This window comes from Nocardia sp. NPDC005978 (genome assembly GCF_040614455.1).
Lineage (GTDB): Bacteria > Actinomycetota > Actinomycetes > Mycobacteriales > Mycobacteriaceae > Nocardia.
The window spans coordinates 1-57,671 of the sequence record NZ_JBEXUS010000041.1; the positions used below are offsets into that span (position 1 = coordinate 1).

Below are 57,671 nucleotides of genomic sequence, written 5' to 3' on the forward strand. Positions count from 1 at the left end.
GCCGCCGTTCGATATCGAACGGCGGCGGCTCTTTTCGTTCCGGTACAGCCGGCCTGCGCCTACTTCGGCGGCTGCTGCCCCTCACCGGGCGGCGGGCCCTCGCCCGGCGGCTGACCCTCACCCGGGGGCTTCTGTCCCGCGGGCAGCGGCTTGCCGATCCGGGAGGCCATATCCGGAATCATCCGCTTGGCCATCTGCTCCCAGTTGCCCCAGTTGTGCAGGCCCAGACTGGGGAAGTCGTAGCTGACGTTGTCGTAGCCGAGATCGGCCAGCTTGGTCTGGAACGCCTTGGTGTTGGCCAGCGCGATGGCCTCGAGCGGCATGCCCAGGGTGACCGCGTCGAACGAGGACAGGTCCTGCGACGCCGGCTGGGCGCTGCCCGACCCGATGTACAGGCGGGTCCCGTTGGCCTGCAGCTGCGCCGCGAAACCGTACGGGTCCAGGCGCTTCCACTCCGGGCTGCCCGCGGCCGCCAGGTTGTCGATGTTGTAGCCGCCCGCGGCGAGCATGGCCAGGCGCAGCGCCTCGCGCATCCCCGGCGCCGACATGTACAGGTATCCCGAGAGCGAGCCCGCGTACACGAACTGCTCGGGGTAGTACGCGGCCAGCAGCAGCGCGGCGCTGCCGCCCATGGACAGTCCGAACACCCCGTTGCGAGTCGTGCTGAACCCCAGTCGATCCCGCAGCGCGCTCTTCAAGTCCTTGGTCAGGAAGGTCTCCCACTTGTACGTGCTCGACTTGCCCTGCTGATCGTCCCAGCCCGAGACCGCCGACCCGGAATCCGAGCCGAGCAGCCCGCCCGCGTCGGTGTTCCCGAGAATCTGACTCGGCTCCTGCCAGTCCGCGTAGAAGCTGGACTGACCGCCGACCGGCATGACCACATTGATGTTGAACTTGGCCAGCTCGGCCGGGATGTCGGTGTGAATCTCCCAGCCGTTCATGGTGCTCAGCGCGCGCTCGCCGTCGAGTAGGTAGACCACCCGATCGGTGTTGCCGTCGGCCGCGCGCACGATGCGCGTCTTGACCTGCCCCATGCTGGAGTCGACCAGGAAGTCGAAGGCCGCCGGATTCTCTTCCGCCGCAGCGGGAACCACCACTGCCACCGACGCCCCGAACGGTAGCAACGCGGCCACCGCGACGCCGACGACGCTGCGCTTGACCCACCCTCCCCGGAATCTGTGTCGGCGCGAGCGCGCCCCTCGCACAGCTACGCCACCCATATCCTGTTATGCCTTTCCGTTGTGCGGCCCAGACTCCGGCCGCTCCCCACACCCACCCGCGCGTGTTCGACACCGCGGCGGATCTCGCCGAGCAGCATAACGCGCCCTCGCGCGGGGTTCGCAACGAATACGGGCCGCGCGAACCCCGCCGCGACCCGCGCTCTCAGCCCGCCCGGTGCAACGGCGTTCCGACGGTGAAACACGCACTGCGCCCGTGCGCGTCCAGCCGGCCGTCACCCCAGCTCGCGCTGCCGTAGGCGTCGACCTCGATGACATACTCACCGGCGGGCAGGGATTCGGGCAGCGACACCGAGGCCCGGGGCAGTCCGTCCACCAGTTCGAGGTACACGCGGTCGGGTTCGGGCGTCACCGGCACCAGGAAGACGCGCGCGTATTCGAGCTTCTTGTGCGCGGGTGCGGCGGGCGACCAGCGCACCCCGAGCGCCCGGTGCGCGTCGTCGGCGAATTCGATGGCGACCAGCAACCCGGCAACCCCGTCGAGCTCCGCCCGATGACCCACGACTTCCTCCTCGCGCACTTATCCCGGCGACCGGCCGAACAACCCGCACCGACCCCGGCAATCCCGCTCCCACCAGGCTGGCACGCGCTCCCGCGCGTGGCAACGTCGATACGCGCGAACGCTATACGGGCCGCGAAAACAGACCGCAGTGCCGCTGCGAGGTGAAACCCACTTGTGGCTGAACCGGTACGTGCGGGGACGAGTGAGCGCGCCCGCGTGGGGAATTCATCAGGCACTCGATCCCGAGGCAACGACGCCGAGGATACGAAGGAGGCCGCGATGAACGACAAGTGCCACGACTGCTGGCGGCAGGAAAACCTCACCTTCGTCCAGCGCCTGGACCCCGCTTTCGCCCGCACCGGCCTGTGGCGGCTGTGCCGCAAGCATCAGGCCCTGCGCGACGAGCTCGCGGGGCGCGATCACGGCGAGCACGACAGCTCGACCGGCCGCGCGGCCTGATTCACTTCGAACCCGAACGCACCGAGTCGAGCAGCCTGCGCAACGCGGATATGGTGTCCGCCAGCGCATTCGGCTCGGACGCGTCGGCCAGCCACATGGCGGCCTCGTTCATGGCGCCAGACAGCAGATGGGTGAGCGGCGGGATCGGCTGCGGCGCGATCACGCCCGCCGCGACCAAACCGCTCAGCGCCTCGTGTAGATGCCGCGCCGACGCGCCCTCGTCCATGGCTCGCCATTCCCTCCAGCCCAGTACGGCCGGCCCGTCGATGAGCATGATGCGCTGAATCTCCGGATCGGTGCACGTGGTCAGGAACGCCTCGCACCCGGCGACCAGCTGATCCCACGGCTCGGTCCGGGCGTCGGCCACCGCCGCGACCCGCTCCCCCACCTCGTCCTGGACCTCCTGCAGCACCGCCCGGAACAGCTCGGTCTTGCTGGCGAAGTTGTGGTACAGCGCGCCCTTGGTCACCCCCGCCGCGGCCGTGATCTCCGAAAGCCCCACCGCGGCATAGCCCTTCGCCGCGAACAGGCGCCTGCTCTCGTCCAGCAGCGTGCGCCGTGTCTGCTCCCGCTGCCGGTTGCGCAGCTCGCTCGCCATCCCGAACCCTCCGTTGACATACCGATGGAATGTCAGCTAGCGTAGCTCACGTACCAACGGTATGTGAACACGGGGCCCGAAAGGCGACACAGTGAAACTCAGCAGCTTCTACCCGGTAATCGGCACCACCCGCGTCGCGGAATCCCGCGACTTCTACACCGCGTGGTTCGGCTTCGACATCACCTTCGAAGCGGACTGGTACGTGAGCCTGCGCCGCACGGCCGACGACAGGACCTACGAACTGGCCCTGCTCGATCCGACGCACCCCAGCGTTCCCGAGAAGTACCGCACCCCCACCGCCGGCCTGATCCTCAACTTCGAGGTCGAGGACGTGGACGCCGAATGGGAGCGCCTGGTCGTGCGGGGCGGGCTGCCCGCCGAACAGATCCTGCGCAGCGAGGAGTTCGGCCAGCGGCACTTCATCGTGGCCGACCCCAACGGCCTGCTGATCGACGTCATCACCGAGATCCCGCCCGCGGGCGAGTTCGTCGAGCAGTTCGACGCCGAGTACTCCGCCGAACGTTTCGGCGCGCGGTAATCGCCGCCGTATCGCCGGCCGCCGTATCGAGGACCGCGACCCCGTACTCGGCGGGGCCACGGTCGAGCAGAGCCGGTGTGCGGGGTACCGCTCAGCCCACGCCGAGCGCGTTCAGGATCATCGGCCGCGAGGTCCGCAGGGCCTGCTCCCAGTACGGCCAGGTGTGCGTGCCCTGCCCGATGTCCACCCGAGCGCCGAGTCCGAGCGCGTTCACCCGGCCCTTGAAGATCTGGGCCGCGGCCATGGTCATGGTCTCGAGCCCCATGGCGTTGATGGTGTTGCCGAAACCGAAGCGCAGATCAGCGGGGCCGGGCACCCCGTTTCCGGACCAGACGTAGGTCGGGAGCCCGCGCAGCCGCTCGGCCTGCACGGTCGCGTCGTTGCGCGACCACGCGGGATCGGAGGCCGGGCCCCACATGTCGTCGACGTTGAATCGGCCCTCGTCCCACATGGCCGCGCGCATGCCTTCGCTCCAGGCCGGGAAGGTCGGATTCACATAGCCGGAGTACGACCCCGCGAACTTGAACTGATCGCGATGATTGGCCGCCAGGATCAGCGCGGCATTGCCGCCCATGGACGCGCCGGCAATGGCGTTATTGGTGCGCGAAACCCCGTATTTTGCAAGGAAATTCGGCAGTTCCTTGGTCAGGAAGGTCTCCCACCGATAGGTGGTGCCCTGCTTGTTGGTGCTACTCGGGCGCTTCCAATCGGTATAGAAGCTGGAGTGCCCGCCGACCGGGAAAACCAGGGTCACATTGTCGCCGGCGAATTGGCGCAGGGCGTCGGTGTCGCTGACCCACTGGCTGTGGTCCCCGGGCGCGCGCAGTCCGTCCAGCAGATAGAGCGCCGAGCTGCCGCCGCGCGCCGCCCACTGCACCTGGACCTTGATCGATCCCATGCTCGAGGGCACCCAGAGCTCCTGGTAGCCGCCCTTGGGCGTGCGCAGGACCGGGCCGTGCGCGGGTGCGGCGATCGCGGTTCCGGCGCCGATGGTGGTGGCGAGAACGCCCGCCGCGAGCACGGTTCCGGCGCGGTACATCCACCCCCGGCCGCCGCGTGACGGCCCGTTCCGAGTTGTCGTTCCCACCGGAATACCTCCCACCTCGTATCCCGGTAAAAATACCGAATCCGGCCGAATTGCGCTGTCGCTCAGCCCAATCTGTTTATACCGACAGTTGCGCCATGATCGCTGTGCCCATCCAGCGGCGCAGATATACCCGGAGTTCGTCCTCGGTGCGCGGTGGATTTCCGGGGGATATGAAGAAGGATTGCATGGTGCGCAGCGCGTATTCGACGAGTCCGTTCAGCGAGGATTCGTCGTAGCCGAAGTGTTCCCAGTCCACATCGAACCGCCCGATCATCTCCATGCCGAACTGCTGCGCCGCCTCGGAGGTCATCCCCTCGGGATGGGCGTTGACCGAGGTGGCCGAGAGCATGATGCCCAGATGCGGGGTGCGGCGGACTTCGGCGAGGGTGAACACGATCGCCTCGGTCATGGCCTCGGCGGGATCCTCGATGCCGCGCACCTGCGCCGTGAGCCGGTCCAGGAAGCCGTCGACCGAGGCGATGGCCGAAGCCTGCATGAGGGCGTCCGCGCTCGGGAAGTACCGGTACACGGTCTGCCGGATGACCCCCAGCGACTCCGCCACGTCGGCGATGCTGATCTCGGCCCCCGTGCGGCCGATCAATTCCACTGCCGCAGCAACGATTCGGCGCGATGCCTCGTCGTCGTTCTCCGGCGGGCTCCCGCCCCACCCGCGCCTTCTCGCCACTGCCCGACGCTACCAGGGCGAATGCGGTTCGCGGTTTCGGGGATTCTGCTCGGCCCCGCCGATTGTTATCATACACATCAGACGTTCCGTGTATGGTCGCGTTGATTCGGACTATCCGAGCCGAGCCAGCAGCCCAACCCACGTCGGGAAAGACGAGGTACCGCCGACAATGACCGATCTGATAGTGCGCAAGCTGACCTTCGCGTTCGAAGACCACGACGTGCCGTTCCTGTGGAACGAGGAGAACCCGGCCTTCTCCGCCATGGCGAACGCGGTCTCGTTCCTGGCCATCGGCTTCGAGAAGATGATCGTGAAGACGATCCTGCAGGCCAAGCCCAAGTTCACAGACGCCGAAGTGGCCGAGGAGGCCGACGCGTTCATGCGCCAGGAGGGCCAGCACTCGACCGCGCACCGCGGCCACGTGCGCGGGCTGATCAAGCGCTGGCCCGGGCTGCAGGAAACCCTGGACCAGGTGGTCGGCGAGTTCGACCTGCTGGTGAAGAACACCCCGCTGGAGTACCGGCTCGCGTACACCGCGGACCTCGAGGCCACCTTCACCTCGGTCTTCAAACTGATGCTCGACAACGACTCGACGCTGTTCGCCCCCGGCGACGACCGCGTGTCCTCGCTGTTCATCTGGCATTTCGTCGAGGAGGTCGAGCACCGCAGTTCCGCGCTCATCATCTTCGACTCGCTGGTGGGCAGCGACCTCTACCGCATGCGCAAGGCCCCGTCGATCTTCAAGCACGTCATGGACGTCATCCGGATCGCGTGCGAGGGCTTCAACAAGCATGTGCCGCTGGAGGATCGCGGCGTCGACGCCATGGCCATGTTCGCCTCGTACCGCCACATGCAGCGCCTGCGCCGGATCGCGCCCTGGCTCGAGGCCCAGGACTTCGGCCCGATGCCGCGCGCGTTCGACGACCTGAACCTGCGTGAGCAGCTCATCGCGCTGCGCGGGGTGATCCGCAGCCAGCTGCCCAAGCACAACCCCAAGCACGAGGCCCTGCCCGCGCTCGCGGACGTGTGGTTCGAGCGCTACGAGGCCGGATACGATGTGACGCAGTGGTATACGGCCGAGGCCGGCAGCACCAAGACCGAGGTGCGCTGATGTCCGATCGCTGTACCCCCACCTTCGACGAACTGTCGAAGGCACTCGGCTTCACATGTGAGGAAGCCGGCGGGCTCTTCGAGCTCCGCAGTCCGCTGCACCTGGAGAACTGGACGCTCCCGGTGCTCGAGCTGACCATCGTGCTCGGCTCGATCCTGGCGCTGGTATGGGCCGTGATTCGACTGCGCCGCAACGGCGATCCGACCAACCTCGTGCTGTGGTTCGGCGCCACCGCCTACCTGTTCATCATCGAGCCGCCGCTGTACTTCCCCGCGGCCTTCGGCATCGAAGAGCACGTGGACACCATGTTCGCGCACAACGTGTTCACGGTGGAGTTCATGTGGGGCCGACTACCGCTCTACATCATCGCGATCTATCCGTTCATGGCGACGGTGGCGTACGAGATCGTGCGCATGCTCGGGGTGTTCCACCGCTACGGCCCGCTGCTCGGCGCCGCCTGCGTCGGCTTCGTGCACCACGCGTTCTACGAGATCTTCGATCACATCGGACCGCAATTGCGCTGGTGGGAATGGTCTCTCGACAATCCCATCAACGCGCCGTTCTTCGATTCGGTGCCGCTGCCCAGCGTCGTGGTCTTCGCCGCGCTGTGGCCGATGTCGCTGGCGTTCTGCGTCCGCTGGTTCGTCGGCCGTCAGGTGGACGCGGGTCAGCACTTCACGGGTCTGCAATTGGTGTGGCGCACGGTGGTCATCGGCCTGCTGGCCTCGCTGGGCACCTTCATTCTGCCGCTGCCCGCGACGGTGATCGGCATGGGCAGCACCACGGTCCGCGGGGTCATCTACGCGGCGGAGCTGGTGCTGATCGCGGCGGTCGCCATCCCGATCCTGTTCCGCCAGTGGCGAATTCTGCGCGGCGGATCCTCGGGCATCCCCGCGTACACGAACCGCTTCGTGCAGATCTACAGCGCGCTGTACCTGGTCGTCTTCGCGATTTTCTGGATCACCGCGCTGCCGGACTTCTTCGACGCGGTGGACGGGCGGACCGCCAACGGCGATCCGATCGGCAACCTGTGGTTCACCCTGGCCTGCTTCGTGGTCGCCATCGGCTGCGTCGCCGCGGTCTGGACGATTCCCCGCGAGCAGTCCCCCGCGGCGGTTCCCGCCGCGCCCGACGCCGAAAGCTCCAGCGTCGCTTGATGATGCGATCGGGCCCGGCGTCGCGCCGGGCCCGATCGGTCAGACCGTGAGCCCGCGCCGGACCAGCAGCGGCTCGATCTCCGGCGCCCGGCCCCGGAACGCCGCGAACGCGGTCAGCGGGTCGACAGAGCCACCGCGCGAGAGCAATTCGCGCCGGAAGGTCTCACCCTTCTCCCGCAGCGAAGCGGTCCCGTCCTCGAACCACTGGACGGTGTCCGCGTCGAGCACCTCGCTCCAGATGTAGGAGTAGTAGCCCGCGCCGTAGCCGCCGGCGAAGATATGGGCGAAGTAGCCGGTGCGGTAGCGCGGCGGAATCGCCGAAAGCGCGAGTCCCGCTTTGCGAAGCGCCTGCTCCTCGAAGGTCTCCGCGTCGATGCCCGCCGAGGCGTCGGCCTCGGGCAGCCGGTGCCAGGCCCAGTCCAGCAGGGTCGCGGCCAGGTATTCGACGGTGCGGAATCCTTCCCCGAACTGCTCGGCGGCGGCCAGGCGCTCGAGCAGCTCGGCTGGAATCGGCTCGCCGGTCTCGACGTGCTTGGCGTAGTTGACCAGTACCCGCGGATGCGACATCCACATCTCGTTGACCTGCGACGGGAACTCGACGAAGTCGCGCGGCACCTCGGTGCCGGAGAAGAACGGGAAGCGGACGTCGGAGAACAGCCCGTGCAGGGCGTGCCCGAACTCGTGGAACAGCGTGCGGACGTTGTCCCAGGTCAGCAGTGCCGGTTCACCTTCCGGTGGCTTGCCGATGTTGAGGTTGTTGACCACCACCGGCAGCTGCCCGAGCAGCCGCGACTGGCTGACCAGCTCGTTCATCCACGCCCCGCCGCGCTTGGAGGGGCGCTTGAAGAAGTCGCCGAGGAACAGTCCCAGCGCCGTGCCGTCCGCGTCGAACACCTCGAAAACCCGGACTTCCGGGTGGTATCCGCGCAGGTCCGGACGCTCCCGCACGGTGATGCCGTACGCCAGCTCGGCCGCGAAGAACACCCCGTCCCACAGCACCCGCTCGAGTTCGAGGTAGGGCCGCAGTGCCTCGGCGTCGACCGAGAACCGTTCGGCCCGCACCCTTTCCGACCAGAACTGCCAGTCCCACGACCGCAGCTCGGCCTGCTCCCCCGCGTCGGCCCGCATGGCCGCGGCGAGGTCCCCCGCCTCCCGCTCGGCGTTGGCGACCGCGGGCGGCACCAGTCGCGCCAGCATCTCCTCCACCGCGGGAGCGGTCTTGGCGGTCTGATCCGCGACCGCGTACGAGGCGTGATCGGCGTACCCCAGCAGCGCGGCCCGCTCGGCCCGAATGGCAGCCATTCGCACCGCGAGCACGCCGTTGTTCCCGTTGTCCCCCAGCCCGCGCCCGAGGGACGCGGACATGACCCGCTCCCGCACGCTCGGATCGGCGAGCTCGGCCAGGATCGGCTGGTTCGACACGTTCTGCAGGCTCAGCGCCCACTTTCCGGCGTGCCCGAGCGAACGCGCGTTCTCGGCGGCGGCCGCGACCGCCGCGGCTCCCAGCCCGGCGAGTTCCGCCGCACTGTCGAGCACGAGCGTCGCGGCGTTGGTGGCCGCCAGGTTGTTCTGCCCGAATTCGGTACTGGCGGCTGCCAGTTCGGCGTTCAGCTCCCGCAGCCGGGCCTGCTGCGCCGCGTCCAGCCGCGCCCCCGCCCGCACGAACTTCAGGTGATACTGCTCGAGCAGCCGGGCCTCTTCGGGATCGAGCCCGAGCCGGTCCCGTTCGGCGTACAGGGCCTCGACCCGTTCGAAGAGTTCCGGATCCAGGTAGACGGCGTCCCGATGCGCCGCGAGCAACGGCGAGACCTCGGCCTCGATCTCCTCGATCCGCTTACTCGAATCCGAGGAGGCGCGATTGAAGAACACGTTCGCGACGCGGGTGAGCACCGCACCCGACCGCTCCAGGGCCTCGATGGTATTCCCGAAGGTGGGCGCGTCCCCGGTCCGGGTGATGGCCGCGACCTCGACCAGCTGCACGGCCATCCCCCGCTCGAACGCGGGCAGGTAGTGCTCCTCGTCGATGACCGCGAAATCCGGAAGCTTGTACGGGAGCGTGCTGCGCTCGAAGAACGGGTTGCTCGTCATGGATCCCACCTTAGGTTGCCGGGGTGGGGTGGGTCGGGGCCGGCGAAAGGCCGGTGCTGCTAACGCGTGGGTCGCTTCGGCCAATACCTCCTGCGAGGCATCGATCACCCGATCGCCGCCGTACCCCCCCCGGACTCAGGAGCTTCGTGGAACGACCTTTCGAACTGTGCTCGATCGACATCGCGGTCGGCACACTGAGCCTGCGGCACCTCGATATCGGAATGACCTACGGTGGCGTCATCGAGGGCAGGCCCGACGAACGTTTCAACGATCGCGTGATCGAGAGGCTCGGCCGAATGACCGGCAACGGCGATCAGCGAATTCACGTTGTGCCGCCCGAGCGAATTATTGAAAATGGGCGCGAGTATTTGCCTCATGTGCAATGCGTCGGGAGGTTCCACGGCCCCTGCACTTCGAACAACACCGAGGACTGGGTGTACACGCACCTGACTGTCGGCTGGTTCCAACAGCCCTGTGCCAGCGGCTTGATCAGCCCAGAAGCCATCACGAGGATGTACAACCTGCCCTGGCTGGAGCTGGCAACCGACGTCCGGTGGCACGATATGTGAGGGTAGGGCCGCATTCAGCTCGATAGCGACGAAACGGGCACAATGCGATTGCGCAGACAATCTGAAGATTGTTGTATCACAATGGGATTGGGCTATTGCGGGGTGCTATCGAGGAGTAGAATAGGGGTATGAATTCGGGAGGGGAAACCACCATCGCGCAGAGTGTCACCGCACACGCTGCCATTGTGGAAAACCTGCTCGAATCGCCTCTGTTCTCGCTGCCCGATGCCGAGTTCATCGAGAAGATGCAGGAACTCGAGACCAGTTTCCGCATGCTCGAAGCGGTGAAGCAACGCTTCGTCCTCGAATGCGGTGTGCGGGGGTTGAACACGCAGGCCGGAGTGAAGAGTCTGATCGTGTTCCTGCAACAGACCTTGCGGATCTCCCACTTCGATGCCGCGGCCCGGGTGCGGAACGCGGACCGGCTCTCGGCCGTGTCCGAAGGATCGGTTCAGCGCCCGCCGGTATTCCCGCACATCGCCGCCGCCCAGCGTGCCGGGGAGATTTCCGCCGAGCATGTGCAGGCGATCGTGAAGGTCCTCGATCGGATTCCCGAACGCGCGAGCGCGGAAGTCAAAGACTTCACCGAACAATCTTTGACCGACTACGCCCGCATCGGTGACCCGAAGGGTGTGACGACCCTCGGGGTCCGGGCCCTGGCCCATATCGACCCGGGTGGGGTGTTGATCGCTGATCGGGATCGGCAACGGATGCGCGGGATCTGCATCGGGCGTCAACGTGCGGATGGGATGTTCCCGATCTCGGGTCTGCTGACCCCGGAGTTGGGTGCGGTGTTCCTGCCCATGTTCGCCAAGTTCGCCCGCCCCGGCATGTGCAACCCCGATGACCCCGAGAGCCCGCACACCACCGCGCAACTCGGGATCGACACCGAAACCGACGCCGACGACAGCGACTTGGATGCTGCCACCGTCGCTGCTCGGAACGTGTTGCGGGCTGCTGCCAAGCGTGATCACCGCAGCGAGGCCCAGCGCAATCACGATGCGTTGCTGCGGTTCCTGCAGCCGGACATGGGACCGACCAAGCTCGGGTATCACCGTGGGCTGCCGGTCTCGACGGTCGTCACCATGCGGTTGACGGACCTGGAGCAGCGGACCGGGCTGGCTACCACGAACACCGGTGGGACGCTCTCGATCACCGAGGCGATCAAGTTGGCCGCGCGGTCGACCCCGTACCTGGTGATCGTGGATGCCACCGGCCGTCCCCTGCACCTCTCCCGTGGTCAACGCCTGGCATCGGCAGAGCAGCGCCTGGCACTCACCGCGGTCGAGCGCGGGTGCACTCGCCCCGGATGCGACGCCCCCGCCACCCGCTCAGCGGTCCACCACATCACCGAGTGGGCCGATGGTGGCGAAACGGACATCGAGAACCTGACCTTCGCGTGCGATGCCTGCCACGCCCAGGTCAACACCGGCCCGAACGGCTGGAAAACGATCGTCATGCCGCCCGATTCGGAGAATCCGGGCAAAACCGGGTGGATACCACCACCCCACATCGACCCCGCTCGCAGACCCCGGGTGAATTTCAGTCATCACCCGCAAGTGCGCGGTCCCTCGGGGATCCCGGGTATCCCGGCGCGGCGACTCTGCTAGAGCGCTGCCCTACAGCCGAAACCCAAGCCCAACCCCCACCGGTGGTGGATCCCGTTTATCGGCCTGGGAGGGCTGGTACCGCCGTCGAGTCTCCCAACCGGTCCACGCTGCTACTCCGTTATCCAGGCTGCTCTTCCTGCGGTAGGGCACCCCACCGCAGCGTCAAAACCGAACGTGACAACGCTGGTTCTCGTTATCCAGGCTGCTCTGCTGCGGGAGAGCTGGAACCCCAGCCCGGCCTCCCCCACCGCACCCCGCTGGTTCGCGTTATCCAGTCGTCCCCCAACTCAGCCAATCTCCCAACGCTCCGATAGCCCCCGGAGTCAGCCACGCATCCCAAGCCCCCAATCCCCTATCGACCCGGCAGACCCGGGACCGCACCCGGCAACCACCCCACCCCCGACCCTCCAGACGCCTTCGCCTTTCTTCACTCACCCCCGACACCCACTCCCACCACCCAATCTCCCCCAACCGCGAGGCCCCACTTTGCGGGGGTTGCATTTGAAAGTGTCGCTTGGATAACGAAATAGGTATGTTGTCAGCTACGGTCGCGCTGCCGAAGCCCGCGCGTCCGCCCCCGGGTATAGCCGACAGGATTGACGAAAACCTCTATGGCCGTGTTGTTTCTATGGATATTGGCGCCCTTGCTCGTACTCGCCGTCGGGGCGGCGGCCTACGTGGCGGTGCGATGGCGAAGAGAGACCGAGCGCGTCGACGAGCTCGAAGCCCGTACCGCTGAGTGGGAAAACCTACTCGACCAAGTTGTCCGCAAGACCCTCCCCTCCGTGACCGAGGCGATTCGCCGCCCGGGCCTGCCGATCACCGCTCCCGAACTGGGCCCCGCTCTGGAGAATTCGCCCTTCATCGGCACGCTGCGCCAGGCTGTTCAGTATCACGCCGATGACTTGCGCATGCTCTGCGCTGAATCCGCTGATCAGGCACGACGCGAAATCGAAAGCCAAGCTCAGCAGGCAATCATCAACGCGGAGCACACGGTTCGCGCTGACGCGCAGCGTGCTTCGCAGGATGTGACGGGCGCGGCCGTGCGCTCGTTCGGCACGTCCGTCGTGAGTCTCGGCGCCGACGTCGGCAAGGTGGTGAGCGCGGCGTTGCGCGAGCATCGCGATGACGCCGTCTACGAAACCCTCATTCGCATCGACCACAGTGTGCAGCAGATGATTCGGCAGGCGCAGTCCTACGTGATCGTCAGCGGCGGGCTCCCCGGTCGCCGCTGGCCGCAGCAGTCGGTCACCGATGTCGTGGGCGGCGCTACCGGCCGCGTGCGCGATTACCTGCGGGTTCGCACCACGCAGGCGGATCGCGTGGTGTCGAGTCGCGTGGTCGAGCCGCTGGTGCACACGGTGGCGACGCTGCTGGACAATGCTCTGCGCTATTCGCCCCCGACGTCGTTCGTGGACATCAGTTTTCAAGAGGGCCACCACGGCGTCACGATTCTGATCGATGACGCGGGCGTGCGGATGAATCCCGAGCAGCTCGAGGATGCGCGCCGCGTACTCGCCGGTGAGCGCGCTGTCGACATTCTCGAATTGGGCCCCGCACCCAAGATCGGATTCCCCAGTATCGCGGCTCTGGCTCGACGATATGGATTCAATGTCTACGTGGACGCACCCAATGCGTACGGCGGTGTGCGGGCGATGGTCTACATCCCCGAAACCCTGCTCGTCGCACCGCAAGACGTCAAGGAACAGCCCGTGGTGATCCCGCAGGCTCCCGTGCAGGTGGATGAACAGCTCGTCGAGGACGCCGAAGTCGCCGCGGCTCTCACCGCCAGCGGTCTCGCTCGCCGGCGGCGGCGCACGGTGGTGCAGACGGGCTCGCAAGCGCCCGTGCTGCATTCCGCTCCCGCGCCCGCTCCCACTCTGCAACTCGCCCGGCCCGATATCGCGGTGGCATGGCACAGCGGTTCGGTCAGCGGCCGTGTCGCCGCCGCCGAAGCCGACCAGACCGAAGGGAAGATCTCGTGAATTCACCGACAGTGACCGACGCGCACAACGCGGCGGCCGCGAACCCCGTGGACGGCTCCAATCGGCTGGGCTGGCTATTGGCCGAATTGGATATCCCCGGTGTGCGTTTCGGCGTGCTGCTGTCCGAGGACGGCCTGCGCATCGCGCACTCGGGCAATATCAGCAAGGACAATGCCGAACGCTTCGCCGCGGCCGCTTCGGGACTGCGCTCGCTCGGCAAGGCGCTCTCCGAATTCTGCGGTGGCCCGCAGGACAACGTGCGCCAGAATGTCACCGAGTACGACGACGGCATGATCTTCATTACCGCCGCCGGTGAAGGCGCTGTCATCGGCGTCTCCACCACCGCGGAGGTGGATGTGGCGCTGGTCGCGCACCGGCTCAACGAACTCGCCGGTCGGGTCGGGCACGAGCTCGGCGCGATACCGCGAGGCGGCGCCCGCCCATGACCGGACCGCGGCGTGATCCGGATCTGGTCCGGGCTTACGTGCGCACGGGTGGGCGTTCGCGTCCCACCCGGGTTCTGGACCTGGTGACGGTGATCGTCGCCGCCGATACGCCCATGCAGGGTGGTTCACCCGATGCCCGGCGCATTTTCGCGCTGTGCCGAAGTGCGTTGTCGCTGGCGGAGATCGCCGCCCATCTCGACCTGCCGCCCTCGGTGGTGAAGATCGTCGTCGCCGATTTGATCGACAGCGGTCACCTGATAACCCGGACGCCCGCACACACCCTGCCGGACGTCAGCCTTCTAGAAGAGGTACTGAATGGGCTTCGCGCCCTTGCGGTCTGAGTCCGATCAACCGCACGCATCGGGCATCGAATATCTGCCCAATACCATCGTCAAATCGGTGAAGCTACTGGTAGCCGGCAGTTTCGGGGTCGGCAAGACAACGTTCGTCGGCAGTGTTTCGGAGATCAAGCCGTTGCGCACCGAGGAAACCATCACCGAAGCCAGTGTCGGCGTCGATGATCTGGCCGGCCTCCGGAACAAGACGACCACGACGGTCGCCATGGATTTCGGCCGCATCACGCTCAATCCGCAATTGGCCCTGTACCTCTTCGGCACTCCCGGCCAGCAGCGCTTCGTCCCGCTGTGGGAGGAACTGGCACTGGGCGCACTCGGCGCGCTGGTGCTGGTGGACACCCGGCGCATAGAACAGTCCGACGAGGTGCTCTCGGTGCTGGAACAGCGCGGGGTGCCCTACGCGGTGGCGGTCAATCAATTCGAAGGCGCACAGCGTTTTCCGCTCGCCGAGGTGCGCGATGCGCTCGATCTCGCCGAGGACACCCCCCTGACCGCCCTGGATGCTCGCGATCGCCGCACCTGTGTGGAGTCGCTCATCACTCTCGTCGAATACCTGTTCCACTCGCGTCAGGAGTCACGCATTTGACCACTTCGACCGGCCCGGCGCCGCTCGTCGACGGTACCCGCTTCGCGCTGTACGACCCGGAGTTCGCCGCTGATCCGCACCGCTGGTATCGCGAAATGCGCGCTAGCTTCGGCTCTCTGGTGCCGGTGGAGCTCGCACCGGGAATCACCGCGACCCTGGTGATCGGCTATCACGACGCGGTGCGGATTCTCAACGATCCCGAGCACTTCCCCGCTGATCCACGTATCTGGCAGCAGGACATTCCGGCCGACTGCCCCGTCAAGCCGATGATGGAGTGGTACCCCAATGTCCTGCGCAATGCCGGTGCGGCGCACTGGCGTTACCGCCAGGCCAATGTCAGCGCGGTGGACGGGGTGGATCTGCACGGCCTGCACGCGATCGTCGAGCGCGAGGCGATCCCGCTGATCAATACCTTCTGCGCCACCGGTACAGCCGAGTTGATCAGCCAGTACGCCTTCCCGCTCGTGTTCGCCGGACTGAACGAAATGCTCGGCTGCCCACCGGAAATCGGGCAGCGAGTGGCGGCGGGTATGGCGGCGCTGTTCGACTCGGTGGACGAGAACGCCGAACTCGGCATGCAGACGCTCAGCGGCGCGCTGCTCGAGCTGATCGATCTCAAGCGCCGCGAACCCGGCAACGACATGGTGACCCGGCTGCTGCAGCACGATGCCGGTCTCGACGATACCGAGATGCTGGCGAACATCATCAGCATCTACGGCGCGGGCCTGGAGCCGCAACAGAACCTGATCATCAACACGCTGCGCCTGATCCTCACCGATGATCGCTTCGCCGGTGACGTGCTCGGCGGAAGTCTCTCCACGCGTGATGCTTTGGACGAGGTGCTGTTCAACGATCCGCCCATGGCGAACTTCGCGATCTCCTATCCGCGTCAGCCGATGCTGGTCGGCGATACATGGCTGCCCGCGCATCAGCCGGTCGTCATCAGTCTCGCCGGATGCAACAACGATCCCGCCATCGCGGGCGGCGAGCGCATCGGAAATCGCTCTCATCTGGCCTGGAGCCTGGGCGCGCACGCCTGCCCGGCGAAATCGGTGGCCTCACTGGTCGCCCAGGAGGCCATCGATCAGTTGCTCGATGCGCTCCCCGAGTTGCGCTTGGCCGTTCCGGTTGATGAATTGTCTTGGCGGCCCGGACCTTTCCACCGGGCGCTGGCGGGTTTGCCGGTCACTTTTCCGGCCTGCCCGCCGTTGAACGTCAAGTAGGAGAACAACGTAGTGACGATCGAACCCCTGGCGCTGGATCTGACCGGTGTCGACATTCAAGGCGAGAACGCTCGCATCCGTGCGCGCGGACCGGTGACCCTGGTCGAGCTCATGGGCGTGCCCGCCTGGTCGGTGACCGATGCCGATGTTCTCCGGCGCCTGCTGGCCGATCCACGCGTGTCCAAGGATCCGGCGCAACATTGGGCGGCGTTCATCAACGGCGAGGTCACCCCGGAGTGGCCGCTGTTCCCGTGGGTGGCGGCGACCAATATGTTCACCGCCTACGGCGCCGATCACCGCCGCCTGCGCAAGCTGGTCTCCCCCGCGTTCACCAATCGCCGCACGCTGGCGCTGCGCCCCCGCATCGAGGAGCTGGTGAATACGCTGCTGGACCGGCTCGCCGAGACGCCGGCGGGTGACATCGCGGATTTGCGTGAGGGTTTCGCGTACCCGGTGCCGATTCAGGTGCTCACCGAGTTGATGGGCGTGCCCGAGGATCGCGAGCCGGCGCTGCGGATCTGCGTGGCGCGGTTCTTCGATACCGAGATCACGCCCGAGGCGGCGGGCGCGAACTATGTCGAAATGTTCGGGCTCATCGAGGATCTCGTCGCGCACAAGCGCGAGAATCCCGGTGACGACATGATCAGCGTGCTGATCGCCACCCGCGACGAGGACGGCGAGCGGCTGACCGAGAAGGAGATGGTCGATACGCTCATGCTCGTCATCAACGCCGGGCACGAGACCACGGTGAATCTGCTGGATCAGGCGATCTACTCGCTGCTCACGCATCCGGATCAGCTGGCCGCGGTGCTGGACGGCACGGTGAGCTGGGATGCGGTGATCGAGGAGACGCTGCGCTACGAGTCGCCGGTCGCGCACCTGCCGCTGCGCTATGCGGTGGAGGACATCGAGATCGACGGCGTCCGGATCGCCAAGGGCGAGGCCATTCTCGCCTCCTACGCCGCGGCGGGACGCGATCCGAAGGTGCACGGCGAGAGTGCCGATACGTTCGACATCACCCGGGTGAACAAGGATCACCTGGCCTTCGGACACGGTGCGCACCACTGCATCGGCGCACCGCTGGCTCGCCTGGAGGCGGCCATCGCGCTGCCCGCGCTCTTCGCGCGCTTTCCGGAGCTGCGCTTCGCCACCGATCCGGCCGAACTGGCCCCGGTGATCGGGTTCATCTCCAACGGGCACCGCGAACTGCCCGTGCGCCTGACCGCGAACTGACGCGCACGTTCGGTCGCTGACGCAACTCGGGCCCGGCAACCTGCCGGGCCCGAGTCGTCCGCGCGAGTGGCGCGTCAGGCCACGAAGAGCTTCCCGATGAGGGAGTTCACGGCCGAGACGAGGTCACCGACGAAATTCGGAATCATGTTCTGCTCCTTCACGACGAGGGGTACGGGTACGAACGGCGTGGCCCGGCGATGGCGACATCACCGGACCGACTGTTTCCTATTCGTTGCCGAACGCAGGAAGGATGTCGGTCGGTTCGCGTGCCCGGTGTGCTAACCGACGCCGCTGGTCAGCGAGGTTTCGGATTACCAGCGTGGCGTCGCCGCGCCGATGGCACGATTTCGACCATGACCGCGGACTACTACGACCTCGGGAACTATTCGCGACCGGTGACCACCGCCGCCCCGGGCGCGCAGCTCTGGTTCGATCGCGGGCTGGTGTGGACCTACGCCTTCAATCACGAAGAGGCCGTGCGCTGTTTCGAGCGCGCCCTCGAGCACGATCCCGGCTGCGCGATGGCGTACTGGGGTATCGCCTACGCGTCCGGCCCCAACTACAACAAGCCGTGGGATTTCTTCGACGAGAAGGAGCTGGCCGACACGGTCGAGCGCACGCACGCCGCGGCCCAGCGCGCGGTCGCGCTGGCCGCGGGGGCCGCGCCGGTGGAACGCGCGCTCATCGGCGCGCTGGCCGCACGCTATCCGAGCAGCACTCCCGAGGGCGATGCCGCGGTGTGGAATCTCGGCTACACCGAGGCCATGCGCGCCGTATACCGGGAATTCCCGGACGATCTCGATGTGGCGGCGCTGTTCGCGGACGCGCTGATGAATCTGACGCCGTGGGGACTGTGGGTACCGGACGACGGCGGGGACTCGCACGCCCTGGTGGCCGGCGCGAACACGCAGGAGGCCGGGGCAGCCCTGGACGCGGTGCTCGCGACCGCGGCCGGGCACACCCATCCCGGCGCACTGCACCTGTACCTGCACCTGATGGAGATGTCGCCGACGCCCGAAGCCGCCCTCACGGTGGCGGATCGGCTGCGCGGGCTGGTGCCCGATGCCGGGCACCTCGAGCACATGCCCTCGCACCTGTACGTGCTGTGCGGCGACTACCGGGCCGTGGTCGCGGCGAACGCGTCCGCCTATAGCGCGGACGAGAAATACGTGCGCGCGGCCGGGGCGATCAATTTCTACACCCTCTACCGCGCGCACAATCTGCACTTCGAGATCTACGGCGCGATGTTCCTGGGGCAGTCGGAGACCGCGCTGGCGGCGGTAGGCCGCCTCGAGGACGCGATTCCCGAGGAATTGCTGCTGGTGCAGTCACCGCCCATGGCGGACTGGCTCGAAGGCTTCCTGGCGATGCGCGTGCACGTGCTGATTCGTTTCGGCCGCTGGGAGCGCCTGCTCGACCTGCCCCTGCCCACCGATCCGGACCTGTACTGCGTCACGACCGCGATGCTGCACTACGGCAAGGGCATCGCGTACGCGGCCACCGGCGATCTGCCCGCCGCCCTGGATCAGCAGCGGCACCTGCGCGCGGCGACCGCTCGCGTCCCCGCCACCCGCACGCTGTTCAACAACACCTGCCTGGATCTGCTCGGCATCGCCGCCGCCATGCTCGAAGGCGAACTCCGGTACCGGGAAGGCGACTACGACAGCGCTTTCCGGGCGCTGCGCCGATCCGTCGAGCTCGACGACGGCCTGCCCTACGACGAGCCCTGGGGCTGGATGCAGCCCACCCGGCACGCCTACGGCGCGCTGCTGCTGGAACAGGATCGGGTAGCCGAGGCCGAGGCCGTCTACCGCGCCGACCTCGGGCTGGACGACACCCTGCCCCGCGCCTGTCAGCACCCCGGCAATGTCTGGAGTCTGCACGGCTATCACGAATGCCTCACCCGGCTCGGCAAATCCGGCGAGGCGCGGATCATCGGCCGGCAGTTGCAATTGGCCGCCGCGGTGGCGGACATCCCCATCGGGGCGTCCTGTTTCTGCCGGACAGCGGGCCCGGCCGAACCCTGCTGCCCGGCCTAGCCGGCCGGGACCGCCGCTACCTCTTGCTCAGTGCCGCTTCGGCAGTGGTGAGCGGGCGCAGCAGCAGCTTCGCCGCACCGGAGAAGACTCGCTGATAGCTCGGCCCCAGCACGCGCACGGCGAGATCGACCACGTGCGCGTCCAGGCCGATGAGTACGCGCCCCTGCTCGCCGGTGACCCCGCGCAGGATGGTCCGCGCGGCCGATTCGGCGGTGGTGTGGGTCAGGAAGCGATCGAACAGCTCCTGCATGCCGTCCATCTTCGCGCCGGTGCTGGCCGTGGCGTTGTTCACGATGTTGGTCTTGATCCCGCCCGGGTGCACGCAGGTGACCCCGACCGGCGCGCCGGCCATCAGCATCTCCTGCCGGAGTGCCTCGGTGAAGCCGCGCACCGCGAATTTGGCGGCGTTGTACGAACTCTGGGACGGCACCCCGAAGAGCCCGAAGATGCTGGAGATGTTGACGACGTGTCCGTCACCGGAGGAGATCAGGTGCGGGAGAAAGGCTTTCGTCCCGTTCACCACACCCCAGAAGTCGACGTCCATGACCTTCTCGATATCGGCGAACGGGCTGTCCTGCACCGTGCCGAAGATCGTGATCCCGGCATTGTTGATCACCAGGTTCACCGTGCCGAAGTGCTCGGCGACCGCGTCGGCGTAGATCAGCACGGCCTCGCGGTCGCGCACGTCCAGGCGCTGCGAATGCGGGGCGCTCCCCCGCGCCCGGCACAGCTCCGCGGTCTCGGCGAGCCCCGCGGTGTCGACATCGCTGATCGCCACCCGCGCGCCCCGCCGGGTCAATTCGAGCGCGAGCGCCCGGCCGATTCCCGACGCCGCACCGGTGACGACGGCGACCTTGCCTTCGAGTGACTTCATACCCGAAGCCTAAATACCAGTCGAGTGACTTACAAGTCCCGCGACTGGAAAAGCTACACTCGGCCGGATGAGCACTCCCGCGCGAACCCAGGCCGAGCGCCGGGCGGCGACCGTCACGGCGCTACTGGACGCGACGATCGAGAGCCTGGGCGAGGTCGGCTACTACGCCACCACCACGCGCGGGGTCGCCGAACGGGCCGGGGTCAGTCAGGGCGCGCAGCAGCACTACTTCCCCACCAAGGCCGATCTGGTCGACGCCGCGATCGGCCGGCTGCTCGAACAGCTCGCGGCCGGGTTCGGCGTCGAGCCGGACGCGCCCACCGAGCTGGCTCGCGCGCGGATTCTGCTGGATCAGCTCTGGGCGACCCACCAACTGCCCATCGCGCCAACGGTCTTCGAGGTCTTCAACGCCGCCCGGACCGATCCGGATATCGCCGCCCGCGTCAAGGAACTGCTCGGGCACGCCATGGCCGCCGTCGAAGTGAGTGCGGCGGCGCATCTTCCGACCTACAGCGCCCTGCCCGGCTTCCGCGACTTCCTTCTCACGGCGGTGGCGGCCATGCGCGGCACGGTGGTGGTGTCCGCGATCGCGGGCACGCGGGGACTGTCCCCGGCCTGGCCGGTGCTACGCGAACAGCTGCTGACGAATCTCACCGCACTGGCCTCGGCCGACCCCAAGGCCCGCCGCGCTCGATGAGTGCGGCGGGCGGGTGAGGTGGTGCATGGGGTGTTATGCCGCCGCGGCGGATTTCAGGACGCGCAGCGCCTCGTCCGGATCCTCGATGTCGATGACCAGGCGGGTGAACTCGTTGCCCGCCAGGTCGATGCGCAGGGCATGACCACCGAACAGGGTGTCCCAGAACTCCTTGCGGCCCTTGCCGCGGAAGGTGCCCGCGGCGATCACGCCGGGGAAGAAGGCGCCGACGCGGAACCACGGGGGCCGCATGTCGACGCCGGCCAGGGCTATCGAGGTGATCTGTGAGAGATCGAAGGTGACCTCTTCACGGAGCGCGAGTACGCGGTGGGCTCCGGTTACATGGACAGTCACGGTGGTTCCGGTGAGTTCCAGCTCGACCATGTCGCAACCTCTTTCGCCGACGTCTTCAACCTCCCTCCACACTGCCGTGCCGTCCTTGTCATAGCCTGAGCGTTTCCTAGGAGTTCTCTCAGGTTCGCTGCGAATTCGGGCAAATCCACCGTCAGAACGCCCGAATCATGGTCATCGGCTGCGGATAACGCGGTGACGCCCGGGCGTGTTCACCCGCGGCGCCCGGCCCCGGATTCGAGCGCGGAATCCACCGCTGCCTGCGGCAACGGCGCGCCGCCCAACTGCCGCAACAGATCCGCGGTGGTCTCGACGGTGCCGCAGCGGCGGGCCACGTAGTTCAGTGCCATGAGGTGTTCGTCACGGCTGAAATCGGCGGTCGCGTCCAAGGCCAGGAAAGGGCGCACATCGGTCATGAAAGCCTCGGCGGCACTGAGCATGCAGCCCATGTGGGTGTAGACGCCGGTGATCATGAGATGGTCGCGGTGGTAGTAGCCGAGCAGTTCACGCAGGTCGGTGCGCTGGAACGCGGAGTACCGCCATTTGGTGACCTGGATGTCGCGCGGGTCCGGCGGCAGTTCGGCCACCACCTCGGTGTCGGGACCGTCGGTCATGCCGCTGCCCCAGAAGTCGGCGAGAATGCCGCGCCGCGAGGGATGTTGATCGCCCGGTTGCATGGTGTAGACCACCGGAATGCCGAGTTCGTGACAGCGCCTGCGCAGCGTGTCGATATTGCGCACGAGGGTGCTGGCCGGTTCCTGCTCGGCGTCGTAGGCCGAGAGGAAGTACTGCTGCATGTCGTGGATGAGCAGGGCGGAGCGAGCCGGATCGAGCAGCCAGTCCACCTGGTTGGGGACCACCTCGTCGGCGGTGGGCATGGCATAGGACGCGATCGGGGGGATGGGCAAGACAGCCTCCGGGTCGTCGGGTGCGTGCGTGCTTCGTGCGGGGATGCGCCGATCAGGCGACGGACAGGGGCAGATCCGCGATGCCGAGCGGGCCCAGGATGCGACCGAATTTGCCGGTGGTCTCGGCCAATTCGGCGGCCGGATCCGATTCGGCGACGATGCCGCCGCCCGCGTGCGCGAGCAGGCTGCGCCCGTCCGCGGCCAGTTCCGCGCAGCGGATGCTGACCATCCACTCGCCGTCACCGGCGGCGTCGCACCAGCCCAGCGTGCCCGCGTAGAAGCCGCGATCACCTTCGAGTTCGGCGATGAGGCGGGCGGCGGGTTCGGTGGGGGTGCCGCAGATGGCGGGGGTGGGATGCAGGGCGGCGGCCAGCTCCAGCGCGGAGGGACCGTCGGCGGGGACGGTGGCGGTGATCGGGGTGCCCAGGTGCCACATCTCGGGGGTGCCGGTCAGCTCGGGCGTCTCGGGGGTGTGCACGGCGGTGCAGCGATCGCGCAGGACGCCGCCGACCTGATCGACCACGTACCGGTGCTCGTGCCGGTCCTTCGACGAGGCGAGCAGGGTGTCGGCCGCGAGCCGATCGGCGTCCGGATCGCCCGCGCGCCGGGCGGATCCGGCCAGCGGATGACTGAGAACGGTGTCCCCGATGCGCTCGATGAGCACCTCCGGGCTCGACCCCACCAGGTGTCTACCGCGATAGGCGACGCCCGCCGCGGTGAGATCGACCAGGAAGCCGTTGCCCACCGGGTCGGTCGACACCAGCAGATCCAGCAGTTCGGCGGGCGTGATCGCGCGGTCCGCTCGTGCGCGAATCGCCCTGGCCAGCACCACCTTCGACAGCGGATGCGCGGGATCGGCGAGCAGCCGGATCGCGGCGGCGACGTTGCGCATGTGGGCTTCGGGTGAGGGGAAGGCGGCGTCGATCTCGAAGTCCGGCAGGACATTCGGGACGCTCGCCGGATACGGGGCGGCGGTGATCGAGATCGATTCCGGGGCGAACAGCGCCGCGGGCGCGCCGGGTGCGAAGGGCAGTGCGCCCACGACGTGGCTCACCTCTCCCGCGCGCAGCGCAGCCGCCGCGTCCGCCGCCGTGGAGAACACCCGGCCGACGCCGTGCGCGATCACCGTGCGATGCGGTCTGGCCAGCACAAAGGCGGGCTCCGAAGCTGAGATGGCAGAAATGGCAATCATCCTCTCGAATCACATGTCGAGCGTGGCTCCGCCGTCGACCCGCAGGTCGTGCATGGTGATGTGACGGGCGTCGTCGGAGACCAGAAAGCGGACCGCCGCGGCGATATCGGCGGGTGCGGCGATGCGCCGCAGGGGAATTCCGAGGCGGTAGACCTCGGGATCGCCGTCGAGCAGACTCGCTCGGGCGGCAGTGCTCAGGGGGGACGGGCCACTCAGGGGGGACGGATCGCCGGGGTCCGCCGGATCGCGTGATTCACCCGGGTACAGCCCGCGCAGCATGTCGGTGTCGGTGGAACCGGGCGACACCAGATTCACCCGGACCCCGTGCGGAGCGACCTGCAGGGCCAGCGCCCGGGTGAAGGCGGTGGCGGCGGCCTTGGACGCGCAGTAGGCGGCCATGCCCGAACGCGGGGTGCTCGCGGCGTTGGACGACACGACCACGATGGATCCGCGCCCGGCGGCGACCATCTCGCGAGCCGCGCGCTGGGTGACGTGCATGGTGCCGCCGGCGTTGACCGCGAGCGAGCGCTCCCAGTCCCGCGGGGAGATCTCCAGCGCGGATCCGGCGTGCATGACGCCCGCGGCGTGCACGACCACGTCGGGCACACCGAATTCGGCGATGAGCCGATCGAAGGCCGCGGTCACCGCCGCGCGATCGGTGACGTCGATCCGCGCGGATTGCACCCGGACCTCGTGCGCGGCCGCGAGGTCTTCGGCGATCTCGTGTACGCGCGCGTCGCGATCCCACAGCGAGACGGCCCGGGACCCGGGCGCGAGCGCGGTCGCCACGGCCGCCCCGATACCCGCCGCGGCGCCGGTGACCACGACCAATCGTGCACCCGATTCGATCATGAACATAAGGTTAGCCTAACCTGATAAGAATGTGGGGCGCTCGTTTTCCGGTGCGCTCGGGCCTGCCCGGCGCACCGCCCGTTCTTCCCGAAAAGAGGTGCACCACAATGCCATCGACCGTGCTCAACGGCTTCACCCCGTGGCCGGCAGCCGCCGCGGAACGGCACCGGGAACAGGGTTGCTGGACCGGCGAGACCTTCGGCGACATGCTCTCCGCCCGCGCCGCGGCCACCCCGGCGGCCACGGCCGTGGTCGACGACGCCCACCGCTGGACCTACGCCGAACTCGACCGTCGCTCGCGCGCGCTGGCCACGGGTCTGGGGCGGCTCGGAATCGGCCGGGACGACCGGGTTCTCGTGCAACTGCCCAATCGCGCCGAGTTCGTCGAGGTGATCTTCGCGCTGTTCCGGCTCGGCGCGCTGCCGGTGTTCTGCCTGCCCGCGCATCGCCGGGCGGAGCTGGCGCCCATCGCGACCGCGATCGGCGCGACCGCCATGATCACGGTCGGCGTTCATCAGCGTTTCGACCATGCGGCACTGGCGAATTCGATTCGCGCGGAGGTCCATGCGCTGCGCCACGTCCTCGCGATCACCGATGACGCGCGGGCCCTGCCCGAAGGCGTCCTGGATCTCGCCGACTTCCGGGACGAGCCGGGACCGCTGCCCGTGCTCGACGCGAGCGCGGTCGCCTTCCTGCAACTCTCCGGCGGCAGCACCGGGATCCCCAAACTCATCCCGCGCACCCACGACGACTACCTGTACAGCGTGCGGCGCAGCGCGCAGATCTGCGAACTCGATCCGGGCACCGTCTATCTCGCGACGCTGCCGGTGGCGCACAACTTCCCGATGAGTTCGCCCGGCATCCTGGGCGCGCTGTGGGCGGGCGGCACGGTGGCCATGACCCCGGACCCCACCCCGGCGACCGCGTTCGCGGCCATCGAGCGATTCGGGGTGACCATCACCGGACTGGTGCCGCCGCTGGCGCGGCTGTGGGTGGAGCGGGCCGAAGCCGGTGCGACGCCGAATCTTTCGACGCTGAAGGTGGTGCAGGTCGGCGGCGCGCGGTGCCAGGAGGAACTGGCCCGGCGTATCGGGCCCGCGCTGGGCGCGACGCTGCAGCAGGTTTTCGGCATGGCCGAAGGCCTGGTCTGCTACACCCGGCTGGACGATCCGGTCGAGGTGGTGGTGGCCACCCAGGGCCGTCCGATGTCGGAGTTCGACGAGTTGCGGGTGGTGGACGAGTCCGGGGCCGACGTGCCCGCGGGCACGGACGGGAACCTGATCACCCGGGGCCCCTATACGATTCGCGGCTACTTCGACAACGCCGAGGCCAATGCCCGCGGCTTCACCCCCGACGGCTGGTACCGCACCGGCGATGTGGTGCGGCTGCGGCCCGACGGAAACATCGTCGTGCAGGGCCGGGCCGGGGACTGGGTGAACCGGGGCGGGGAGAAGGTCTCGGCCGAAGAGCTGGAGGCGCACCTGCTGGAGCACCCCGACATCCGCGAGGCCGTGATCATCGGGACACCCGATCCCGTACTGGGACAGCGGATCTGCGCGTTCGTGCAGCCCGCGGACCCCGCGCGCAGGCCGTCGCTGCTTTCGGTGCGATCGTTCGTGCGCCTGCGGGGTGTCGCGGCGTGGAAGATGCCCGACGACGTGGTGGTGATCGAGGACTTCCCCGAAACCGGGGTGGGCAAGACCAGCCGCAAGGAGTTGCGGCGGCTGGTCGCAGAGGGGGCACGGGGGCGGTGAGCCGGGCGGTGACGCGGCCCGGCCCGGGCAATCGCCGGGGCCGACCGCGTCACCCACGGTCACGACAGCGCTTCGAACCAGGAGCCGAGCACCGGATCCGAAGCGAGCGTGGGGAAGTCGATGTGCGCGTGCCCGGCCGCGCGCCACTTCTCCACCAGCGCCATGATGCGCACCGAATCCAGGCCCGCGTCCAGGAGATTGGTCTCCGCGGTCAGCTCGGCGGGGTCGATCCCCAATACCGTTGCCACGTCGTCGATCACGCGCAGGCGCAGGGCGGTCGTCTCGTTGGTCATGCTCACTCGTCCCGGTCGTAGTCGGCGACGCCGCGCTTCCAATAGCCGGCGATGAGAAAGTCCTTCGGCCCCACGTTCAATTCGGTACGCACCCAGCGGCGCAGCGGGCGCAGCACGCCCGACTCACCCGCGAGCCAGACGTACACCCGCTGTCCGGCGGGCACTTCCACGGTGCGCACCGCCTGTTCCAGGGCGTCACCGGTGCCCGGTTCGGCCGCGCCGCGGTGCACCCAGCGCACGCGAACGCCCGCCGGCGCCGCCAGCGGAATCTCCTCCTCGGGACCGGTCACTTCGATGAACGCCCAGCCGGTCGCCGCGGCCGGCAGCCATTCGAGCCAGCGGGCGATGGCGGGCAGCGCGGTGATGTCACCGGCGAACAGGTAGGCGTCGTAGGTCTTGGGCACCACGACGCCGCCGGGCGGGCCCGCGATGTGCATCGGGGTACCCGGGGCGGCGGTCAGCGCCCACTCCGAGGCCAGACCGCCGCGGTGGATGGCGAAGTCGATGTCCAGTTCCCGGTCCGCGGCGCTGAAGCGGCGCACCGTGTACTCCCTGGACACCGGGCGCGGACTACCCCATTCCAGGGACAGCCCGTCCCTGCTCGGCAGGCGCAGCACGCCTTCCTCGTCCGGAAACACCAGGCGCACGTGCTCATCGGGCACGTAGCTGTGGAAGTCGGCGAGATCCTCGCCGCCGAAGGTGATCCGGACCAGTCCCGCGCCCAGCGGCGCGGTGCGCAGGACCCGCACCGCGCACAGGCCGATCGGGTAGCCGACCTTGGCTCCGTGTGCGCCCGCGAGCACCTCGTCGATGCGTTCGGCGTAGGCGGCTCGATCCATCAGCGCGTCTCCTTTCCCAACAGGGGCGCGGCGGCCAGGGCCGTGACCGCGCCGAGTACCAGTACGACGAGCCCGTAGACCACGAGAGCGGTTCCGGGCGTCCAGAATTGGCCCGCCACCCCGGCCACCATGGACCCGACGGCGGTGCCGGTGACGGCCTGCACCATGAGCAGGCCGGACAGTCGCCCGCGCAGCTCGTCCGGGGCGTGCTGCTGCAGCACGGTGAAGCGCAGCACGATGCCGATCGCGCGGGCCATGCCGAAGCCCGCGAGTCCGAGGAAGACGCCCGCGGCGTGCGGGATCAACCCGGCGGCGATGACCCCGAGGGGCATGAGCGCCAGCGTGATCAGCAACCCGCGGCCGGGACTGCGGGTGCGGCCCATCCAGCCGCTGGTCAGCGAGCCGAGCACCGCGCCCGCACCCGGAGCGGCGTACAGGATGCCCAGGGTCGTCGTGCTCGCGCCGAGTTCGTCGTGCACCAGTGCGGGCAGCAGAACCAGCGGGCCGCTCACCAGCATGGCGATCACGCCGGTGAGCAAGGTGGCTCGAATAACACTGTGCCGCAGCGCGAAACGAATGCCCTCGCCGAGTTCGCGCAGCGGATTGCTAGTGGCCCGGGCCGGGACCGGCTGCGGGCCGATGGCGCGGATCAGGGTGACGGTGGCCACGGTCGCCGCGGCCGTGAGGAAGTAGGCCGGGCCGACACCGGCCTGGGCGATGAGCACACCGGCCAGCGCGGGGGTGATCATGGTGCCCAGATCGGTCGTGAGCGCGGTGAGCGCGCCGGCGGCCGCCATCTTCTCCCGGCCGACGAGCGCGGGAACGAGTGCCATGAGCGCGGATCCACTCACCCCGCCCGCCAGGCCGTCCAGCACGCCCGCGGCGTAGATGACGCCCAGCAGCGGGTCGGGCAGCAGTGCGTTCACACCGAGCGCCACGAAGCCGACGCCCGCCGCGGTGCGGGCCCAGCCGATGGTGTCGCGCCGGTCGTACCGGTCCGCGATCACCCCGCCCGCCAGGCTTCCCGCGAACAGGGCGACCGCGGTGACCGTGGTGACGCCGGCGACGTGCAGCGAGGATCCGGTGAGCTGATAGACCTGCACGGGCAGGGCCACCATGAGCAGTCCGATCCCGAGCACCGATATCAGCCGGGCCGCGAAGGCGCAGCGGAATTCCCGGCTCGCCCGCAACGGCGAGAGATCGATGAGCAGGCCGCCGACGGCTGTCACTTGAAGGTCGCTCCCAGCAGATCGAGGGTGCTCATGGCGTTGCGGTAGTCGGGCCGCTGGGCGGTGGCGGGCAGATCGAAGACCTTGCCGGCCCGGAAGGACGGCAGCTTCGAGAGCATCGGGTCATCCTGGAGCTGGGCGATGGTGCGCCCGCCCTCGAGCTGCACGACGAACAGCACCGGCGCGTCCACGACAGTGGTGGTCACCTCGGGGCTGAAGGACACCCAGTCGGCGGCGGCGGGGCGGGAGGGGTTGCCCGCCTTGGCTTCCACCTTGTCGTCCATGGTGAAACCGACGGCGCTGAGCAGCGAGGCGATCGGGGTGCCGGGGGCGATGACGGACGGCTTCTGATCCTTGCGGGACTGGAACACCGCGACCGCGCCCCGGGGCACCTTGATGGTGGACTTCACCTGCGCGACCTTGTCGTTGTACGAGGTGATCAGGGCATCGACCTTGTCCGCCTGGTTGACGGCGTTCGCGACGGCCTTCAGGTGGTCCTGCCAGTTGGTGCTGTTGGAGGGGATCAGCACGGTGGGCGCGATGGCCGCGAGCTTGTCGTAGGCGTCGATGGACTGCTGGCCCGGGTAGCCCTGGCCGCCGCCGATGATGAGGTCCGGCTGTTGGGCGGCAATGAATTCCAGGTTGATGTTGTCGCCGGAGGGCAGCACCTCGGTGCCCTGCTGCTTCGCGTCCGCGGACCACGCGGCCGGGAATTCACCGGCTTTCAGGGTCACCCCGAGCACGCGCGGGTCGGCGGCCTTCACCTTCGCGCCGAGGTCGTAGAGGTAACCGGCGAGCGAGCCGTTGACCACCACGATGCGCTGGGGGTCGGCGGGCACGGTGATCGTGCCCTTGTCGGTCTGCACCTCGCGGGTGCCGGCGTCGCTCGCGCCGTCGGAGCCGGAGCTACAGCCCGCGACCAGCGCGACCAGCGCCAGGACGAGCAGGGCGACGGCGGCGCGGAAGCGGGCCGTCATGCGGTACAGCGTCATCGATGGAAGTTCTTTCTGCTCTGGGGGGATGGGGACTCGGGGATGGATTCAGCGTCGAAGCGCCGGAGCGGCGTCGAGCAGCGCGGCGACCTCGGCCCACCCGGCGGGGGACACGATGTCGAAGTGCGAATAGGGCAGGCGGCGCACGGTGACGTGCGCGCCGCTGTCCCGCCAGCCCGCGATCTGGGCGTCGGTGCGGGCGGGCTCGGCCCCGGTGTCCGCCGCGTACAGGGCCATCGGGCCGCCGTAGTGCGGGGCGGTGGATCGGGTGACCATGCCGAGCAGCCCGGTGGCGGCGGTGCGGATGGCCCGTGCGAGTTCCGGTGCGTCCTCGGGCAGTTCGGGAAGCAGCCGATCCAGCTCGTCCGGATCCGCCAGTGCGCGGGTGGCCTGCTCGACCAGGTTCGCCAGCGGATGGGAGTCGATCAAACCGACGTAGGCGATGGTCTCCCCCGCCTGCTCGAGCAACGCGGCGACGGCGTGCGCGATGACGCCGCCGAGGGAGTAGCCCAGCAGGTGGTAGGGGCCGTGCGGCTGGATGCGGCGGATGGATGCGAGATAGTGCCGGGCCAGATCGTCGAGGGTGCCCACCTGGAACCGGTTGTCCCGCAGCGCCGGTGACTGCACACCGATGATCGGGCGGTCGCCCCGCAGCAGCCGGGCCAGTGGCCCGAACTGCCAGGCGGTGCCGCCCACGGGGTGTATGCAGAACAGCGGCGCGGCCCCGCCGCCCCGGCGCAGCTCGAGCACGTGGTCGAGGCGGCTGCCGAGCATTGCGAGACCGGCGTCGGCGGACGCGCCCGGGTTCAGCGGTAGGCCGGGGTCGGTCTCGGGGTCGTCACCACCGATCGAAACCGCTGTCCCGGAGTGGAATTGCTCCCAGCCTTCGACGCCGGTCGGGTCGGCGAAGATCGACGCCGAGGTGAGCCCGGGTGGCGCGGCGTTCGATTCGCCCCCATGAGAATCGTTGTGCGGCAGCACGAATGACGCGGTCGACGGCGCAACGCCGATGGCCCGGTCGCCCGTCTGGCTCCGGCCCGCGAGCAACGCCGCCAGTGCGCGGGCGGTCGGGGCCGCGAAGATGTCGTCGAGAACGACGTCCAGCCCCGAGCGCCGGAGTCTGCCCGTCAGCCGGACGGCGGTGAGCGAATGTCCGCCGACAGCGAAGAAGTCCGCGTCCGGCGCCAGGTCGGGGACCGAGAGCACAGCCGCCATGGCGGCGCTGATGACAGCGGGGCTCGGCGAGGCAGCCGATCCCGGTGCGACCGGCCCGCGGGCGGACGAGTCGGCTGCGAACGTCCGAGTGCCGGTGGCCGGGCGCGGGCCGGCCGAGAGGTTCGGTGCGGGCAGGGCCTTGCGGTCGATCTTCTCGCTGGCGGTGCGGGGGATCTTGTCCAGGACGACGAACGCCGCGGGGACCATGTAGGCGGGGATCGCGGCGCGCAGGCCGGCGGTCACCTCGCCGGTGTCGAGAGTTGTCGCCGCGGCGGGGATCAGGTAGGCGACCAGGCGTTGGTCGCCGGGGGTGTCCTCGCGGAGCAGGACCACGGCCTGGGCCACCCCGGGGCAGCGCAGGAGGGCGGACTCGATATCGCCGAGTTCTATGCGCTGGCCGCGCAGTTTGATCTGGGTGTCGGCCCGGCCGAGGTAGTCGAGTTCGCCGTGCGGGCCCCATTTCACCAGATCGCCGGTGCGGTACATGCGTTCGCCGGCGCCGCCGGGGTCGGCGACGAACGTCGTCGCGGTCAGGCCGGGGCGGGCGAGGTAGCCGCGGGCCAATTGCACACCGGTGAGGTAGAGATCGCCGAGGGTGTTCGGCGGGACCGGGCGGAGCGTCTCGTCGAGGACGCGGACCCCGGCCCCGGTCGCCGGGAGACCGATGGGGACGGAATCGGTGTCGGCGTCGGTGGTTTCGTGATGGGTGATGCAGACGGCGGCCTCGGTGGGGCCGTACAGGTTGAACACGCGGGTGCCGGTCAGCTCGCGCATGCGGTGGGCGGTGGCGGGCGGGAGCGCTTCACCGCCGGTCCAGACGCTGCGCAACGCTGTCGCGCCGGACAGGTCGGCTTCCTCGCTCAGCACCGTGAGCATGGAGGTCGTCATCTGAATGGCGTTCACCCGTTCATCGCGAATGAGCCCGGCCTGGTAGTACGGGTCGCGGTGCCCGTCGGGGCGGGTCAGCACGATGCGCGCACCCACGAGCAGGGGGAGGTAGAGCTCGAGGAGCGAGGCGTCGAACGTGGGCGGGGTTCGGTACAGGACGGTGTCGCCCGCGCCGAAACGCTGCTGACGCTGCAACCATTCGAAGGTGTTCACGATGGCGGCATGGCTGACGGTGACGCCCTTGGGCACCCCGGTGGAGCCCGAGGTGAACAGCAGGTAGGCGGCATTGCCGGCATGCAGCGGGGCGAGCCGGTCGGCATCGGTGATCGGGGTGGCGGAGAATCCGGTGGTGTCGACGGTGTCCAGGTCGGTGACCGGGGCCCGCTCGGTGGTGAAGCCGTCCGCGGCGCGGGTGAGAACCAGTGCCGGAGCGGCGGTTTCGAGCACGCGATCCAGTCGGTCGGCCGGTTGTGTGTGGTCGATCGGCAGGTAGACCCCGCCGGAGCGGCTGATGGCGTGCGCGGCGATCACCGAATCGATGCCGCGTTCCATGGCGACCACGACGACCGTCTCGGGGGCGATGCCACGCGAGATGAGCCAGCGCGCCACGCGATTGACCCTGGCGTGGAACTCGCCGTAGTTCAGGGTGAGTTCCCCGGCCGTCACGGCCGGGGCGTTCGGATCGAGCGGGGTCGTGGATTCCCAGCAGGCCAGGGTCGAGCCGCGGGTGTCCCGGGCGGGGGCGGCTTCCAGGATCGAGGCGACCGTCGGGGCGGGATCCGCGACCAGGGCGGCGAGCATGTCGCCGAGCCGGCGCGCCAGATGGGTTGCCAGGGAGCCGGGTACCGCCGCGGGATCGTGGTGCAGCATCAGGTCGAAGCCGTCACCGGGCAGCGCGGTCACGATCACGGGGTAGTGCGTGAGGCTGTGCACGGCGACGTCGGCGACCCGCAGATCGTGGTATTCCGGCTGGCGCAGACCGGTTTTCGGGAAGTTCTGGAAGACCACGAGGCTGTCGAAGAGCTGCCCGAGCCCGGCGGCGCGCTCGAGGGTGGCCAGGCCGAGATAGCCCAGGGCCTGCATATCGAAGCTGTCCCGCTGGAACTCCGCGAGCTGATCGACGGGCGGCCGATCCGAATCCCAGTGCAGCCGAACCGGAACCGTGTTGCTGAACAGCCCGACGGTGGACTCGACATGCGGCAGCTCCGCCGGTCGGCCCGACACCACGGTGCCGAACACCACGTCGTTGCGGCCCAGCTGCTCGGCCAGGGTCAGGGCCCACGCCGCTTGCAGCAGGGTGTTCATGGTCAGTCCGCGCTCGCGACCGAGCGCGTTCAGGGCCGAGGACAGATTGTCCGGCAGCGGAACTCGCAGGGCCACCGCCGCCGAGCGCTGTCCCGCACGACCCAGCAGCGACGGCTCGTTCAAACCGTCCAGATAGGCGCGCCACCGTTCGGTCGCCCCGGCGGCGTCGCGGGCGGTGAGCCAAGCCAGGTAGTCGCCGTAATAGCCCGGCGTGGCGCGTCTTTCACCACTCGAGGCGGCGACGCCCGAGTGATACAGCGTGAGCGCCTCGCGCAGCATGATCGGAACCGACCAGCCGTCCGCCAGCAGATGATGGGCGGTGAGGATCAGCCGGTGCGAGGAGTCGGTCAGCTGGATCAGCAGCACCCGCAACAGCGGCGGCCGTGCGATGTCGAAGGGTTCGTTTCCGGCCCGGTGTGCGAGTTCGGTGGCTTCGATCTCGGCCGCATCGGAGGCCAGATCACGCAGATCCGCTGTACGCCAGCGCAGGTGCGGATCGAGGGGAACCACCTGCACCGGCTGGTCGAACTGTTCGTAGCAGAAAGCCGCACCCAGGTTCGGATGCCGCTCGACCACTCGCGCGAACGCCGCCGCCAGCCGTGCCGGATCGGCCGGTCCGGTCAGATCGAACCGCGCCGTCATGGTGTAGACGTCCGCTTCCCCGTCCCGCAGCGCGTGATAGAGCAGCCCTTCCTGAAGCGGCGACAGCGGCAGCACGTCGGCGATCGGCCCGTACTCGGCGGTCAGCTCGTCGATCTGCCGCTGCGACAGCGCAATCGAGGCGGAAGGGCCATCTCCCACCCACCCGGCGGCGAGGTCGCGCACGGCCCTTTCGCGACGGTCCGGATCCACGTCAGATCCCGCAACCGATTCCATTCCAGTCCGAAAGTGGACATTCCCCTGCTCCGATGGCCGCGACGACGCGAATGACGCGATGTACTTCCGCCGCACCGAACTCGGCTGCGGCGAAATGGAAGTCGGCGCGCCGGCGCCTCGTGGCGAAACTTCCGCTTCAGCCGCCGTCGCCGACCGCGCCAGCTCGCCCAGACCGCGCCGGGTCAGCAGTTCCTGCGGGGTCAGCAGTAGTCCGCGCTCACGCAGGCGACTGCTGACGGTGATCGCGGTGATGCTGTCGCCGCCGACCCCGAAGAAGTCGTCGTCCACGCCGACCGCGTCGTGGCCCAGTGCGACGGAGACGATCTCGCAGATCGTGATCTCCGCCGGGGTGGTGGCCGAGCGCCCGGCCGCGATCGAATCCGGGTCCGGCAACGCGGCGCGATCCACCTTGCCGTTGACGGTGAACGGCAGCTCGCTGAGCACGACGACCCGCGCGGGCACCAGGTGATCCGGCACCGAATCGGCCAGCCGCGAACGTAGTTCGAGCACGTCCGGCTCGCCGGGCCGCACCGGCACCACGTAGCCGATGAGCATGGCCCGGCCCGCGATCTCTCGAATATCCGCGGCGGCCGCCCGCACCTGCGGCAGCGCGCCGAGCGCGGCTTCGACCTCGCCCAGCTCGACCCGGTGCCCACGGATCTTGACCTGATTGTCGACCCGGCCCAGGTATTCGTAACCCCGCCCGGCGACCCAGCGCGCCCGGTCACCGGTGCGGTACATGCGCGCACCCGGCGGCCCGAACGGGTCGGGCACGAACCGTTCGGCCGTGGCCCCCGGCCGCCCGAGGTAGCCGCGCGCGACGTTCGCCCCCGCGAGGTACAACTCCCCCGCCCGCGCATCGTCGACAAGTTGTAACCCGTTGTCGAGCAGATAGATTCGCGCGCCAGTCAGCGGTTGCCCGATGACGGGCGCGTCCTCGGTCACCGCCGCGCGCGTGGCGTCCACCGCGCCCTCGGTCGGCCCGTACAGGTTGACGGCGTTCAACCCATCCGCCTGGATCCCGCGCCACAACTCCGGCGGGCACCCCTCGCCCCCGAGCGCCACCAGCCGCGGCGCGACATCCGCGAGCCCGTGCTCGAGCAACGCCCCGACGAACCCCGGGGTCCCGTCCACGACGTCGATCCCGTCCCGCTCGAATGCCGCGACCAGCTCTACCGGATCTCGCCGAATAGCACTGTCGTACAGACGAACCCGGTGTCCATCCACCAGCCACAACAGCGGATCCAGCGCGGCGTCGAATGCGAACGAGGTGGTGTGCGCGACCCGCAACGGCCGGTCACACCCCCGCGCGGCGGCGAACATCCCACCCCTGTGTGCCGCAAGAAGATTCGTCAGTGCACCGTGCTCGACCAGCACACCCTTGGGCCGCCCGGTGGACCCGGACGTATAGATCAGATACGCACCCTGATTCGGCGCGATCACCACCTGGTCATCGCCGGCGCCGGGATAGCGCGCCAACTCGGCGGCGAACGTCGGGTCGTCGAGAACGAGCACCGTCGGGCTCGACCCCGCGGTCCCGCGTGCGCTCGGCACAGCGACCTTCGAATCCACCGGCGAATCACCGTCCCCGACCGCGGCATCCGCCGAGCACGCTCCGCTCACCGCGGAGTCCGAGCCCGCCGCGTCCACGCCGTCGACTACCCGCGCCGCACCGACGGAGACGGCGGACGACACGGAATCGACCGATACCACGTCGCGCTCCGGCGTTGTCGAGGCCGGGGCGCTTCGCCCGTCCGCCCCGAGCGCTGATTCGGCGGCTGTCACGGCCGTGCTCAGCACCAGCAGTGGTGCGGCGTCGGCGATCAGCTCGCGGAGGCGGGCCGCCGGGTACTCCGGGTCGAGGGGGAGGTAGGTGCCGCCCGAGCGCCAGATGGCGAAGAGAGCCACCACGAAATCAGCGGTGCGCGGCAGGGCGACGCCCACTACCACTTCGGAGCCCGCGCCGTGGGCGCGCAGGAGGTTGGAGAGTCGGGCGACGCGATCGCCGAATTCCGCCGCGGTCCAGCGCACTTCGTCGTCCTCGAGAACAACCGCGCCGGGGTGGGTGGCGACCAAGCGCGTGAGGGCCGCGGGGACCGATTCGGGCGATGTGGCGGGACCCGGGGTGGATCGCGCCGCCAGCAGGTCGGCGCGACGCTGCGGGGTCAGCAGTTCCAGAGCTCCGACCGGCGGCTTCTCCGGACCGGTGAAGGCGTCCAGCACCCGGCACAGACCGTCCAGGCGAGCGCGGACGGCGGCCGGATCATTGGTTCGCGCATCGGATTCGAAGCCGAGCAACAGGGTTCCGCCGGGCAGCGGGGTCACGGTCAGGCCGAGGTCTTCGGGCGGGCCGCCGGCCACGTTGCGCAGCACGCCCTGCGCACCGTCGAAGTCCAGGGCGAAGTCGAAGACCTTGAGGTTGACCCCGACCCCGTGCAGCAGTTCGCCCGCACCGTGGCCGTGGAAATCGCGGGCCAGATCGTCTCCGCTGTAGCGCTGGTGCACGCGCACCTCGCGCATGGTGGCCGCGACCCGCGGGCCGAGGTCGTCGAGTCGATCGCCCGCGCCGACCCGAATCCGCAGCGGCAGCACGTTGACCGCCATCGCCGGGGTGGTCAGGGCCGCGCGGCCGACACGCCCCATGAGCAGCATGGAGATCACCACGTCGGCGGCGCCCAGGTGCCGGTTCAGGAACGCGGCGTAGGCGGCGACGAACACGTCGGCCCAGGTGATTCCGTAACGCTCGGCGCAGTCACGCAGTGCGGCAAGGGTTTCGGCCGGGAGCACGGCTTCCGCGCGCACCGTGCGCTCCACCGCGCCGCCGACGTGCGTGCCGCGCCCGTCCAGATCGGGCCAGGGCGTCAACTGCGTGCGCCAGAACTCGCGGTCCCGTGCGAACTGTTCGCCCGCGCGATACTCCCGCTCCTCGGCGACGAGTGCGTCGATCGTTCCGAAAGTGTTTCCGGGCGCGCCCGTTCCGCGCCGCAGTGCCGTGTAGTGCGCCGCGATCCGGCGTGAGAGCAGCGCCGCGCTGTACCCGTCCACGATCAGGTGGTGGTACAGCTGCACGCACCACACGACGGTCTCGCTCAGCCGGATGATCGTGTAGTTGTACAGCTGCCGGTCCACCATGCCCCGGCAGTGTTCGGCGGCCCGGTGCCGTTCCAGCGCCACCGCCTCGTGCGCCAGGGCCAGCGGATCCGCCGCGGCGCGCAGGTCGATCATCGGCCGCAGCTCGGCCGCGGCCGCGGCGACGAATTGCCGCGGTCCGTCGGGGGTGTCGCGGAATCGCAGCCGCATGTTCTCGGCCTCGGCAACCGTTCGGCGAATGGCTTCTGCCAGCGCATCCACCCCGATCGGCGCGGTTCCGGATATCTCCAGCACTTCACCGACCAGGTAGCGGCCCGACTCGGGATCGAAGTGCTGTGCGTTCCAGATGCCCAGCTGTGGTCCGGTCAACGGCAACACGGCAACTCCCCTCACCTACAACGAGATTCGAATTCGGTGGCGCGCGAATCCGGTCCCACCGGAGACGCCGACGCAGCAGAACGTAGGTTAGCCTAAGTTTACTTAGCGTGGGGAACCTTCGATTTGCGCCGGTCAGCGCCTCATCCGGTCTGCGCGGCGTTCTCCGCCCACGGGATCACCAGTGGCGCACCGGTTTCCGGATCATCGATGATCCGGCAGCCGAGCGCGAAGACCTCACGCACCAGGCCGGCGGTCACGATGCGCCGCGGCGATCCCGCGGCGACCACCGCCCCGTCCTTCATGGCGATCAGGTGATCGGCATATCGGAACGCGTGATTCAGGTCGTGCAGCACGGCGACCACGGTCCGCCCCGACTCTCGATTGAGCTTTCGGCACAGATCCAGCAACTGAATCTGGTGCGCGATATCGAGATAGGTCGTCGGCTCGTCGAGCAGTACCACGGGCGTGTCCTGAGCCAGCACCATGGCGATCCACACCCGCTGCCGCTGCCCACCGGACAACTCGTCCACGGCCCGCGCGGACAGCTCGCTCACCCCGGTCGCGGCCATCGCGGCGGCCACCGCCTCCTCATCGGCCCGCGACCACTGCCGCAGCAGCGACTGGTGCGGATACCGCCCGCGCGCCACCAGATCCGCCACCCGAATGCCCTCGGGCGCGATGGAAGTCTGCGGCAGCAAGCCGATCCGGCGCGCGACCTCCTTGGCCGGGTACGAGGTGATCGCCCTGCCGTCCAGCAGCACCGCGCCGCTCTCGGGCGCGAGCAGCCGGGCCAGCGCGCGCAGCAGGGTCGACTTGCCGCAGGCGTTCGGCCCGATGATCACCGTGAACGCCCCGTCCGGAATGTCCACCGAGAGTTGATCACTGATCGTGCGCCCCCGATAGCCCAGGCGCACCCGGTCCGCGCGCAATCGCGCGCCGTCACCGGATTCGGCCGCTGCGGCCTGTTTTTCGAGCATCGTCCCGTCCTCCTAAGTCCGCCGGGCCTCGGCCAGCAGCAGATACACCAGATACAGCCCGCCGATCGAGACGGTGACCACGCCGACCGGCAGCGGGGTGGGCGCGAACAGGCGCTGTGCGATCCAGTCGCAGGTCACCAGCAACAGCGACCCCATGGCGGCGGCCGGGGCGAGCGCGGTCGACGGCGTGCGCGCGAGCCGGCGACCCAATTGCGGTGCGGCCAGCGCCACGAACGCGATGGGCCCGGCGACGGCGGTCGCCACGGCGGTGAGCGCCACGCTCAGCACGATGAGCAGCATGCGGGCCCGCCCCACCCGGACGCCGAACGAACTGGCCTGATCGTCACCGAGTTCGAGCACCGGCAGCCACCGCACCACCGGACCGAGCGCGAGCGCCAGCACCGCGAGAATGAGCAGCGCGGGCGCAACCTGCGGCCAGGACAACCCGTTCAGCGAGCCCGCGCCCCAGGCCGCGGCCGACATGGCTGCGTGCAGGTCGGCCCGCAGAATCAGCCAGGTGTTGACCGCCGCGAGCATGGCGCTCACCCCGATACCAACGATGATCAGCCGGAAGCCGGACACGTTGTGCCGGAAGGCCAGCAGCTGAATGGCGAGCGCGGTGGCCAGACCACCGACGAAAGCCCCGGTGGCGGTCTGGAATCCGCTGCCGCCCAGGGTCAGCATGACGATCAGCGCCCCGGTGTACGCGCCGGTGTTGAAGCCGACGATATCGGGACTGCCCAGCGGATTCCGGGTCACCGATTGCAGGATCGCCCCGCTCACCCCGAGCGCCGCGCCCAGGACCAGCGCCAGGATGACGCGCGGAAAACGCCACTCCCACACCACGAGCCGGTCGAAGCGGTGATCACCGACGAACAGCGCCCGCACCACCCGGTCGGGCGCGATGGCGTAGTCGCCGGTACCCAGCGCCACCACGCCCATGAGCAGGGCCGCGCACACCAGGGACGCACACACGACCGTGGTGCGCGTACCGACCCGCACGGTGATCCGCCGGGTGCGCACGATCAACAGCGATCGGCCGAAGTCGACGGTCGAACTCATGCGGCGCCCACCCGGGCCCGGCGCGCCAGCCAGATCAGCACGGGCGCGCCCAGGAACGCGGTGACCAGTCCGGCGGGCACCTCGTCGGGCCGGATGAGCAGGCGGCCCAGCACATCCGAGCCCAGCACCAGGATCGGCGCGAACAGCATGGAGTAGGCGATGATCCAGCGCTGATCCGGGCCGACCAACCAGCGCGCGATATGCGGCACCGCCAGCCCGATGAAGGTGATGGGACCGACCGCGGCGGTCGCGGTGCCGCACAGCAGGGTGAGCGCGGTCGCGGTGATCAGCCGGGTGCGGCCCACGTGCACGCCCAGCGCGTGCGCCAGATCCTCACCGAGGGCGAGGGCGTTGAGCGAGCGGGCGGCGAACACCGCCAGCACCAGCCCGATCCCGATGAAGGGCGCGGCCCCTGCGATGACGTCGTAGCCGCGCCCGGTGAGCGATCCCGAATCCCAGTCCCGCATTTCCTCGAAGGCGCTGGCGTTCAACAGGATCAAACCCTTGGTCAACCCGGTCAGCACCGCGGTGACCGCGACCCCGGCCAGGGTCAGCCGAATCGGATCCGCGCCCTGCCTACCCGCGGTGCCGAGCCGGTAAACCATGAGAGATACCACCGCCGCCCCCGCGAAGCCGAACCACACGTACGCGGTGATCTCGGTCGCACCGAGAAAAGCGACGGCGAGCGCGATGGCGAAAGCCGCTCCGGCATTGATGCCCAACAGGCCCGGATCAGCCAGGGGATTGCGGGTCAGACCCTGCATGAGGCATCCCGCGACCCCGAGCGCGAGGCCCGCCAGCAGGCCGAGCAGGGTGCGCGGCACCCGGTAGCCGGTGATGATCAGATGGTCCGGCGATCCGTCGTCCTGCCACAGTGCCTGCCATACCTCGCCGGCCGGAATCGATTTGGCGCCGATCAGCAGGCTGAGCAGGCACGCGGCCGCCAGCATCGCCATCGTCAGCAGCCAGCCCGGCCAGTACCGGGACCGTGCGCGCGGGCTTTCTTCCATGTATTCGTTCTCTCCGGGTGTTCGTGAGGGACGGTAACGAAGGTCTTGAAAGGTAAGGCTTGCCTACCCTAGTGTGTGAACCGTCCGATTCACAGCAACTGCTCAGGAAATTCGCAGCAGGCGCGAGTGTTGAGATCCGGTCGGACAATCTCGAAATATCCAGCCCCGCAACGCAATCGAACGCGTCCGTGCAGGGGCTCGACCGAGCACGCCCTGATGAGGGAACAGAAAGAGGTTCACCCGCAGTGAGATTCACCAAGGTCGCCCTACTCGCCGCCGCCCTGAGCACCGCCTCCGTGATTACTACCGGAGTGAGCAGTGCTGCACCGCAAGCAGATTCGGCCGATCCGACCGCAATCAACTACACCCAGACCACGACCGAGACCAACACCGTCATCACCACCGACGCGGGTTCCCTGGTCGTCGAGGACGGCGTCTTCAAGGTCAAGGCCGCCAACGGCGCAACCGTGGCGGGCACCGAACTCGCGTTCCGCGTCGACGATTTCGTCTTCCCGATCGCCGCCGACATCAGCGATCGCACCGCGACCCTGACCCCGCGCTTCGACCTCGCGCACGCGGTCTACCAGCCGGTCGCCCTGCCCTACGAGAATCAGGCGCCCTGGAAGTCCGAGTACGACCGCGAGGTCGCCGCCTGGAGCCGGCTGGGCTCGACCATCAGCCTCGGCGCCAGCATCGCCACCGTCGTCGGCGGCATCGGCGGCGCGGCCGTCGGGTGCGTCCTGGGCGCCGGTGTCGCCTTCGCCGCGACCACCCCGCTGCTGGCCCTGTTCGGCGCCGGGCCGCTGGGCGGCTGCATCGTCGGCGCGAGCCTGGTCGGCTTCCTCGGCACGCTGGCCGGCCAGATTCTCATCACCGCACCGGTCGCCATTCTGGCCGCGGTGCAGTACTTCACCACCATCAACCAGCCGTTCACTCCCCCGGCGACCAAGTAACTCAGACATAAAGGTCAGGCCCGGCTTTTCCGCCGGGCCCGGCTCATCGCGGACACTCCCGCTGCCCTCTTTCCCGGCAGCCTCGTCCGTGCGAGAGTGATGCGACAACGCGGTAGCTGCTCGGGCAAGGAAGTCACGCCATGATGTACCTGGTATGGGTCTTTCTGCCCTGTGCCGCTTTGATTTCCTGCGTCGCGGGCCATATCTGGCGCTATCGGCGCGATCGTTTTCTGGCCTACCTGTACGGGCCGCGGATCGACCGGGCGCAATGGCTGGGCAGCTTGGCCTTTCGCACCGGCGTGCCGCTGCTGGCCGCGGTGCGCGTCATCGAAATGGCCGTCTCCGGGCCGCATTCACGGGTCGAGGGCACCGCCTACGTGCTGCTGATGATCCTGCAGTTCATCGCCGTCCCGCTGGCCATCGTCGGCGCCGGGCTCATTCTGGTGCCGCCGCTCATCGCCGCCGAATCCCGGCCCCGGGTCACGCCGGTCGACCGGATCACGCTGCCGGTGCTGGTCGGCACGATGGTCACCGCGGTGCTGATCACGTTCGACCCGAACTCCACCGATGACCGGTATCGCACCGCCGAAACGCTTTTCACCTGGATTCGCTCGCTGGTCACCCTGCAGCCGAATCCCGAGGTCATGCAGCACGCACCCGCGCTGTATCAGATCCGCGGGCTGATAGTCATGGTGCTCATCGCGATCTGGCCGTACACCCGGCTGGCGGGCATCTTCACCGTGCCGCTGCTGCGGCTGGCGCGCGGGGGCGTGCGCGCCGCGCGGCGGCTGCCGGTCCCGCCGCGCCGCGAGTTGCGGCCCGATCGCGATCTCACCGCGCGGCAGTAATCGCCCCGGGTGTGACGACGGGGACTAGCGCTCGGTGTTGAGCGCGACCGCCGCACCGATCAACGCCTTGAACGCCGTCTCGTCGAGGGCGTCGTCCTCGCGAATATCGATGGCGCGGCGGGTATTGCCGTCCAGGCTGGAATTGAACAGGCCCGCCGGATCGGGCAGCAACGCGCCCTTGGCGAAGGTGACCTTCACATAGTCCTTGTAGGTCTCACCCGTACAGATCATCCCGTCGTGCGACCAGACCGGAACGCCCCGCCATTTCCACTCCTCCACGATCTCCGGATCGGCGCGCCGCACGAGGGCGCGAATCCGAGCCAGGGTCTCGCCGCGCCAATCCCCCAATTCCTCGATTCGCGCGTCGATCAGTCGTGACGGCGAATTCGAATCATCGGTAACCACCCCCGAATTCTCACCGACCGCTCGGTCTTCATCGGCTATTGCCAGCGCACACTGCGTGTCGCGACGACAGCGGCGGGCAGGCCGGCCACCGGGGAGCGACGCCGGGCGGGTGGACCGGCAGGCCGGTCCACCCGGGGCGAATCAGACGCGAACGCCGATGGTGGACAGGGCCGCCCCGAGCACGCGCAGGTGCTCCTCGGGCGATTCGACCAGCGGGAGCCGCACGGTCGGGTGCTCGATGATGCCGAGTTCGGCCAGCGCGGCCTTGGCCATGATCGCGCCCTGCGAGGTGCGCATGATCGCGTCGATCATGGGGATGAGCGAAACATGCAGCGCGCGAGCGGAATCCAGATCCCCGCGGCGCACGGCCGCGATGAGCTCGGCATTGCGGTCGGCGACGGCGTTGCCCACCACGCTCAGCACCCCGGCGGCGCCGGCGGCCAGGTACGGCAGATTGAGTTCGTCGATGCCGCAGTAGTAGGCCAGCGAGGTGCGGTTCATCACCGTCATCGCTTCGTACAGATCGCCTTTGGCGTCCTTCACCGCGCGAATCCGCGGGTGCTCGGAGAGCTCGACGATGGTGGCCGCGGTCATCTCCATGGCGGTGCGCGCGGGCACGTCGTAGAGCATGACGGGCAGTTCGGTGGCGTCGGCGACGGCCAGGCAGTGCTTGACCACACCGGCCTGCGGCGGCCGGGAGTAGTAGGGGCACACCAGCAGCAGCGCGTCCGCGCCCGCCGCTTCGGCCTCGCGGGCGCGACGCACGCTCGAGGCGGTGTCGTAGGTGCCGACGCCCGCTATCACACGGGCGCGGCCCTGCGCGCGGTCGCGGACCGCGCGCACGAGCTCGGCCGATTCGGGGTCGGTGAGGGTGGGTGATTCTCCGGTGGTGCCACCGACGACGAGGCCGTCGCATCCGGTGGCCAGGAGGTGATCGACGAGGTTGTCGAGGCCGGGTCGGCTGATCGCGCCGCCGGGCTGCATGGGGGTCACCATCGCGACGAGATTGGTGCCGAACAGCAGCTCAGCGGGGTGCTGGGGGGCGGTCATGGTTCTATGGTGCGCGGCACGATAGATCAGGTCCAGCGATGCTTTCTTGCGAGTATTGCGAAACAGAACTTAATGATCATTACCCCGGGGGTGGGTCCGCGCCGAACGGGCGGTCATCTCTTCCCCTTCCAATCTATAGCGCACCCCCGGGCTTGCGGCAAGGCCCGGGGGCGGGGGCATACTCGCTGACCTGAGCCTGGAACCAGCGAAAACGGGAGTTGCACGATGCGCGGGCCGAGACCGATGGGCGGTCCGGTCCGCGCCGACGGGACGGTGGTGGCCGCGATGCCACCGCCCGGACAGCAAGGGATGGATGCCAGTGCAGGGATATGACGAGGAACTGCGGTCCGAACGCGAGTACGTGACCGACTTGTACGCGCGCCTCGACGCCGAGCGCGCGCGGGTGAAGGGGCAGTACGCCGCCGTCCTGCGGGGCGAGGCCGGATCGCCCATGGAACGGGAATTCGAGGTGCGCGCGCTGGCCAAACAGGCCAAGCGGCTGGACGTGGCCGACAACGGGCTTTGCTTCGGGCGGCTGGACTCGATCGCCGGGGAGCGCTCGTACATCGGCCGCGTCAGCATTCTGGACGAGGCCGACGAGTTCGAGCCGCTGCTACTGGATTGGCGCGCGCCCGCGGCGCGCGCGTTCTACACCGCGACCGCCGCGACGCCCGAGAACATGCGCCGGCGTAGGCAATTCCACACGCGCGGGCGCATCGTGACGGACTTCACCGACGAGGTGCTGGGGCGTCCGGGCGAGGCCGAACGGGGTGACGCCGCGTTGCTGGCGGCGGTGAACGCCCCGCGCGGCGCGGGCATGGGCGACATCGTGGCGACCATCCAGTCCGAACAGGACGAGATCATTCGACTGGACCACCCGGGCGTCCTGGTGATCGAGGGCGGTCCGGGCACGGGCAAGACCGTGGTGGCGCTGCACCGCGTCGCGTACCTGCTGTACACCAAGCGCGAGCAGATGGAACGGCACGGCGTGCTGGTGGTCGGTCCCAATCCGGCGTTCCTGCAGCACATCAGCCGCGTGCTCCCATCGCTGGGCGAGACCAACGTCGTGTTCACCACCACCGCGGATCTGCTCCCGGGCCTGCGCGCCACGGCCGAGGACGCTCCGGAAGCGGCGCGGCACAAGGGTTCCCCGCGCATGCTCGAGGTGCTCGCGGCGGCCATCGCGGACCGGCAGCGGGTTCCGCTGGATCCGATGCCCATCGACCTGTCCGACGTCACCGTGCGCATCGACGCCGAGATCGCCGGGTGGGCACGGCAGGAGGCGCGCGAGAGCGGACGCCCGCACAACGAAGCGCGGGCGGTCTTCCTCGAGATCCTCACCTGGGCACTGACCGAGCGGGCCATCGCGCGCATCGGCAAGGGCTGGCTGACCCGATCCGATCGAGAAGCCTGGGAGCAGATGCGCACCGATCTGCTCGCCGAACTCGCCGAACACAAGCGGTTCCTCGCCGCGGTGGACGAGCTCTGGCCGGTGCTGACGCCGGAAACACTGCTGTCCCAGCTGTATTCGTCGCCGGACCGCCTGGCGGCCGCGGGCGCGGATCCCGCACTGGCACGGCCGGCGGACGCGCCCTGGACGGTGTCGGACGTCCCCCTGCTCGACGAACTGGTCGACCTGCTCGGCCCGGACAAGCCCAAGGACGACAGCGCCGAACGCGAACGCCGGGCCGAGGCCGAATACGCGGCCGCCGTGCTGGAGAACATGGTCAGCCGCGAGGACATGATGGACGACGAGGACCATCTGTTCGCCACGGACATGCTCTACGGCGAGGATCTGGCGGATCGCTTCCTCGAACGCGATACCCGAGAGCTGGCCGAACGTGCGGCCGCGGACCGGGAATGGACGTACCGGCACATCGTGGTCGATGAGGCGCAGGAGCTCTCGGCGATGGATTGGCGAGTTCTCATGCGCCGCTGCCCCGGTCGTTCCTTCACCATCGTCGGCGATCTCGCCCAGCGCCGTTCGGCGGCGGGTGCGAGAGCGTGGGGTGAGATGCTGGAGCCGTACGTGCCCGGCCGCTGGGTCTACCGCTCGCTCACCGTCAACTACCGCACCCCGGCGGAGATCATGGCGGTCGCGGCGGCGGTGCTGGCCGAGTTCGCCCCCGAGGTGCGGGCCCCGGAATCGGTGCGCTCGTGCGGCGTAGAGCCCTGGTCCCGGCGGCTCGATGATGCCGAGATCCCAGGCGCCATAGCCGAATTCGTGGCCGACGAGGCCGGCAGGCCGGGCACCAGCATCGTGATCGGGCCGCCCGGGGTGCCGGGGACCGTCCCGGCCTCGGAGACCAAGGGCCTCGAATACGACGCGGTGCTCGTGGTGAACCCGGAGCGGATCCTGGCCGACGGCCCGCGCGGCGCGGCCGAGCTCTACGTCGCGCTGACCCGCGCCACTCAGCGCCTCGGCGTGCTGCACACCGCGCCGCTGCCGCGCGTCCTGGCCGGGCTCACCCCGGTCGCTTCGCACCCGGCGCCGGCACCCGCCCCGGCGGAATCGGTGCGGTAACCCGGCGGAATCGACGCGGCTGCCCGCCGCTACCGGGCGGCCCGGGTCCGAGCGGATGGGCCGGCTGGTCCTCGGCACCGCCGGGAACACCGCCGTTACGGGCCGAGAGCGAGTGTGACGGAGCTCGGGATTCGGCTCGAGCTGCGGGCAATACCTGACGCGGCGGGGCGGGACGGCGACGATGTCGAGCATGACGCAGACCGTTTCCGCCCCCGATCAGGTCGTGGCTCAGCGCTACCGCGACCCCGCGCCGTCCGCCCCGGCGGCGTGGAACCCCGTCCTGCAGGTCCTGCACGAGCATCGATCCGTGCGCCGGTACCTGCCCGATCCGGTATCCGATGAGGTTCTCGCACTGCTGATTTCGGCGGCGCAGTCCGCACCGACCTCCTCGAACCTGCAGGTGTGGAGCGTGGTCGCGGTCCGCGATCCCGAGCGCAAGGCGCGGCTGGCCGCGCTGGCCGGGGATCAGGAACACATCCGCCAGGCCCCGGTCCTGCTGGTGTGGACCGCGGACGTGGCTCGCCTGCGCGGGTTGGCCGCCGACCGCGATGCCGAGCTGACCGGCGCGGACTACCTCGAGACCAGCTACGTCGCCTTCCTGGACGCGGCGCTGGCCGCCCAGAACGCGCTGGTGGCCGCGGAGTCGCTGGGGCTGGGCACGGTGTACATCGGCGCGATCCGCAACAATCCGGAACAGGTCGCCGTCGAATTGGGCCTGCCCCCGGGCGTTTTCGCGGTCGTGGGCCTGGTCGTCGGCGTGCCCGATCCGGCCGAGGACGCCCGCGTCAAGCCGCGCCTGCCCCGGGGCGCGGTATTGCACGCCGAAACCTACGACGCCGCAGGTCAACTCGGCCACATCGCCGAGTACGAGACCCGCATCGCGGAGTTCTACGCCGAGCAGAACCTCGCGCACTCCTGGACCGAGCGGGTCCTGGGCCGCCTGCGGTCCGCCGCCGCCCTCAACGGCCGCCATCGGCTGCGCGAACAGCTGGAGGCGCAGGGCTTCCCGCTGCGCTGAACTCCGCAGCACCGAAAACCGCCGCGGCACAACACCGCCGCGGGCACCCGGCGTAACGAGGAAACCGGGTGCCCGCGGCGCCGGTGGTCGCGCCGCTCCGGATCAGTTCGCGGGCCGATCCAGCTGGGCGATCACCAGGTAGTTGTTGTCCGTCGGTTCACCGTCCACGACATCGCAATTGGCCAGGATCAGCCGGCCCGGCACGTGGTCGCGCAACTCGTTCTGACTCAACAGCGAGCCCTTGGGCAGCGGGGTCGTGCGCTCGACGGTGTACCGCAGCACCCCGTTCGGGGTGCGCAGCAGCACCGCGTCACCCGGCTGGACCACACGCAACGCCCGGAAGGGCGCGACCCGCTTACTGTAGTTGTGGCCCGCGACCAGCACCGTCTCCTTGGTGTCGGTGCCGGGCAGACCGCTCTCCCCCCACCACACGGGCAGTTCGTTGACCGGATTCAGCCGCTGCCCCACCCGCATGAGCTTCTCCGGGTTCAGCGGACTGCTCAGGTAGGTCTCCCCGGCCGGGGAGCGCAGTTCGATGGCGGTCGGCTCGGCGGGCGCGACGGCCGGGTCCGAGGCGACGGCGTCGATATGCGACGGCACCGCTGACCGGTCCGGCGGCGGCAGCGCCTCCGGTTCACTCGAGCAGCCGGCGATGAGCGCGATCGCGGCCGCGCCCACCAGCCAGTGCCGTGCCCTAGGCAACGACGTCATCGGTCGCGCCGCGCCGGCGCCGGATCACCAGCGCGCCCGCGCCGGCCGCCGCGATCACACCGAGCGCCCCCGCGCCCAGCAGTGCGAACGGCACACCCGAGTCATCCGCGGGACCGTCACCCAGCGCCAGCTCCACCGGCGGCAGGCCACCGGCGAGCGTCTCCACGCCGTCCGGGCCGGTCCTGTAGTAATCGACGACCGTGAAAGTACCCGCGTCATCGAAGATTCCGACCAGCTTGACGCCGGTGTCGGTGACGACCGCGGTCGTCGAGTCGATCTTGGTGATGCCGACGGCCTCGAACAGCTGGCCACCCAGGTTCAGCCCGACGACCAGGGCCAGACCGGCGGCGAGCGCCGCCGCGGCCGCCGCCGTCAACGCCGCCTGAGCACCCAATGCGGCGGCGAGGCCCGCATTGGCGGTGTCCAGTTGCAGCTGCAGGCCGGTCACGACGCCCGCGGCGGCGTCGGCGGCGAGCTTGGCCTGCAGGGCCGCGTCCAGCAGCGCCTGCATCCGGGCGTCCGCGGCGACCACGGTGGACAGGTCGACGCCCGCCTGGACCCCGGCCGCCAGCCGGGCCGCGAGCGCGGCGTCCAGGGCAGTCTGCGCGCCGGCCTTGGCATCGTTCAACTTCGCGGTGAGCGTGGAGGTGAGGGTCTGCGCGGCGGTGACGTCGGCGGCCAGTTTGGTCGTCAACGCGAGGTTCGCCGCCGCGGCGGCCTGTGCCGCGCCCTTCTCCAAGGCCAGCTTCTGCGCCAGCGCGGCGTCGAGGGAAACCTGTGTGGCACTGGCCAACTGGGCAGCGGCATCCGCGGCCAGCTGTGCCTTGGCGGCGGCATCGGCGAGGGCCTGGGCGTCCAGCCGGGCCTGGGTGGCGAGCTGGAGCTGCACCGAGGCCTCCGCGCCGGTGGCGGCCGCGGCCTTCGCCTCCAGCGCCGTGGCCTTGTCGGCGGCGGCGCGGGCGGCCGCGGCGGCATCGGCGGCGGCGGTCTTGGCGGCCGCGGCGGCGGCGTGCGCCGCGGTGGCGTCGGCCTGGAGTTTGGTCACCGTCTGCGCGGCGACGACGAGGTTCTGATCGGCCTGGGCGGAGGCCGCACTGGCCTGTGCCGCATCGACTTTCGCCTGCGACGCGGCGACGGTGGCCTGCGCGGCCGCGTCATTGGAGGACTGCGCGGCGGCCGCGACGGCGGCGTCGTGATCGCGCTGGGCGCTCACCACGGCATCGGCGGTCGCCTTGGTGGTGACCTCGGCCTGGGTCCGGGCGTTGATATCGGCCTGGGACAGCGAGGCGGTCACGTCGGCCTGCACACCCGCGGCGGCATTGCCCGCGGCCTGCGCCGCGCCGTCCAGACGCACTTCGGGCGCCTGCACCTGCGGGACCTGCACCTGCGGCGCCTGCACCTGGGGGACCTGAACCTGCGGGACCTGAACCGGGGGCACCTGCGCGTCGACGACGGGGAGTTGTACGTTCGGCGCCGCTACCGTCGGCGCCGAAACCTCGGGGACCTGCGCCTGCACCGTCACCTCGGGCGCCTTGACCGGCGGCACCACGACCTCGGGGGCCTTGGTGGGTACCGCGGGCACGGCGACGGAGGGCACCGTGATCGGCGGCACCGGTACGTTCAGATTCACGTCCGGCGCGGCCGAGGTCGTCGGCGCCGGGTCGGCCGAAGCCGTGACCGCGATGGGACCGCTCACCGCGAGGGCCAGGGCCAGCACGGCCCCGGCGGCGGTTAGTCGAGATCGCCGAGAGTTGGCGATTGAACACTCCGACATCAGATATCGACCCTTCTCATTCATAAGCTTCCGCCACCGCGGGAAGCAATGCCGCCCGATGCCGACGCAAAGAATCGACAGTGGACAACGGTTCCAACGGCGCCGTGCGGGCGACTCGTCAAGTGCCTGAATGGGTGTCGTCGTTCCGCAAAGAATTGTTACGGGCGGTGTCGGAGATTTCCCGCAATGCGGGATAGCCGCGGTCGGATCACCCGGGTTCCGCGCCCATAATATTGCTCTGATCTGCGCATATGATATTGAAAATGCCGACTTTCAAACGTTTCAAATGGTCAGTTGACCATGATTTCCGCGGCGTTCAGGGAACCCCTAATCCCCCTATTGCCCCTAACCTCCGCTCGCGAACATCCCCTAATCGCCGAACTCGATAGGCGTCTCGATAACACCCATCCCACGGACTCGTTGGACCGCGACGCGACGACCGGCCCGGCATCACACAATTGTCCTGCGAGCAAAGAGAACCGGAGTGGCCCATCGGTTGCGGAGCGCGGTTGCGCGGGCCCGCGCACCCCATCCGGCAGAGCTGTACACCCCACCGGGCGGGACCGTGCGCGAACCCGGAATCGACCGTCTCGCCGCACTTCCCGGCCGCTTCGCGGGTTGTCGGTGGGGTCACATACCTTGGGCGCATCGTGATCGACCGGGAGGGAGAACGATGGCCTCGAATACGAGTGCCACGCCGGAGGAACCGGCTTGGGAAAATGCTTCTGTAGTGCGGGTTCTGCCCGCTGTCGCACCGCGCAAACTGAACAAGGTGCCGTTCGTGGAACTGGCCGAGGGCAGGCTCCAGGGCGTGGTGTCCAGCGGCTCGGACATCGCCCGGGTGTACGTGGCCTCGGTGACCGCGGGGACGCACGGGCTCAGCTGCAGCACCAACAACAACCGGCCCTGCGGCGGGCTGAATCAGGGGTGGGCCTGCAAGCACCTGGACGCGCTCATCAGCGAGGCGGAACTCCAGTACGGGCAGGATCGGGTGGCCCGATTCCTGCGCGTCGAGGTACCCGAGGGCGCGCGGCTTGCCAACTGCATCAAGGGAACTCGTGATCCGGCGCCGGCCGCCGCGGTGTTCAGCCGCTTCCTGCGGCATCTGACCTACCTGGAACTGCCGGGTAGCGCGGCGCCGATTCCGGAGCTGCACTGGTTCCCGGCGGGGGTGGGTCGCTGATGCAGGCCGTACAACTGTCCACCCTCGCGGAGGCGCCGGCCGGGGTCGCCGCGGCGCTGGACACGGTGCGCGGTTTCGACGCCGCGCTGGTCAATGGACTCGCCCGGGTGTCCGAACCCCAGCACGCGGCGCTCACCGCGCTGGCGGGCGCCGTCGCGGGATCGCCTCTGGCCGAGCCTGTTTCGAGCGCTGTCGCCAAGGTGAGCGCCGGCGCGATCGGTACCGACGAACTGTCGGCGCTGGCCGCCGCCCGGGCCGCACTGCTGGGCGCGGTGCACGACGCACTGGTCGAGCAGGCCGATGCGGCGCTGGGCCGCAGTCGTTTCGAGTGGACCGCCGAAGCCGTTGCGGGAACGCCCAATCCGCTGGCCGCGGGTTCGCGCGCCTGGCTGGGCGAACTCGCCATCGCGGGCTGGCGGGGCGTGGACCACGATCTGGTGTCGGCCGCAGATCGCACCGTGGAGGCGTTGCTGGGCGAGCCGGCGCTGCGCCGCCTGGCCGTACTGCTGGACGGCTTCACCGCGGAACTGAGCGCCTGCGCCCCCGTCGCGACCATGGACCGGGTGCCCGCGCGGCGCTGGGCCGATCTGTGGGCGCGCGCCCTGCTGCTGTCCTGGCGCGGTGCGGAATCCGCTGCCACCGAATCCGTTTCGGGGCGTCTACTGCCGCTGGGGGTCGACGTGCACGAGCACGGGACCGCGGTGCAGGTTCAGGTGCACGGCGTCCTGGAAACCACGGACGCACCGGCCCGCCTGGTGCGGGTCTCGGTGGCCGCCGCCAAGGTGGACACCATCGTGGGGCCGGCCGTGTGGCAGCTGCTCGGCGCGCATCGGCAGTTGCTCACCGCGCTGGCCGAGCACCGGGCGCTGGAACTGACCGACATGCCGGTGACCGTCACCGGCGACCTGCTGTGGGACGACGATCGAGCCAAGGCGAGCGCCGAGGCCGACCCGTTCGTCACCGCCACCGTGCAATTGCCGCAGGCGCGGGCAGCGGCGGTGGCGCCGCTGGATCGCGATCCGGTGCACATCGCCGTGCCGGTGTTCTTCGAGGGTTACCGGATCCGCGAGGGCGCACTGGAATCGGGCGACCAGCGCATCGCGCTGGACCTGGACGCGCTGCCCGCCGCGGGACCGCTCACCGCGGCCGGGGTCAACGGCTCCAGCCTGCTGATCGGTCTGCTGCGCTGGGACGCGAACGGCTGGTCGGTGCGCCCGCTGGCCGTGCAGCGCAAGGTCAAGACCGTGCTCACCGCCCTGCACAACGGTGACTGGGCGCTCGGGCCGACCGATCCGAAAGTCGCCAAGGCACAGGCGAAGTCGGGCGACGCCGTGGCGGTATTGCGCGAGCGCGCGGGACGGTTGCTGCGCAAATGACCACTGAGCCCAACCATGAGGCGCGCCGCCAGGTGCTGTACTGGCGGCTGCTGGCCGGTGTCTTCGCCGGCGACAACCAGCCGACGCTGGAGCAGGCGAGCGCGGGAATCGTCGACGATCTGGGACTGCCGCTGGCGGTGCTGGATCCGGGGATCTCGATCGACAATGTGGTGCAGCGGTATCCGGACATGCGGTCCGAGTTCGACGGGCTGGACTTCACCGAGCGCGCAGAGGCCGCGGAAGCCGGGGGCACGGAGGCGAAGGCCGGGCACGCGGACGTCCAGACCGATGCCGATGCCGATGCCACGGTCGTAGCCGCCGACGCCGGCGCGGACGAGAATCCCGCAGTGCTCGACGGCATCGGCGCGGCCGATGTCCGCACCGCCGCATTGGTTTCCAAGCTGCTGCTCAATGTGTTCGCGACCGGTTCCGGACAGGTCAGCGCCACGCAGCTGTCCGGCTGGCAGTCCGACGCCAATTGGCTGCGACGCTGCCTCGGCGAGGAGGCGGGCAGCGTGCACGGGGTGCTGACCGGACTCGAAGGAGAACTGGTCTCCCGCATGCGATTGCGGGAAGTGCTGGCCGATCCGCACCTGGCCGCGCAGCTCACCCCGAGCATGTCGCTCATCGAACAGCTGTTGCGGGACAAGCACAATCTGTCCGGGGTGGCGCTGGCCAATGCCAAACGCCTCATTCGCCGCTACATCGACGAGGTGGCCGAGGTGCTGCGCACCCAGGTGCAGCAGACCAGCGTCGGCACCGTCGACCGCTCGGTTCCGCCCAAGCGCATTCTGCGCAATCTCGATGTGGACCGCACCATTTGGAAGAACCTGCCGAACTGGAATCCGAACGACGAGCGGCTGTACGTGGACCGGCTCTACTACCGGCAGACCGCCAAGCGCACCGTGCCCGCGCGGATGATCGTGGTGGTGGACCAATCCGGTTCCATGGTCGATTCCATGGTGAACTGCACCATCCTGGCCTCGATCTTCGCGGGGCTGCCGAAGGTGGACGTGCACCTGATCGCCTACGACACCCGCGCGCTGGATCTGACGCCGTGGGTGCACGATCCGTTCGAGGTGCTGCTGCGCACCAATCTCGGCGGCGGCAACGACGGGCCGATCGCCATGGCCATGGCGCAGCCCAAGATCACCGACCCGAAGAACACCGTGCTGGTGTGGATTTCGGACTTCTACGAGTTCGATCGCTCACAGCCGCTGTTCGAATCCATGGAGGCCGTGCACCGGTCGGGGGTCAAGCTCATCCCCGTCGGCTCGGTGAACAGCTCCGGCCACCAGAGCGTCAATCCGTGGTTCCGTGAGCGCTTCAAGGCGCTCGGCACCCCGGTGCTTTCCGGGCGCATCCAGAAGCTCGTGCACGAGCTCAAGAACTTTCTCGACTAGGAGACACTCCCATGAACGACGTTTTGCGCGCCCCCGCCGAGGTCAAGTACGCCGAGGAGCTGGACTGGCTGGAGTCGATCGACGACGGCCCCAAGCCCTTCGCGTGGCGGTTGAGCCCGAAGATGGTGCGACTGTTCATACTCGGCTCCGAGCGTGCCGACGGGCTCGATCGCGAGGTCGACCAGAAGTGGTTCGGCGACCGCAGTTTCGTCGAGCGCAGCATCGTCACCCTGGCCTCGGATCGCGGCCTGCTGCTGATCGGCGATCCTGGCACCGGCAAGAGCTGGCTGGCCGAGCTGCTCTCGGCGGCCATCAGCCGCAACTCGACGCTGGTGGTGCAGGGCACCGCGGGCACCACCGAGGATCACATCAAGTACTCGTGGAACATCTCCATGGTCATCGCCAAGGGGCAGTCGCGGGAGTCGATGATTCCGTCGCCGATCATGACCGCCATGGAGCAGGGCGTGATCGGGCGCTTCGAGGAGCTCACCCGCTCCACCAGCGACGTGCAGGACGCGCTGATCTCCATCCTGTCCGAGAAGTACGTCTCGATTCCCGAACTCGACGACGACAACGTGGTTTTCGCCCAGCCCGGTTTCTCGATCATCGCCACGGCCAACAGCCGCGACCGGGGCGTGAACGATCTGTCCTCGGCGCTCAAGCGGCGTTTCAACTTCGTGCGCATTCCGGTGGTGTCCAACAAGAAGAGCGAGGCGGAGATCGTGCGCTTCCGCACCGCGGAGTTGCTGCGCAGGCACTCCATCGAACTGGAACTGCCGCCCACGCTGCTGGACATCCTGCTGGAGAGCTTCGCCGATCTGCGGGCCGCCGCGGCCGCGGCCACCAGTGACGACGACAAACTCGAGTCGGCGCTGTCCACCGCCGAGCAGATCGGCGTGCTCGAGGACGCCATCCTGCACAGTCAGTTCTTCGGTGCGCGGGAGCTGAACGCCCAGGATCTCGCGGGTTCGCTGGTGGGCTCGCTGGCCCGGCGCGCCCCCGAGGACCTGGCGATTCTGAACAAGTATCTACACGGGGTGGTCGAGCCGCGCACCAAGGACAAGAAGGGTAAGGCGCCCTGGGGCGAATTCCTCGAGGGCGGCCGGGCCGCGATCGCGAGGCTCTCGTGACCGTCTCCGAGGCTCGGCGCGCGCCGAACACCTTCGCCGCGCTGCGGGATCAGCTGGCGGACGCGGCGGTCGCGTTCGCCGGCGCGCCGGGCGCGGCGGGGGACATCCTCGCGGGCATCGTCGACGATGTGGACCGGGCGCTGTCCGAGCGGCTGGAGATCTTCCCGGTCTGCCACCACTCCCCCGCGTCCGGCCTCGCCATGGTGCGGCGGTTGCGCGAAAAGCAGCCCGCGGTCATCTATCTGGAGCTGTGCGAGGATATGCGGCCGCTGCTGGACGAACTCCGCAACTGCCGCCTGCCGGTGGCGCTGCAGGCGTTCGCCACCGACACGTCGGGATTCCCGGCGGAGTGGGCGCCGCTGTCGGTGGTCGCGCCGATCACCGAGGCGTCCGCCGAGTACCAGGCCATCGCGTACGCGCTCGAGACGCCGAATGTCGAACTGGTGCTGGTGGATCGGTCCACCGATCACGTCTTCCAGTGGGCGCCGAAGGAATCCGAGGAGCCCGGGCTGCCCGCCGAGAGCGAGCAGCCCGATGAGGACGGCCTGCACGGCGCGGCCGTGGGCATCGAGATCGGCGATCTGCGACCGCGTTTCGCCGAACTGGAAGAGCATCTGCTGCACCACGGCAAGGTCCGGCACTGGTCCGAGTGGTGGGACCAGTACGTGGAACAGCCACTCGCGGACGCGGATTACGACACGTACCGCCAGGTCATGGTGATGATCGGCAGTCTGTTCCGGCGGCTGCGACGCGGCAGCACGGTGGAGGACGAGGACCGCGAACGGTACATGTGGACCCGGATGCGGGAGCATTTGTCCGCCAACGCGATCGACCCGGCGCGGGCGCTGTACATCTGCGGCGCGGCGCACGCGGCGAGTCCGGTGGCGCAGTTCGGCGTGGACTCGGACGCGCCGTTCGAGATCTCCCCGCGCTCGGCCACCGCCTGGCACTACGGGCTGATCCCCTCGAGCCATTCGGCGATCGAGGCGCAGTTCGGGCTGGCGGGCGGCGCGGTGTCGATCGCGGCGGCGACGTGGTTGAAGGGGTTGCGGCGCGGGAAGTTGCAACCGTTCCAACTGGCGGGGCAGCCGGGTGCGAAGCCGCGGGCGGCCAAGCTGCCCGTCCTCGCGGGAGAGAGCGACGCCGAAGTGCGGGATCAGCTTTCGGGCTTCCTGTCACGGCCGCCGGTGCTGGATCCGCTCGATGAGGCCGAGCTGCTGGAGTGGTCGGTGGACATCGTCCGGCTGGCCCGGCGCAACGGCTACCTGGCCAGCACCGCCGACGCCATCGCGATCTTCGAGACCTCGATTCTGCTGGCGGGCCTGCGTAATCGAGCGCGACCGACCCCGTACGACTTCCAGGACGCGGCGGTCACCTGCATCGAGAAGGATCGGGTACCGGGCAGGCGCGACGTGCGCAGGCTGTGCGAGATCCTGCTGGGCGGTGACCGTATCGGCCAGGTCGGCTACGCGGCGCTGCCGCCGCTGGCCCGCGACGTGCTGGACCGGTTGGCCCCGCTGGGTCTGGACCTGTCCAAGCGCACGCTCCAGCGCGCCCTGCTGGATGTGAAGGCGACGCCCGAACTGCGGCCGTGCTCGGACCTGCTGTGGCTGTTGCGCCGGCTGCTGCCGCAGGATGCGTTGCGGCCCATCATGGGTTCGCGCGGGCTCGGCGAGACCTCCATTCAGGAGAGCTGGGACATCGGGCTGGGCAAGTATCAGCGTTCGCTCGTGGAGCTCGGGTACGAGGGCGTGTCGGTGGAGCAGGTGCTCGAGCAGCGGCTGCGCCGTGCGGTCACCGCACCGGACGCGACCGCTGCCGTGGCGCTGGGAGCGGTCGAGGACGCGCTGGTCTATCTGGGCTCGGTGCGGCTGGCGGCCGAGCTCGGCAATCGCGCGGTCGAGTTGCTGGCCGCCGAGCGCACGGTGGACGACGCGCCGGTCGTGCTCCGTCGTATTCGGCTGCTGCTCAACTATTTCCGATCGACCGAGGACGGGCTGCCGCCCTGGTGCGAACGCTTCGTCACCGCGGGCTACTCGCACTACTGCACCCTGCTGCCGACTGCGTTCACCGCGGAGGAGACCGGCCCACCACAGGTCGCGGCCATGCTCGGCTTCCTGTTCGGGATGGAGAACCTGGCCCTGTCCCTGGGCTGCGATCACACGCAGCTGGAATTGGCCGTCCTGCAATCACATCCGGAAGCGCCCGCCAAAATCGCACTGCTGTGGGCGGCCCGCTTCCAACTGGGCATGCTGACCATGGCGGACCTGCGTGAGCGCAGCGACGCGATGCTGGCCAACCCCCTGGTCCTGCCGACGGTTCCGCAGTACATCAGCGGTTTCGTCCAGGCGATCGACCCGGCGCCCGCTCTGAAACCCTTTGTGGTGGAACTGCTGTCGAAGGCGTTCGGGTCCCTCCCCGATCGGGTCCTGCTCCCGTGGCTCCCGAAACTGATCACAACCCTGAAGGAGCAGACAGCCGACCTGATCCCCGGCCTGGTCCGCGAGGCCGCCCGCACCTTCCCGGGCGCCCTCCCGGCGGTGGACGCCTTCGTACCGCCGTGGTCGGCGGAGTTCACGACGGCGGCGACACCGACGCCGACCGCCCCGTCCCAGGGCCCCGGCTCGGAACTGCTGTCCCGGCATCGGGCCGGCTGCGACGCACTCGCGTCGCTGCTCGGAATCGAAGGAACCTGGCAGGATTTCGGGCCGCCCGGCGATCACGAACTGACCGCGCTACTGGACCGGTTCCCGGCCGCCGCGACCGCGCTGGCCGAACAGCTCGGCGCTGCCGCTCACTGACGAGGCTCGAACCAGCCCGTGCCCGGCGGCTTGCCGGACACGGGCTCTCGGCCGTCCTGCCGCGCTGGGGTTTCGAGGGTGCCAATTCTGGGGGAGCACGGTTCGGGTCCGCGTGCACCGCACCCGCCACCCAGCTTGCGAACACGGCAGGACGCGGTGCGCGTTCCGGGCATGAGCCAGAGTGGATCGCACATTGGAACCTTCGC

Annotated in this window: 47 protein-coding genes; 24 read left to right on the plus strand and 23 right to left on the minus strand. The window is 69.1% G+C overall.

Features of this window, described 5'->3' with window-relative positions:
- Nucleotides 1-59 precede the first annotated feature (59 nt).
- Complete coding sequence (locus ABZ319_RS19955; RefSeq protein WP_354987923.1) at nt 60-1,220, minus strand: alpha/beta hydrolase family protein; 1,161 nt, start codon at nt 1,218-1,220, stop codon at nt 60-62.
- 163 nt (nt 1,221-1,383) lie between these two features.
- Entirely contained in the window at nt 1,384-1,740 is a 357-nt protein-coding gene (locus ABZ319_RS19960) for a hypothetical protein (protein WP_354987924.1), read from the minus strand.
- Nucleotides 1,741-2,019: 279 nt separating this feature from the next.
- Between ABZ319_RS19960 and ABZ319_RS19965 the strand changes: the two genes are divergently transcribed.
- Entirely contained in the window at nt 2,020-2,199 is a 180-nt protein-coding gene (locus tag ABZ319_RS19965) for a hypothetical protein (protein WP_354987925.1), read from the plus strand.
- A gap of 1 nt (nt 2,200) precedes the next feature.
- On the opposite strand, the gene ABZ319_RS19970 is transcribed toward ABZ319_RS19965, so the two are convergent.
- The gene (locus tag ABZ319_RS19970; protein ID WP_354987926.1) at nt 2,201-2,797 is read right to left on the minus strand and encodes a TetR/AcrR family transcriptional regulator; all 597 of its coding nucleotides are present in this window, start codon (nt 2,795-2,797) and stop codon (nt 2,201-2,203) included.
- A gap of 91 nt (nt 2,798-2,888) precedes the next feature.
- Between ABZ319_RS19970 and ABZ319_RS19975 the strand changes: the two genes are divergently transcribed.
- Complete coding sequence (locus ABZ319_RS19975) at nt 2,889-3,335, plus strand: VOC family protein (protein WP_354987927.1); 447 nt, start codon at nt 2,889-2,891, stop codon at nt 3,333-3,335.
- A 91-nt stretch (nt 3,336-3,426) separates the two neighbouring features.
- On the opposite strand, the gene ABZ319_RS19980 is transcribed toward ABZ319_RS19975, so the two are convergent.
- Both ABZ319_RS19980 and ABZ319_RS19985 read right to left on the minus strand, forming a co-directional pair.
- A complete protein-coding gene (locus tag ABZ319_RS19980) occupies nt 3,427-4,422 on the minus strand; it encodes an alpha/beta hydrolase family protein (RefSeq protein ID WP_354987928.1) in 996 nt (331 codons plus the stop codon).
- A gap of 76 nt (nt 4,423-4,498) precedes the next feature.
- Nucleotides 4,499-5,107 carry a TetR/AcrR family transcriptional regulator gene (locus ABZ319_RS19985; protein WP_354987929.1) on the minus strand — a complete coding sequence of 203 codons (609 nt, stop codon included), beginning with the start codon at nt 5,105-5,107 and terminating at the stop codon, nt 4,499-4,501.
- 169 nt (nt 5,108-5,276) lie between these two features.
- Between ABZ319_RS19985 and ABZ319_RS19990 the strand changes: the two genes are divergently transcribed.
- Complete coding sequence (locus ABZ319_RS19990) at nt 5,277-6,218, plus strand: metal-dependent hydrolase (RefSeq protein ID WP_354987930.1); 942 nt, start codon at nt 5,277-5,279, stop codon at nt 6,216-6,218.
- The gene (locus ABZ319_RS19995; RefSeq protein ID WP_354987931.1) at nt 6,218-7,375 is read left to right on the plus strand and encodes a hypothetical protein; all 1,158 of its coding nucleotides are present in this window, start codon (nt 6,218-6,220) and stop codon (nt 7,373-7,375) included. Before ABZ319_RS19990 ends, ABZ319_RS19995 begins: the two co-directional genes overlap by 1 nt.
- A 39-nt stretch (nt 7,376-7,414) precedes the next feature.
- Here the strand turns inward: ABZ319_RS19995 and ABZ319_RS20000 are convergent, their stop codons facing one another.
- Nucleotides 7,415-9,463, minus strand: a complete 2,049-nt coding sequence (locus ABZ319_RS20000) for a M3 family metallopeptidase (protein ID WP_354987932.1) — start codon at nt 9,461-9,463, stop codon at nt 7,415-7,417.
- Nucleotides 9,464-9,609: 146 nt separating this feature from the next.
- On the opposite strand from ABZ319_RS20000, the gene ABZ319_RS20005 reads away from it, so the two are divergent.
- From ABZ319_RS20005 to ABZ319_RS20045, 9 genes are all read left to right on the plus strand, one after another.
- The gene (locus ABZ319_RS20005) at nt 9,610-10,032 is read left to right on the plus strand and encodes a hypothetical protein (RefSeq protein WP_354987933.1); all 423 of its coding nucleotides are present in this window, start codon (nt 9,610-9,612) and stop codon (nt 10,030-10,032) included.
- 128 nt (nt 10,033-10,160) lie between these two features.
- Nucleotides 10,161-11,642: a DUF222 domain-containing protein gene (locus ABZ319_RS20010; protein WP_354987934.1), complete on the plus strand. Its 1,482-nt coding sequence runs from the start codon at nt 10,161-10,163 to the stop codon at nt 11,640-11,642.
- A 677-nt stretch (nt 11,643-12,319) separates the two neighbouring features.
- The gene (locus ABZ319_RS20015) at nt 12,320-13,627 is read left to right on the plus strand and encodes a sensor histidine kinase (RefSeq protein WP_354987935.1); all 1,308 of its coding nucleotides are present in this window, start codon (nt 12,320-12,322) and stop codon (nt 13,625-13,627) included.
- Nucleotides 13,624-14,073 (plus strand): roadblock/LC7 domain-containing protein, encoded by a 450-nt coding sequence (locus tag ABZ319_RS20020; RefSeq protein WP_354987936.1) that lies wholly within the window; start codon nt 13,624-13,626, stop codon nt 14,071-14,073. Before ABZ319_RS20015 ends, ABZ319_RS20020 begins: the two co-directional genes overlap by 4 nt.
- A complete protein-coding gene (locus ABZ319_RS20025; protein ID WP_354987937.1) occupies nt 14,070-14,414 on the plus strand; it encodes a DUF742 domain-containing protein in 345 nt (114 codons plus the stop codon). The genes ABZ319_RS20020 and ABZ319_RS20025 overlap by 4 nt, the downstream gene beginning before the upstream one ends.
- Nucleotides 14,415-14,460: 46 nt before the next feature.
- A complete protein-coding gene (locus tag ABZ319_RS20030) occupies nt 14,461-15,015 on the plus strand; it encodes an ATP/GTP-binding protein (RefSeq protein ID WP_354987978.1) in 555 nt (184 codons plus the stop codon).
- Entirely contained in the window at nt 15,012-16,238 is a 1,227-nt protein-coding gene (locus tag ABZ319_RS20035; RefSeq protein ID WP_354987938.1) for a cytochrome P450, read from the plus strand. Before ABZ319_RS20030 ends, ABZ319_RS20035 begins: the two co-directional genes overlap by 4 nt.
- 12 nt (nt 16,239-16,250) lie before the next feature.
- Nucleotides 16,251-17,471, plus strand: a complete 1,221-nt coding sequence (locus ABZ319_RS20040; RefSeq protein ID WP_354987939.1) for a cytochrome P450 — start codon at nt 16,251-16,253, stop codon at nt 17,469-17,471.
- A gap of 353 nt (nt 17,472-17,824) precedes the next feature.
- Nucleotides 17,825-19,510 carry a tetratricopeptide repeat protein gene (locus ABZ319_RS20045; RefSeq protein WP_354987940.1) on the plus strand — a complete coding sequence of 562 codons (1,686 nt, stop codon included), beginning with the start codon at nt 17,825-17,827 and terminating at the stop codon, nt 19,508-19,510.
- Between the two features lie 16 nt (nt 19,511-19,526).
- Here the strand turns inward: ABZ319_RS20045 and ABZ319_RS20050 are convergent, their stop codons facing one another.
- Nucleotides 19,527-20,384: an SDR family NAD(P)-dependent oxidoreductase gene (locus ABZ319_RS20050; RefSeq protein WP_354987941.1), complete on the minus strand. Its 858-nt coding sequence runs from the start codon at nt 20,382-20,384 to the stop codon at nt 19,527-19,529.
- A gap of 67 nt (nt 20,385-20,451) precedes the next feature.
- Here ABZ319_RS20050 and ABZ319_RS20055 point away from each other — a divergent pair, with 67 nt between their 5' ends.
- The gene (locus ABZ319_RS20055; protein ID WP_354987942.1) at nt 20,452-21,081 is read left to right on the plus strand and encodes a TetR/AcrR family transcriptional regulator; all 630 of its coding nucleotides are present in this window, start codon (nt 20,452-20,454) and stop codon (nt 21,079-21,081) included.
- A gap of 33 nt (nt 21,082-21,114) precedes the next feature.
- On the opposite strand, the gene ABZ319_RS20060 is transcribed toward ABZ319_RS20055, so the two are convergent.
- The 4 genes from ABZ319_RS20060 to ABZ319_RS20075 form a co-directional block, all read right to left on the minus strand.
- Nucleotides 21,115-21,462 (minus strand): hypothetical protein, encoded by a 348-nt coding sequence (locus ABZ319_RS20060; RefSeq protein WP_354987943.1) that lies wholly within the window; start codon nt 21,460-21,462, stop codon nt 21,115-21,117.
- Between the two features lie 179 nt (nt 21,463-21,641).
- Nucleotides 21,642-22,337: an isochorismatase family protein gene (locus ABZ319_RS20065; protein ID WP_354987944.1), complete on the minus strand. Its 696-nt coding sequence runs from the start codon at nt 22,335-22,337 to the stop codon at nt 21,642-21,644.
- A 52-nt stretch (nt 22,338-22,389) separates the two neighbouring features.
- Nucleotides 22,390-23,529 (minus strand): chorismate-binding protein, encoded by a 1,140-nt coding sequence (locus ABZ319_RS20070; RefSeq protein WP_354987945.1) that lies wholly within the window; start codon nt 23,527-23,529, stop codon nt 22,390-22,392.
- Between the two features lie 9 nt (nt 23,530-23,538).
- Nucleotides 23,539-24,387 carry an SDR family oxidoreductase gene (locus ABZ319_RS20075; protein WP_354987946.1) on the minus strand — a complete coding sequence of 283 codons (849 nt, stop codon included), beginning with the start codon at nt 24,385-24,387 and terminating at the stop codon, nt 23,539-23,541.
- A gap of 101 nt (nt 24,388-24,488) precedes the next feature.
- Between ABZ319_RS20075 and ABZ319_RS20080 the strand changes: the two genes are divergently transcribed.
- Nucleotides 24,489-26,135 carry an AMP-binding protein gene (locus ABZ319_RS20080; protein WP_354987947.1) on the plus strand — a complete coding sequence of 549 codons (1,647 nt, stop codon included), beginning with the start codon at nt 24,489-24,491 and terminating at the stop codon, nt 26,133-26,135.
- A 59-nt stretch (nt 26,136-26,194) separates the two neighbouring features.
- On the opposite strand, the gene ABZ319_RS20085 is transcribed toward ABZ319_RS20080, so the two are convergent.
- From ABZ319_RS20085 to ABZ319_RS20120, 8 genes are all read right to left on the minus strand, one after another.
- Nucleotides 26,195-26,428, minus strand: a complete 234-nt coding sequence (locus ABZ319_RS20085) for a phosphopantetheine-binding protein (RefSeq protein ID WP_354987948.1) — start codon at nt 26,426-26,428, stop codon at nt 26,195-26,197.
- Nucleotides 26,429-26,430: 2 nt separating this feature from the next.
- Nucleotides 26,431-27,267, minus strand: coding sequence for a siderophore-interacting protein (locus ABZ319_RS20090; RefSeq protein ID WP_354987949.1), 837 nt, complete (start codon nt 27,265-27,267; stop codon nt 26,431-26,433).
- Nucleotides 27,267-28,496, minus strand: a complete 1,230-nt coding sequence (gene entS, locus ABZ319_RS20095) for an enterobactin transporter EntS (RefSeq protein WP_354987950.1) — start codon at nt 28,494-28,496, stop codon at nt 27,267-27,269. Before entS ends, ABZ319_RS20090 begins: the two co-directional genes overlap by 1 nt.
- The gene (locus ABZ319_RS20100; RefSeq protein WP_354987951.1) at nt 28,493-29,488 is read right to left on the minus strand and encodes an ABC transporter substrate-binding protein; all 996 of its coding nucleotides are present in this window, start codon (nt 29,486-29,488) and stop codon (nt 28,493-28,495) included. The genes entS and ABZ319_RS20100 overlap by 4 nt, the downstream gene beginning before the upstream one ends.
- Nucleotides 29,489-29,536: 48 nt before the next feature.
- Nucleotides 29,537-37,231 carry an amino acid adenylation domain-containing protein gene (locus tag ABZ319_RS20105; protein ID WP_354987952.1) on the minus strand — a complete coding sequence of 2,565 codons (7,695 nt, stop codon included), beginning with the start codon at nt 37,229-37,231 and terminating at the stop codon, nt 29,537-29,539.
- Nucleotides 37,232-37,380: 149 nt separating this feature from the next.
- Complete coding sequence (locus tag ABZ319_RS20110; RefSeq protein ID WP_354987953.1) at nt 37,381-38,217, minus strand: ABC transporter ATP-binding protein; 837 nt, start codon at nt 38,215-38,217, stop codon at nt 37,381-37,383.
- A 12-nt stretch (nt 38,218-38,229) separates the two neighbouring features.
- Nucleotides 38,230-39,279, minus strand: a complete 1,050-nt coding sequence (locus ABZ319_RS20115) for an iron chelate uptake ABC transporter family permease subunit (protein WP_354987954.1) — start codon at nt 39,277-39,279, stop codon at nt 38,230-38,232.
- Complete coding sequence (locus tag ABZ319_RS20120) at nt 39,276-40,289, minus strand: iron chelate uptake ABC transporter family permease subunit (protein ID WP_354987955.1); 1,014 nt, start codon at nt 40,287-40,289, stop codon at nt 39,276-39,278. Before ABZ319_RS20120 ends, ABZ319_RS20115 begins: the two co-directional genes overlap by 4 nt.
- A 245-nt stretch (nt 40,290-40,534) precedes the next feature.
- Between ABZ319_RS20120 and ABZ319_RS20125 the strand changes: the two genes are divergently transcribed.
- Nucleotides 40,535-41,242 carry a hypothetical protein gene (locus tag ABZ319_RS20125; RefSeq protein ID WP_354987956.1) on the plus strand — a complete coding sequence of 236 codons (708 nt, stop codon included), beginning with the start codon at nt 40,535-40,537 and terminating at the stop codon, nt 41,240-41,242.
- Nucleotides 41,243-41,382: 140 nt separating this feature from the next.
- Nucleotides 41,383-42,090 carry a respiratory nitrate reductase subunit gamma gene (locus tag ABZ319_RS20130; RefSeq protein WP_354987957.1) on the plus strand — a complete coding sequence of 236 codons (708 nt, stop codon included), beginning with the start codon at nt 41,383-41,385 and terminating at the stop codon, nt 42,088-42,090.
- Between the two features lie 24 nt (nt 42,091-42,114).
- Here ABZ319_RS20130 and ABZ319_RS20135 read toward each other — a convergent pair whose 3' ends face one another.
- On the minus strand, nt 42,115-42,495 hold the full coding sequence (locus ABZ319_RS20135; protein WP_354987958.1) for a DUF1801 domain-containing protein: 381 nt from the start codon (nt 42,493-42,495) through the stop codon (nt 42,115-42,117).
- A gap of 141 nt (nt 42,496-42,636) precedes the next feature.
- Entirely contained in the window at nt 42,637-43,545 is a 909-nt protein-coding gene (gene dapA, locus ABZ319_RS20140) for a 4-hydroxy-tetrahydrodipicolinate synthase (protein WP_354987959.1), read from the minus strand.
- Between the two features lie 313 nt (nt 43,546-43,858).
- Between dapA and helR the strand changes: the two genes are divergently transcribed.
- On the plus strand, nt 43,859-46,069 hold the full coding sequence (helR, locus tag ABZ319_RS20145; RefSeq protein WP_354987960.1) for an RNA polymerase recycling motor ATPase HelR: 2,211 nt from the start codon (nt 43,859-43,861) through the stop codon (nt 46,067-46,069).
- A 190-nt stretch (nt 46,070-46,259) separates the two neighbouring features.
- Nucleotides 46,260-47,087, plus strand: coding sequence for an NADPH-dependent oxidoreductase (locus ABZ319_RS20150; protein WP_354987961.1), 828 nt, complete (start codon nt 46,260-46,262; stop codon nt 47,085-47,087).
- Nucleotides 47,088-47,189: 102 nt separating this feature from the next.
- Here the strand turns inward: ABZ319_RS20150 and ABZ319_RS20155 are convergent, their stop codons facing one another.
- Nucleotides 47,190-47,798, minus strand: coding sequence for a class F sortase (locus tag ABZ319_RS20155; protein ID WP_354987962.1), 609 nt, complete (start codon nt 47,796-47,798; stop codon nt 47,190-47,192).
- Nucleotides 47,782-49,572, minus strand: a complete 1,791-nt coding sequence (locus ABZ319_RS20160) for a hypothetical protein (RefSeq protein WP_354987963.1) — start codon at nt 49,570-49,572, stop codon at nt 47,782-47,784. The genes ABZ319_RS20155 and ABZ319_RS20160 overlap by 17 nt, the downstream gene beginning before the upstream one ends.
- Before the next feature lie 730 nt (nt 49,573-50,302).
- On the opposite strand from ABZ319_RS20160, the gene ABZ319_RS20165 reads away from it, so the two are divergent.
- The 5 genes from ABZ319_RS20165 to ABZ319_RS20185 are packed head-to-tail and all read left to right on the plus strand — an operon-like array spanning nt 50,303 to nt 57,465.
- Nucleotides 50,303-50,755 (plus strand): hypothetical protein, encoded by a 453-nt coding sequence (locus ABZ319_RS20165; protein WP_354987964.1) that lies wholly within the window; start codon nt 50,303-50,305, stop codon nt 50,753-50,755.
- Nucleotides 50,755-52,131 (plus strand): hypothetical protein, encoded by a 1,377-nt coding sequence (locus ABZ319_RS20170; protein WP_354987965.1) that lies wholly within the window; start codon nt 50,755-50,757, stop codon nt 52,129-52,131. Before ABZ319_RS20165 ends, ABZ319_RS20170 begins: the two co-directional genes overlap by 1 nt.
- On the plus strand, nt 52,128-53,534 hold the full coding sequence (locus ABZ319_RS20175) for a VWA domain-containing protein (RefSeq protein ID WP_354987966.1): 1,407 nt from the start codon (nt 52,128-52,130) through the stop codon (nt 53,532-53,534). The genes ABZ319_RS20170 and ABZ319_RS20175 overlap by 4 nt, the downstream gene beginning before the upstream one ends.
- An 11-nt stretch (nt 53,535-53,545) precedes the next feature.
- Nucleotides 53,546-54,664 (plus strand): AAA family ATPase, encoded by a 1,119-nt coding sequence (locus ABZ319_RS20180; protein ID WP_354987967.1) that lies wholly within the window; start codon nt 53,546-53,548, stop codon nt 54,662-54,664.
- Nucleotides 54,661-57,465 carry a DUF5682 family protein gene (locus ABZ319_RS20185; RefSeq protein WP_354987968.1) on the plus strand — a complete coding sequence of 935 codons (2,805 nt, stop codon included), beginning with the start codon at nt 54,661-54,663 and terminating at the stop codon, nt 57,463-57,465. Before ABZ319_RS20180 ends, ABZ319_RS20185 begins: the two co-directional genes overlap by 4 nt.
- Nucleotides 57,466-57,671 lie beyond the last annotated feature (206 nt).

Coding starts and splice junctions, on each gene's coding strand:
- ABZ319_RS20075 (WP_354987946.1), bottom strand. CDS start 24,387: ATGTTCATGATCGAATCGGGTGCACGATTGGTCGTGGTCACCGGCGCC.
- ABZ319_RS19990 (WP_354987930.1), top strand. CDS start 5,277: ATGACCGATCTGATAGTGCGCAAGCTGACCTTCGCGTTCGAAGACCAC.
- ABZ319_RS20110 (WP_354987953.1), bottom strand. CDS start 38,217: ATGCTCGAAAAACAGGCCGCAGCGGCCGAATCCGGTGACGGCGCGCGA.
- ABZ319_RS20160 (WP_354987963.1), bottom strand. CDS start 49,572: ATGTCGGAGTGTTCAATCGCCAACTCTCGGCGATCTCGACTAACCGCC.
- ABZ319_RS20090 (WP_354987949.1), bottom strand. CDS start 27,267: ATGGATCGAGCCGCCTACGCCGAACGCATCGACGAGGTGCTCGCGGGC.
- ABZ319_RS20060 (WP_354987943.1), bottom strand. CDS start 21,462: ATGGTCGAGCTGGAACTCACCGGAACCACCGTGACTGTCCATGTAACC.
- ABZ319_RS20100 (WP_354987951.1), bottom strand. CDS start 29,488: ATGACGCTGTACCGCATGACGGCCCGCTTCCGCGCCGCCGTCGCCCTG.
- ABZ319_RS20120 (WP_354987955.1), bottom strand. CDS start 40,289: ATGGAAGAAAGCCCGCGCGCACGGTCCCGGTACTGGCCGGGCTGGCTG.
- ABZ319_RS20115 (WP_354987954.1), bottom strand. CDS start 39,279: ATGAGTTCGACCGTCGACTTCGGCCGATCGCTGTTGATCGTGCGCACC.
- ABZ319_RS20055 (WP_354987942.1), top strand. CDS start 20,452: ATGAGCACTCCCGCGCGAACCCAGGCCGAGCGCCGGGCGGCGACCGTC.
- ABZ319_RS20025 (WP_354987937.1), top strand. CDS start 14,070: ATGACCGGACCGCGGCGTGATCCGGATCTGGTCCGGGCTTACGTGCGC.
- ABZ319_RS19970 (WP_354987926.1), bottom strand. CDS start 2,797: ATGGCGAGCGAGCTGCGCAACCGGCAGCGGGAGCAGACACGGCGCACG.
- ABZ319_RS20010 (WP_354987934.1), top strand. CDS start 10,161: ATGAATTCGGGAGGGGAAACCACCATCGCGCAGAGTGTCACCGCACAC.
- ABZ319_RS20045 (WP_354987940.1), top strand. CDS start 17,825: ATGACCGCGGACTACTACGACCTCGGGAACTATTCGCGACCGGTGACC.
- ABZ319_RS19965 (WP_354987925.1), top strand. CDS start 2,020: ATGAACGACAAGTGCCACGACTGCTGGCGGCAGGAAAACCTCACCTTC.
- ABZ319_RS20180 (WP_354987967.1), top strand. CDS start 53,546: ATGAACGACGTTTTGCGCGCCCCCGCCGAGGTCAAGTACGCCGAGGAG.
- ABZ319_RS20080 (WP_354987947.1), top strand. CDS start 24,489: ATGCCATCGACCGTGCTCAACGGCTTCACCCCGTGGCCGGCAGCCGCC.
- helR (WP_354987960.1), top strand. CDS start 43,859: ATGCCAGTGCAGGGATATGACGAGGAACTGCGGTCCGAACGCGAGTAC.
- ABZ319_RS20130 (WP_354987957.1), top strand. CDS start 41,383: ATGATGTACCTGGTATGGGTCTTTCTGCCCTGTGCCGCTTTGATTTCC.
- ABZ319_RS20070 (WP_354987945.1), bottom strand. CDS start 23,529: ATGATTGCCATTTCTGCCATCTCAGCTTCGGAGCCCGCCTTTGTGCTG.
- ABZ319_RS19995 (WP_354987931.1), top strand. CDS start 6,218: ATGTCCGATCGCTGTACCCCCACCTTCGACGAACTGTCGAAGGCACTC.
- ABZ319_RS20170 (WP_354987965.1), top strand. CDS start 50,755: ATGCAGGCCGTACAACTGTCCACCCTCGCGGAGGCGCCGGCCGGGGTC.
- dapA (WP_354987959.1), bottom strand. CDS start 43,545: ATGACCGCCCCCCAGCACCCCGCTGAGCTGCTGTTCGGCACCAATCTC.
- ABZ319_RS20155 (WP_354987962.1), bottom strand. CDS start 47,798: ATGACGTCGTTGCCTAGGGCACGGCACTGGCTGGTGGGCGCGGCCGCG.
- ABZ319_RS19955 (WP_354987923.1), bottom strand. CDS start 1,220: ATGGGTGGCGTAGCTGTGCGAGGGGCGCGCTCGCGCCGACACAGATTC.
- ABZ319_RS20050 (WP_354987941.1), bottom strand. CDS start 20,384: ATGAAGTCACTCGAAGGCAAGGTCGCCGTCGTCACCGGTGCGGCGTCG.
- ABZ319_RS20000 (WP_354987932.1), bottom strand. CDS start 9,463: ATGACGAGCAACCCGTTCTTCGAGCGCAGCACGCTCCCGTACAAGCTT.
- ABZ319_RS20150 (WP_354987961.1), top strand. CDS start 46,260: ATGACGCAGACCGTTTCCGCCCCCGATCAGGTCGTGGCTCAGCGCTAC.
- ABZ319_RS20085 (WP_354987948.1), bottom strand. CDS start 26,428: ATGACCAACGAGACGACCGCCCTGCGCCTGCGCGTGATCGACGACGTG.
- ABZ319_RS20175 (WP_354987966.1), top strand. CDS start 52,128: ATGACCACTGAGCCCAACCATGAGGCGCGCCGCCAGGTGCTGTACTGG.